Consider the following 53,777-nt stretch of genomic DNA (forward strand, 5'->3'; position numbering starts at 1 on the left):
TGCCCGGGGCGGGCCTGTCCCCAAAGAGGAGGGATCCTTGCCGATCCGTCCCAAGCTCGTCCGCACCGGCCCAAGCACGCCTGCCCAAGCCCGCCGTGACGAGTTGAAAGACCAGTACAAGAAACAGGTCGGCCCCCTGCGGGTCTACCTGCTGCTTGAATGCGCCCCCCTGGTCGTGGACCCGATAGAGATCGCCGACGAGGCATTCGCACACATCTTCGCCCAGCCCGACCGGTACTTCACCTACGCCGAAGTCCGCACGATCGCGAAAGCAATCGTCGACACACGCACGCAGGCAGGCACCGTCGGCAAGGCGGCCGACTACTCACTGGAAAAAGTCTTCGACCCCTATCTCACCCCCGAACACGCCCCGGTCCGCGCGGGCTTGCGCGCCCTGGACGCGCTCAGCCACGCCGAACGCCGGGCGATCGAAGCAGCCCTGCTGCATCTGCTGACGATGGAAGGCCTGGCCGGAATGCTCGGAGGGGCCGCGTCAACGAGAAGGGTTCAGAAGAAAGAGGCACTCGCGAAACTGGCCGAGGCGGACATCGACCTTCAACCGCTCAAGTCATTCTTCGCAAGTATGAGGGGATACTGCGGTGGAAACTAGGACCGACAATGATCTTATCTGCGGGCTGTACCGGCCCTACCTCGCCCTGACGCGCGCCGTGGCGGCCGACGAAGACGACCTGGACCGCCGCTTCGACCACATCATGGACAAGGTCGCCCAACAGCCCCAGCCACACCCGCCCACCGCACGGCCACGCCCCGCCCACCTCGCGCCCGGCCGCCGCCTGTTCACCCACCTCGCCGCCAGCACGCTGGCCGGTGCCGGCGTAGCGGTCGCCGGCGGCGCCACCCGCCTGATGACCGGCGTCGTCAACTTCGTCGTCATCACCGTCGCTGCAGCGGTCACCGTCTTCGCCGTCACCGCGGTCGGTGACCACTGTGTGGCCCGGCACAAACGCACCGCCGACACCGAACACGACGCCATGGCCCCCAGCCCCCTCGAATAAGGCCGACCCCGCACGGCAAGGACGCTTCGGCACAGGCCCGCCAACCCGTCACATCGGTGGGCAGCACGCCGGCTCTCACGCACTGCCGACCCCGCTGCCGCACTGCCGCCAGGAGTGTCTCCTGCGCTCGAGGGCGGCCGGAAAACGATCGCGCGTAACCCCAGACCCGTCCCGAAGCCGGAGTCGATGTCGTTCTCATCCGGACCATCAGCACTATCTTCGCCTCCGGTGTCACCGTCTGGAGCGCCCTGAGGCGAACCGGCACGTCGAGGCCCTGGCGGGCGTACTGGGTCCAGCAGAACGACGGTTCGGCGTCGCCTTTGAACGCGGATTCGGCGTCTGCGTCCCACAGTTCGGTCTCGGCGGCGATGTCGTGCGGTACGGGCACAGCGCGGTCCTTGGTGGTGTCGGGATGCGGAGCCCCGCCCTCCGGGGGATCGTGAGGACGGGGAGACGGTAGCCGGGGCGTGCTGTCGGGGACCTTCGGCCGGTCAGAGCCGCCCGCGTTGCGGCTGTCTGCCGTGCTCCTGCCGGAGTGGGTGACAGGGCGCACGGCAGGTGGTGGCCGCTTGAGTTGGGGGCTTACGTCGTGCGGGGTGGTGTCAGCCGATGAGGGTGCGCAGGACGGGCACGCTGCTTCCGGCGCTGAGCAGACCTGCGAGGAGGGCGCTGGCGGCGGGGGTGTGGCTGAGGTAGGTGAGGCCCCCGACGAGCAGGCCGACGACGAGGGCTGTCAGGAGAATGAGGGCGGTGTGCTGGGTCATGAACGGGTCGGGTGGTGAGGCGTCGGGCGGGCTGGGGGGTGTAGAGGAGGGGACGGAATTCATGTGCTGCTCCAGGGGGTGGATGTGGGTGGATGACTGCGGAGGCGTGCATCGGGTGGGTGCCGCCCATTAGGGGGTGTGGGCGCGCTGGTACGGCGGACGCTGTGAGGGTCAGCCAGGTTCACCGCATTCGTACAGCGGCAGGGTTCCGAGGTCGGCGTCGGTGCGGTTGCCGTGCAGGTCCTTCGCCCGGGCGGACAGCTGCAGCTGCACCGTGTCCTGAGGTTTGGGGCCCGTCCGGTAGGCCGGGATGTCGAACCGGAAGGTGTCGCCGTCGGGGACGCCGGCGCTGGATTCGTACGTCCCGTCGGTGGGGTGCTGGATGTACAGCGTCAGGCGGTAGATGCCGGAGGGGTCGGACGCGGCTACCCACACGCTGTAGGTGGTGGGTGTCCCGTCTGGGCCGCAGGTTTGCATCAGCGCGCCACCGGTGCCCACCACCTCTTGGCCGACCGCGCTGGCGCTGATGCTGGAGAGGGAAACGCTGGGACCGGTGGTGTCCTGTGGCGGGCTGACGACTCCGCCGGTGGTGTTCCCGCCCGTGCCGCCCCCGCCGGTGCTTCCGCCCCCGCTGGTGGAGTCCCCGCCGGTGCTTCCGTCCCCGCCCGTGTCGCTCCCGCCGGTGCTTCGGCTGGTGGAGCCTCCACCGTCGCTCCCGCGGGTGCTTCCGCTGGTGGAGCCTCCGCCTTCGCCTCCGCCGGTGCTGCCCTCGTGGGTGCCTCCGTCGGTGGCGCCGCCGTTGGTACTTTTGCCCCCGCCGCTCCCGTTGGTGCTCCCGCCGGTGTCGCCCCTGTTGGTGCCGCCGTCCGTGCCCCCGCCGCTGTCCCCGTTGCTGCTTCCGCCATCCGCATGGTGGCGGGGGCCGACGGCGGCCTTCACTCCTGGGAGGACTCCCAAGTCCGGCCAGTCGATGTTGGCTCCGCTCTTGTCGTTGATGGTGATCGCGAGGAGCGCGGCAAGAACCCCCGAACCGATGATTTTGGCCGCTCGGTGCTTCGGCCGTCGTGATCGTGGAGGCCGGGGCCTTGTCGGTGACGCGTGGTGATGAGAGGCCTGAGTGCCGAGTCGGGCGGCCCTGCGACGGATGGTGCGATGGGTGCCCCGGGCTTCGAAGTCGGGGTGCTGCTGCGTCTTTTGGGTCCTCGTGTTGTCTGGCTCGGTTTCCAGGCGCAGCGCGTCGCACACCTCGCGCATCCGCTCGTGCAGTTCCGGTGAGGGTGTGAAGATCACCAGCCCCTCGTACGGGAGCTTTGAAGGTGCAAGTCGTTGCTCCGCCTTTTCACAAGGCTTGCAACCCTTCAGGTGTGAGGCGGCTTTCGCCACGACGTCCGGTGTGAGCCATTGTTCCTGTGTTACTGCCTTCTGCGTGGCTTGGGTGAAGATCTGGTTCAGCCTCGTGCACCTGCGTTCCTGCGGCCACATCCGCAGCACTCGCAGCACGGTCCGCGCATGCTGGCACGCTCGCTGCCGTTGCTTTTCGTACGCGTCCTGTGAAATGCCCAGTAAGGCCGCCTGGTCCTTCGCGCGTGCTCCTTCGGCCAGGTCTTTGATGAGCGTCTGCTCGGCGGGTGTCAGGATGCGCTGGAGGTCCTCCCAGGTGCGCCTGGCAGCCAGCTCGTCGTCGACTTTCTCGACGACTGCGCCCGCCGATACAGGGACCAGCTCGTTCGGATCGGCCGCCCAGACCTCGTTTTTCATCCTGCGGTAGGCATCGACGGCGCGCGTGCTGACGTAGGTCCACAGCCAGCCCCGCACGCTGGTGATCTCCTTGCCGTTCGTCGCCAGTTCGTAGAAGGCCTCCTGGACGAGGTCCTCGGCGGCCTGCCATCGTCCCAGCCGCTGCCATGCCACAGACAGCAGCCGGTGTTGGAACTGCTCCAGCAGCTCGTGCCCGGCCCTCCAGTCGCCTTGGCGCATGCAGGCGAGAAGGACACGCTCGGCCTGGCCGTAGTCCTGTGGGTTGCCGTTGTCGCCGCAGCCTTTTCGATTTCCGCTGCGGAACTGGTTGATGATGCGGGTCTGAACCTCTTGATCTCCCCTCAGGAACTGCTCGACAAGGTCGCGTTCGGCATCATTGAGCGCCATCACTGCTCGCCTCCCCGCCTGCTGGCGGTATCGTGCGGGCCGGCCCCTGGACAGGCCCCTCACCATGAAGTCGCGTCGGCGAGCAAGATCTGGACACCCGACTTTTTGCCGGTCTGCGGACGCCCTGCCGCTCCCCCCCGGGGGCTCATCATGGCGGCCCGCCCCGCGAGCGGTCGACACTGTCCGTACTTGCGGCATTACGTAGTGTGGAAGCATGTGAGGGCGCATGCCGCTCTCATCGAGCCCCCCCGCGGAGCATGGGGAGATAGGTCCCGGGGGCCGCTGACTGCGCGACGGCCCGCGGCTCCAGGCGGGTGTCAGTGGGGTCTGTGATCGTGTGCGTCGTGGATGAACTCGTGGAACGCGTTGACGCTCAGGACCGTGTGCTGGGGGTAGTCGGTCGGTGGGAGGCCGTTCGGGAGGGCTGGTTGCACCGAGTTGCCGTAGTGGTGTGCCGTGATAGGCAAGGCCGCTTTCTCGTCCATCGGCGTGCCGAGCATCTGTCCCGTTTCCCAGGGCACTTCGAACTTGGGGTCGGAGGCGCTGCAGGAGTCGGCGAGTCCTATAAGGAAGCCGCTGCACGCGAGCTTAGTGAGGAGCTGGGAACGCTGACGTCGGTGTGCTTTCGGTTCAAGTTTCTCAACCGGGGCGGGCTCAGCCCTCACTGGCTCGGGGTGTGCGATGCCGTGCTTCCGGAGATCGGAGCCCCCGATCCAGGAGAGGTGGCCTGGCATGGGTGGCTGGCAGAGCCCGAGTTGCAGCAGGCTTTGCAGCAGTGGACATTCACTCCCGATAGCCAGGAGATTTTCGACCGGTATTTCGCCTATCGTGCTGACCCGGCGCCTTCGTAGAAACGGTGCTCATTCTTCGGGCCGGTCCGGCTGGAGATGCCGACCGTGAACTTGAGAACGATCAGTCCCGCTTGGCCTCGCGGGAGGCCGGCTGTCCGCTTCTGCGGGAGGACCGGCGGGTGATCCGCCTGGTCATCAGCGTGATCGCGGCCCAGGTGATCAAGGATTCCGCCCCGGTACATCAAGCAGGCCCATCCCGGCGCCGGCGTCCTCGTCCTGTCCGCCCACAACGAAACCCCCAGGCCATGGCCTGTTCGGCGACCGTGCCCAGGGCTTGGGCTACCTCCTCAAAGACCACGTCACCGACATCGAAAACCTCCGCGCCGCCCTCGAACGCGTACACCGCGGCGAAACCGTCATCGACCCCCTCGTCAGGCGGTCGCCACCGGGTGCTGTCAGGACGGTGAAGGGGGCCCGCCCCCGGCCGGCCGCGCGGCTGTCTTGCCGGGGCATGGGTCCGCGGGTGTGGACGTCAGGGGCGGGAGTCTTGGTGGTCAGGGGTTGGCGGTCCGGTGTTCGGCCCAGGCTTGCGCGGCGCGCTGCATCGGCTTGGCCCAGTCGTCTGTGCTCTGGTCCGCGATCGAGTCCCACAGCCGGTGTTGGAGGCGGGCGAGCGTGTCGAGGCCGGCGGGCGGGGCGAGTTCCCAGGCCGGGTGGGCGGCGGCTTCGCTCTCGGCTTGGCCGGGGGTGTGGCCGTGGGCGATGAGCCACAGCAGCCACAGCGCGGGATCGATCCAGGCTGCGCCGAGTGAGGCCCACCCCCAGTCGACGAGGAGGGCTCCGTGGTCGGTCATGAGGACGTTGTGCGGGTTCCACTCGGTGTGCAGCAGGCTGTTCCCGGAAAACCATGACAGGTCGGCGGGATCGTCGACGTACGCCCTGAGCCGGTGCGGCATGCTCTTCAGTTCGACGTCCGGTGCGGGTACCTCGGCCAGTCTCGCCATGGTGGCTATGACCGTCGGGAGGTCGGGGGAGCCGGGCGTGAAGTCGGCGTGCCCTGCCTCGAGGTACTCGAAGCCGAGAAGGCTCCACCCGTTGTCTTCCACGTGCCAGTGGAGCTTTGGCGCGATGCCCCTCAGGTGCGGGCCGATGTCCGCTTCCCGTTTCTGTGTCCAGATCCACGGGTGGTCGAGGGGCAGGCCCTTGACGAACAGGGTGCGATCCGTTGTCCGCACGCGGGCGGCGATGGCACTGTTGCGGCCGGCGTTCACGGCCCCGACGTCGACAACGGGACCACTGGACTTCTCGATCAGCCGCAGCACTGCGTCCGGGAGCTCGGTCAGACGCGGGGTGGGCATTGAGCCTCCAAGGGGACGGAGCGGGAGCCAGGGCCGCGCGCCGCGCACGGCCCTGGCAGCGGGTCAGTTGTAGGGGTTGTCGTCGCCGCAGCCCGGCAGGGTGTGCGCGGTCAGCGCTTCGACGTCCTCGACCAGGACGATCGCATCCGGGTCCTCGATGACGGGCTCCGGCTTGCGCGTGAGCTCGACCATGACAGCAGTCATCTCTACCTCGTTTTGTGTTGGCAGTAGTTTTCGAGCGGTGCCTTCGCCTCCTGGAAGACCTTCGCCATCGGTCTGCACACCCGGCACGTGCCGGACAGCGTGCAGCCGCTGCATCCTTGGGTTGTGACTTCTCATCTCGATGTCACCAGTAGTTCTCATCTGGATGTCACGCACCTTTGCTGGTCAGAGCGCAGAAGTAGTGACATCGAGTGAGAAGTCTTGGTGACATCGAGTGAGAATCTCCAGCGCACTGAAATGAGAAGGCCAAAGGGGATGGCCCTCTGGCCTGCAGCTCTGTCGTTTGATCTTGCCGGGTGAGAGCTGTGGGCGATGCTCGAGGCTCGCCGTGGCGCGAGTGCGGGGTCGCAACACCCGCCCTTTTGGTATGCGCATGAGGGGAAGTGGTGCGGATGGACGACGGGGAGGTGTCACCGCGGAGGGACCCCAACGCGCATGAGGAAGGTCACGGATTCTGGCGGCGAATTCGGATCGGCGCTGAACGACCCCACGCATCTGGGGAGGCGATCCGGGACAGACCCCCACGTGTGTGGGGAAAGATGCCAGGAGTGCTCTTCAACGCCTCGATCAGCGTGACGGACCCCCACGCTTGTGGGGAATACCAGCCGTTCACCGGCTGGCCTGCCGGTGTGACGGACAGACCCCCACGCGTGTGGGGAAGGCTGGGCGCGAACCGGCTGGCCCAGGAGGTTCTCGGACAGACCCCCACGCGTGTGGGGAAGGCCCTTAGGACCTGTGGTCTTGAAGATCAGTGGGATTTCTTTTGCTTACTTTACATGTGTTGGCTGTGCCGGTGCTGGATGTCGCCTGACGGTGGTGCATTGGATGGTTCGGCCTGAACTGCCCAGCTGTTAGGGGGCTTTGGGACGGACGCGGTGTCTGGCCTGCGGAAACCCGTACCCCACCGTCCGCGCCGAATGCGCCTCCTGCCGTGCGTCGTTGTCGGCCTGCCCAGGCGCCGGGCGGCACACAAGGCGGGCGGGCCAGTGCCGTCTGGGAGACCGGCCTGCTCATGAGGACGTCGATGTCGTCGCCTTTGAAAGGACGAAGACGACCGGGTCTCCTGCGACGAGGACTTCATCTGTGGCGGCCTGGACGGCGTGCTGGAGGCCGCCGTGCTGCCGGTAGTCGTGCAGGGTCCTGTAGTTGTTCGCGGCCGGTCACTTGCCCCGCCCGCACGCGCCCTGCGGTGCCGCTTCCTCACTCTTCAGCAGCAGTCGACCGGCCGTTGAGTGGCTTGCGGCTGCTCTGGCATGATCCCGCTCTCAAGGGGAGGCGGGCCGTGAAGATTTCGCGCATTGAAGCGCAGGGGTTTATGTCATTTTCCAGGATCGACCTGGCGTTGGACGCGGGTACCACGGTGGTGACTGGACCCAACGCTGTCGGCAAGTCAAACCTGGGCCGGATCATCGATGTGGCCCGCCTGGTCGTGGCCTCCCACGCCGGCTCGGAGCGCCGAAACCGGCTTGATGTGTATGCGCGCGCTCCCCGGCACGGTGCCCGGCACTTCCGGCTGATCGTGGGCATCGAGATGGACCAGGCGTGGGAGCAGGAACTCGTCGCCATGTTCGTCCGTGCCGCGTATGCCTCCAGCGCCGCTGATCCCTCGGCCCCGACGGGCGCGTTGGGCGTCTCCCCGGAGCGCCGGGACCGGGATGCCCGCCGGCGGCTGGACCCGGAAAGTGTGCGCCTGCTGCTTCGCGGCTTCCTCGTCGTCAGCTACGACGAAGGAGCGCAACCCCGTTGGCGGGCCAGCTGGCATCACTCAGCCACCGGAGACCTTTCCGCATCGGATGAGCAAGTCTGGATCATGGACCTGCGGAACGGGGGACCGGTGATGCGCGCCACCGGAGCCGTCTCCGGGCCGGTGATCTCTCTTGCCGAGGCGTGGATGCACGTGTTCCCTGATGACCAGATCGACACCCGTCCGCCGGGCCCGAAGCTCGACTTCATGACGCTCCTTGCACAGACCGGGCAGCCAGTCAGCCTCCGTACGGGCGTGAAAGGCGACGACCGGCCCCTCCTGGACAGTGTCCGAGATCTTTACATGCTGCTGGGCTGGGACACGGAAGAGGCCCATCGCCGGCAGATCGATTTCGTTCATGTCCTGGACGCCGTACTCCAGCGCGGGATCGTGCTGACGGACAACCGGCGCCTGCCGCTGGAACGCTCCTTCAGCCTTCAGAGCCTTGGCCGACAGGCCGACCTCGAGGACGGCAGCCGGATCCCCGCCGAACTGTACCGGCTCAAGAACGGCCCGCTGCTCCTGAGGCAGCGCTACCAGCGCATTCAAGAGCGCTTCACAGAGCTGGTCGGCACCCGGTTCGAGGTCCAGGCGGTGCCCGACCCCGAGGACTCGGGAAATCTGCTCATCGACGTCACCGTGCCTGAAGGCGACTACGAATACCCGGTCGCCTTCTCCGGCGCAGGTCGGCAGGAGGCGCTGTTCCTGAGCACCGTCCTCGTCGGTGACCCCGGACGCGTCATCGTGCTGGACGAACCTGGCGTCCACATCGAGCCGACACTGCAGCGCCGCATTGCTCAAGCCGCTGACAGCGACACCCAGTGCCTGGTCATCACGCACAGCGCTGACCTTGTGCCGGTCACGGCACCCGGCGACCTGGCCCGGATCGTACGCCTTGCCCCTACTCCCGCAGGCAGCAAAGCTCACCGGATCGGCCGGCTGGAGCCGGCGGACGAGGCACGCTGGCTGCAGGTCCTCGGTCCGCGTGACGCGCGCGCTCTGCTGTTCTGCGCGGGGGCCGTACTGTGCGAGGGCTCCACCGAGGTCAGCGCCTTGGGCACCTGGTGGGAAAACAGCAGCCGTCCGCCCAGTAGCGCCAACATCGCGTTGATCGATGTAGGCGGAGACAAGGCGTTCGGCCGCTACATCGAATTCCTGCAGGCTTTCAACGTCCCGTGGGCCGTCATCGCGGATGGTCCCGCCCTGCACTCCGGCAGTGACCTGCACCAGCAGTTGACGGCGCAAGGACTTGTCTCCGCCCTGGAACCCGACAGCACAGAACCCGTCTTCGATGACTGGAAGGCCTTCTGGCAGGAGCAGGGGGTCTTCAGCGTCGCCCGCGTCTTCGGGAACGACGGGTCGCAGGCCGGGGAGTTCGAGGCCTACCTAGAGCAGCTGGATCCGCAGCTCCTGAGCCGGGTCCGCAGGGGACGGAGCAAGCCCCGGGTCGGGGCCGCGTTCGCCGGCCAGTACCCCATGCCGAAGGACATCGCCGACCTCTACGCCCTGATCCAGGACCGGCTGTCCACCACCTGACATCAACCCTCTCCACCCACGGGTGCGGTACCCGTGGACTGCCATAGACCGCATCCTTTTGCCCGGCTTTCATCAACTCCGCGTCTTCGCAGCGCAGATGACGCCAAGTCCGATCTCCGCACGCGGGCCGAGCTCGAGGGCTGCGGACCGTATTACCGGCACTCACGTGGCGCTTGTGCTTGGGTGCAAGACCCTTCACATCTCACCGCGGTAGAGCCCGCGACTGGGTGGGGTCTCTGTAGGCGTGCACGAGCTCGGTCACCGAAAAACACGGGGGACGATGTCAGTGCCTCTGCGTACGATCCGCGCATGTCCTACGAATCGGCCCGTGACCTTCCGTCGTTCCTGGAGATGGAACGGCAACTGGCGGCCATGCGCCTGTTTGCCTGGCCCATGCGAGCACAGCTCAAAACCATCCAGCGGTAGATGCGTGAGCTCGGCGATCCCTGGACGCTTTCTACGATCTGCCCAGCGAGAAAAACTGGATCTTCCATGACCACCTGTCGGTGCCGATGGTCCAGACCCTGCTTGCCGAAGCGCCACACTCTCTCACTGTCCTACCGCGGCAGGATGTCTTCAGTCGGTGAAAGTGTCTCCGAGTGAGCGTTCGGCGTTGTCCAGGAGCTCCTTGTACGTCAGCACCTCGATGCGGCCCAGATGACTGTTGGCAGCGCGCAGCACCTCGTTGATCGTGCCTTCCGGAATCCCGGGCTGCGCTGCGGGATGGCCGATGAGAACGAGGGCGCGGGCACGCCGCGTCTCGAGGCCGAACTGCTCCCGGATGCGAAGGCGGTGTTCGTCCAGGTGCACCAGATAGTTGATGGCCTGGCTCACTGCGTCATGGACCTGGGCGCTGGGCACCCAGCCATTGCGGTGCCGCTTGACCAGTGATCCGGGCAGAGCCATCGAGCGTTTGATCTCCACGATCTGCAGCGTGCCGTCGCCGCGGATCAAAGGGATGTCGACCTCGTCGCCGGGCACTAGCCTGCGCCGTGCGGCTTCCCCCGCGAACTGCCCACCGAAGATCCAGAACTGCCCCTGCAGAGCCCGTTGGAGAGCCCGCTCCAGGGCGTTAGGATCCTCAGCTACCCGCCGGAGCTCTTCCAGCCCCGCCCTGCGCTGAGCGTGCTGAAGCAACGCAGCAAGAGCCTGGGCGTCATCGAGGCAGCCGAGTGCGTCCAGGGCCTGCGGCGCTTGCCGGACGATTCCGAGCAGGCGCTTGAGGCTGCGGCGCCCCTCTTCCGCGTCCGTGCCCTCCCCTGGCGCCTTACGGTTACCGCCCAGCGCACGCGGTGACCGGCGAGTGCCCGACAGCAACAGCTCCAGGCCCATGTGAGGAGCCTGCTCGAACGGCGGGGCAGCGGTGCCGAAGCAAGGGCCGCCGGTCAGTTGGCGCAGGCGAAGGAGCGGGAACTGAACCTCCCACGTCGAACCAGTCGAGCGGCCCACCGGTTTGTGCACGCCGGTGCGGATCCACGACGCGACCGGTACTTCTTGATCCACGGTGAATTCGCCGACGTACCGGCACAGCTGCCTCTGCTGCTCGAAAACCCGCAGGGGCAGTCCGCGCCGCAGGTGATGGAGCAGCATCTGGTTTTCCCGGCTGATGTAGTCGCCGTCCTGCAGACAGCCCGGTACCGATAGGACACGGCCGTGCCAGGACGGAGCCGGCTGCAAATCTGGCGACGGCACCGTCCGAACGAAGAGGAACGTGTTCGGGGTGGTCCCGCTGGACCCGCCGTTGCCGGACCGACTTCCGCCGTACACGTCATGCAGCTTGCCACGCCGCACGACGGTTCCTGGCGGAACGATCCAGGGGATGCTGCCCATGGGTTCATCCGCTACGGCCCTTTGAAGGCGCGGAAGTTCAGCCCACTGCTCCTGAGACAGATCCAAGCGTGCAAGTCCGAAATCCCCCCGGTAATAAGACCGATCGGTGTCCCGGACGCTCTGCGTGAACGCGGTGAGGCCTGCAGCGCGAAGTGCCTTCAACGGTACGGGCGAACTCAAAGAGATCGAGCTGAAGTCGAAGACGACGGCCTTCGCAGAAGGCTCCAGTACCGAGGCAGGAGTGTCTTCCATGCCGCGCACGGTGCCGACAGCCACCAGACCGCCGAGGCGGCCCGGTCTCCACAGGGCGACAGGATCCCCGGCTGTGACAGCTTCGACAGTGATGGCACGGTGCGGTTTCAGCTCCCCGTTGCGTTCGATACTCGATCTCGACACGGCGCGGTCTGCAACCGCGAGCCATCCCTGCACGAATCCCTCCCAGCCGACACGTCTGCGTATTCCCGCGCGCCCATCATGGCCGTTGGCAGTGACATGCGACCTGTCGTCTTCCTGGAGCAGCTGTCAGCCGCACATCCGGCGCCCGCCAACTCCGAAGGTCCATGCAGGCAGTTGACGTTCAGGAGCCACGGCGGACATGGATACCGAGCCCCAACTTCCCCCGTCCAAAGGGAGGGCCAGCATGAGACACAGGCCACGGGGCTACGCCCGTCGAGACGGGACGATCCGTCGGGCAACCCTCATTGCGACAGCGGATCCACTGGTCTGGCCCCCGCGCGTGGCGGTGTTCCGCCCAGGCCGCGTAGGGACGACCGGCGATGCCGTCTTCCCCGCTGAGGGTCTGCCAGACCCTGCGCAATGGCGTATGAGCGCAACCATGGCCCCCCAGCGGTGTGGCAAGACCCGTGGATCCGTCGCTACCGCATCCACCAGCCCGACAGACCCCCACGCGTGCGGGCAAGGCGTCACGTGCTCACCCGGAGCGTGTACGACGGCGGAACAACCCCCACGCGCGTGGGGAAGGCCGCGCATTGCCCAGCTGGCCGCACTGCTGTACGGCTGACCCCCACGCGGGTAGGGAGAAGCAGGGGATTGCCCTACTTCCGCTTGGCCGCCGAGATGGACCCCCACAGGCGTGGGGAATATGGCGCGGCTGGTTGACCGGGGAGGTATCACCGTGGACAGACCCCCACGCGTGTAGGGAAGACCGCCGAGCTGCGAGCACTCGCCCTCGACTCCAAGGACAGACCCCCACGCGTGTGGGGAAGACGCTGCCGACCAGGCGACGCATGATCGTCATGAGGACAGACCCCCACGCGTGTGGGGAAGACCCTTCGTGACCTGTGGGTTTGAGGATCAGCGGGCTGTCTTTTGCTTACGTTACACGTGTTGGCTGAACTGGTGACCGCTGGTGCTTGGCTGTGGTGACGGTGCTGCCCTCACCAGGACAGAAATCCACCGCAGCTGGCCGAGCGGCTGCGCCGGGCAGCCCCCCGCGAGTGGGGAGGCAAACGTCCCGAGCGGCCCGCGGTGACCAGCAGAAAGGTCTCTTGCGGGGCGAGGAACGAGTGAAGACCCAGGCTGCAGGTCACACCCTCCTGCCCCCGATGGGCGTCCACGGCGAAGAATGATCGACATGCGGCAGGATGAGCGTTAACAGCCCTGACGGCAGGGGGAGTTGAGGCGTGGCGGGAGCAACTGGTGGGAGTGCGGGAGGATGCCCGGTTCGGCGGGATCGATCTGACGCCGTGGGGGAAGTTCGACCGTGGGCAGCTGGCGGTGTATCCGCTGCTGTTTCATCTGCTGGACGTCGCGGCGGTCGCCGGTGAGGTCTTCGACCGGTATCTGACCCGCGGCCAGCGCCTATTGATCGCAGCAGGGCTGAGTGTGACGCCCGAGCAGGCGCGCCGTCTGGTGATGTTCATCGCCGGGCTACATGACCTGGGCAAGTTGTCCGCGTTCCAGGAACAGGAGGTGCATCCCTGGGCACGGGTCAGCGACAGCCTACGGGCGGATACCGGCAATTGGCGGTGCACGCCGCATGAGCGGGCGTCTATGCACTGTGTGCTGCAGCTGCTGGCGGAGGCCGGCTACCCGGTGGACACCTCCGACAGCCCTGGGGTGCTGGTGGCGCAGATCTTGGGCGGGCATCACGGCCGGTTCCTGCAGATCGACATCGACGGCGCGGCCAAAGCCTCCCGGGTCAACCTCACGCTGGGTGGGCTCGCTTGGCAGGACCTGCGTCGCCGCTACTTCGCTCTGGTGCGCCACCTGACCGGCGCCACCATGGTGCCGACTGATGTGTCGGTGCAGGCGGCCGTGCTGATCACTGGAGTGGGCATCATCGCGGACCGGCTGGCCAGCCAGCGCCACTACTGGCTGCCCAAGGCTCAGGCGCCGGCCTTCGGCGCCGGCGAGCACTACGCGCAAGCCGTCCGGGACGCCCCCCGCCTGCTCGAGCAGTCCGGTCTGACCCGCATCACCCTGCCGCCCGCTCCCTTCACTCGCGCGCACGGTGGCCTGGCCGCCCCGAACGACCTGCAGGCCTCGCTGATGGAGCAACTCGCCCCGGTGGTGGGGGAGAAGGGGCCCGGGATTCTGGTGGTCACCGATGCCACCGGCGGCGGCAAGACCGTCACCGCCCTGGAAGCCGCCCGGATCTTCAACGCCTGCGGTGACACGGCCGGCATTCTGTGGCTGCTGCCGACCATGGCCACCACCAACGCCGCCTACGACATCCTCGAGGCCTACGTGGCCGCCCACCGGCCCGAGCACGCCCCGGTCTCCCTGGTCCACAGCCACAGCTACCTCAACACCGCCTACAGCGACCACCGTCTCGCCGCCCACGACCCCTCGACCAGCGACGCCTTCTGGCCCGGCGAAGACGACGCCGACACACCGCCGGGGGAGCGGCCCGAGGAACGGGTGACCGTCCCGGACGGCTGGCTGCGCGGCTGGGACAGGGCCCTGCTGGCCCAGTTCACCGTCGCCACCCACGACCAGGCCCTCATGGCCGCGCTGCCGGTCCGCTTCAGCGCCCTGCGCCTGCTGGCCTTGTCCGGGCGGACCGTCATCATCGACGAAGTCCACGCCCTGCCCCCGTTCATGCGGCAGACGTTGGGGCGACTGCTGCACTGGCTGGGCGCCCTGGGCTGCCCCGTGGTGCTGCTGTCCGCGACCCTGCCCAGGCACGTGAGCAGGGACCTCATCCGCAGCTACCTCGACGGCGCCGGCCACCCGCACCCCGCAACCGCCCACCTGGACTGCCATCCGCCCTATCCCGGCTGGCTCTACGCCGCAGCCTCAGACGCCTCCCTCGCCCGCATCGAGCCTGCCGCGGCCGCCGCCCACGCTGCCCGCAACCGCCGCCACGCCGACATCCGCCTTCACCCGGTGCGCCACTCCTCCTGCACCGACCCCGAGGATGCCCCGGCTCGGGAGACCCGCCTGGAGCGCATCGCCAAGGAGATCGCACCCGTCGCCGCATCCGGTGGCTGCGCGGCCGTCTACTGCGCCACCGTGGCCGACGCCCAGGCCACCTACGACCACCTGCACACGGCCCTGGACTGGCCCGGAGGCGGCCCCGACGGCCAGCTGCTTCTGTTGCACGCCCGCCTGCCCGGCCACCAGGGCGAAGCCCTCACTCGCCGTGTCCGCACCGCCCTGTCCCGCACCGGCGAGCGCCCCAAGCGTCTGGTGGTCGTCACCACCAGCCTGCTGGACATGAGCCTCGACATTGACGTCGACGTCATGGTCAGCGACCTCGCCACCCTGCACACCCTCCTGCAACGCCTGGGCCGGCTCTGGCGCTTCGACCACGTCGAGCGGCCCGCCTGGATGCGCCATCAGGACCGCCCGCGCCTGAGCGTCCTTGCGCCCACCGACCACCGCGGTGGGCTCCTGCTGCCGCCCGCCTGGCGCGGTCTGGACTCCCCGTTCCTGCCGCGCGCCACCGCCCACTATCTCGGGCTCCGGCCCGATGGCCCGCTCACTCTGCCCGACGACGTGCGGCACCTGGTGGAGAGCGTGCACGGCGATGCTGAGGAACTCGCCTGCGCCGATGCCGCCCTGCAGCGCAGCCACAGCCTCCACCAGGCCCGGCAGCGCACCGAGGAACACCACAGCGCCCTGCACACCGTCCCGGCCTGCCACGACACTCTCTCGCTGTCCGACCTGCACCGCCAGAACCTGCACGCCAGCCAGGCCGCCACACGCCTGGGCGTCATGCCCCGCCGTCTCCTGCCCGTCTACCGCACCCCCAGCGGCCGCCTCACCCTGGACGCTGCCGGCACCCAGCCGCTGCCCCGGGGCCGGAAGCCGACTACCGCGCAGACCCGCAGGATCCTCCAGCACACCCTGCCCGTGCCCGCTGCCTGGGTTGCCGAGCGCAGCCGGCGCAACCAGGTCCCTGACTCCTGGCGTACGCACGCTCTCCTCGCCGACCTCGTCCTGCTGCCGCAGGATGCCGAAGACCCTGCACGGCCGGTGCGTTTCGGGCGCCACAGCCTGCGCCTCGACGTCACCTTGGGGCTGGTCCACATCGAGGCGTGAGCCGCCTTCGCCCGCATGCCTCCGGCCAGCCGTCCCTTCCTGCCCCCTTCAAAAGCGCAGTGGCAGCTGATCGCAGAGCGCATCGGGCTGTGCGACGGCCAGGAGAGCACTATCGCGCGGGTGGCCGCCCGGTGCGTGTCGAGAGTCCGGCACCCTTCAACCACTCCGACACAGGGCCGGGCAGGCCCGAACACCCCGGAGACGGTGGCGCGCCGCACCTCTGTCTTCTCGCGACGGTCTGGACACCCCCGTCCGGGCGGCAGCAAAATAGAGGGATTGACGTGGGTGGAATCGCGTATAAGGTCGCTCGGATCCGGGAAATGGCGCTGGGTCAAAAAAAGGGAAACTGGCCGGTAATTGCGGGCTGAACGACGTGGTTCGGAAGGCTGCCGGGCTGTGGCTAATATGGAATTGTGAAGCCGGGCGAACGTTCGCGTCTGGCATCCTGTGCCTGCTGCGCTGCGTGCACCGCACCCTTGGTGTTCCCGCGTAGCGCTTGCTGTCCGCCAACGTGGCTTGACCCAGCCCACGACCGTGCGGCCCGCCTTCCTTGGTCCTCCGTGTGCATCCGCGATGCCTCGACCCAGGCGGGTTCCTGATTTCGGCAGGCAACTCTTTTTCAGAAATCACCTTCTTTCTTCACACCTGGCAATGGAGCCCGTGTGCCTGCCCCGCATTATCCGACCGACCGAGAGCCCTGTATTCCCGTCCTGTTCCTGAACGGGCGCCAGGAATACCTGGGATGGCGGGATGTGCTGCTGCATGCCCACCTCATCGAGGACCTGGCGCTGCCCATACCACCGGCGGCATCCGCTGCCCTGCGCCTGCTCGTGGCGATGGCCGCACGCGTGAGTGGCCTGGACGCGCAGGCAGATGGACGTATGACCGCACGACAGTGGGCGCAACGCCGCCGTGACCTGCTGAGGAACCCCACGGGGTTCGACTCGGCTGCCGTCCACGACTACTTCGACCGCCATGTCTGGGACCTGTTCCACCCCGAGCGGCCGTTCCTGCAGGACCCACGACTGGCCACACAATGCACGAAACGGGCCGGCGTCAACAAGCTGGTCTTCGGCCGCCCCGAGGGACACAACCTGGCCTGGCTCAGCCCCCACACCGACACCGACCCCCACCCGGTGCCCAGCGACCAGGCCCTGTGGCACCTGCTCATCCACCACTACTACGGTGCGGCCGGCCAGTGCTCCGTGCGCACGGTCGGCGACCGCCGTCTCGGAAACGCCAAAGCCGGACCGCTGCGCTCGACGCTCTCCTTCCACCCCCTGGGCCGGACCCTGTTCGAAACTCTCCTGGCAGGCATGCCCAAACCGTCCCGGCTGTGGCCGGACGCCGAGGACCGCTGCCCGTGGGAGGAATCGCTGCCTGACCCGGACCCCGACAGTGGCCCCGACCCTGACGCCGCACCACCACCGGTCTCCTCCCCGGGTCGGCTTTTGACTGGCCGTTCCCGGCACGCCCTCCTCCTCATCCCCTCACCCGACGGCCGGCAGGTGACCGACGCCTACGTGACCTGGGCCACCCAGAAGAAGCTCCCTGCCCTCGACCCGTACCTCATCCACCACTTCCATGCCGACCAGCCCGCCACTCAGCGTCACAAGCCGCGCCTCGCGGACGCCGACCGGGCCCTGTGGCGGGACCTGGACGCCCTGCTGCTGGCGGGCGATGAGGACGATCGCAAAGGAAGAGCAGGCCAAGGCCGCAAGAGCTACACCGTCCAGCGCCCCGACGCCTTCACCACGCTCAACGACCTGCCGGCCGACCTGCGCGCCGCCCTGCGGGTTCGGGTCTACGGCTTCGACCAGGACGACAAGACCGTCAACCGCACCTGGTACACGGCCCTGACCCCGCCGATCTGGCCCTGGATGCAGGAACACGACCCGGCCACGGCCGAGCGCATCGCCGAATGCCGCAAGGCCGCCGAAGAGATCGGCGAGCACCTCGACGGCGCCTCCCAAAGCGCCTGGAAGCAGGTCACCTCTCCCACCGGCGAGAAGGCCGGGCGGCCGCCTAGGCGCCTGCCGCCCTGGACGCACAGCGCCCGCACCCTGTACTGGCCCCGCGCGGAGGCCACCTTCTGGACTCTTCTCGACAACCCCACCCGTGCCGTACGCGCGGCATTCGCCGCCGACGCCATCCACTCCCTGCGCGCCGCCACACGCCCGGCCATCGCCCAGCACTTCCGCGCCGCCGAGGCCGTCGCCGATGCCGTGGCCCAACTGCGCCGCCACGGCCACTGACCCGCGCAGTTCTACGCCTGTCCCGCAGCCTCCCTACCCAAGGCTTTCGCACCATGTCTCTCACCACTGCGCAACGCCGCGCCCACTATGACGACTTCGTCCATGAGGTCATCACCCTGTGCACGGTCAACAGCATCCGCGCCGACCTCAACTCAGGATTCGGACGCCCCGTCGCCCAGTGCCCCCGGATGCCAGAGCACCTCACCCGGCACATCGCCGGCTTCGGAGCACACCGTGCCCACTACACCGTGGCGGGTCTCATCGCCCAGAACCGTGACCTGCTCCACGAAGACGGCCCCTACCAGCCGGAGTTGGTCACCCCCGGCAAGGACTCCACCGCCCGCCCCGCCCTCACCGCACCCGCCGTTGCCGATGCCGCACCACCCGCGCCCGGCTCCTTTGCCGCACCGGAGCCCGGCACCACCGTCAGGCCCTGGCGCAGCCGCCCCGATCTCGGCACCCACCTCGCCATCGCCGTGGCCCGCTACGGCTTCAAAGAAGCCACCATGACCAACCGCGTCAAAACCCTCACCAAGCTCGGCACCGAACTGCTGCACCCCCGGCTGTGGTCGCTGACCAGCCACCTGAACAGCCGCGGCGCCGCCCGCCTCGACTTCGCCGTCCTCCTCGAGGACCTGGCCTGGTGGGACCACGACCAGACGCAGACCGCCGCCCGCTGGCGCGAGAACTACTTCCTCACCCTCCACACCCTGTCCGCCAAGGAGCACTGACATGGCCGCCTACGCCCCCGCCCGCTACGCCGACTTCCACGCCCTGCACCCGCTGCCCGCCTCCGTGCTGAACCGGGGAGAGGACGACCTGCCCAAAACACTCGAGCTGGGCGGCGCGGTACGCGCCATGGTGTCCTCGCAGGCCTGGAAGCGGGCCATCCGCATGCGGCTGGAGGACGACCTCGACGAGCACGCCGCCCGCACCCGCATGCTGCCCCTGCGCGTCGCCGACGCCCTGCGTGCAGGCGGCTGGCCCACCGACCTGGCGGCCTTCGCCGGAGCGCAGATCGTACGCTCCGCCACCAGGGAGGGACTGAAGACCGAGGAAGACCGAGGCATCACCTCGGTCACCCTCTACTTGCCGCGCACCGTGCTCGATGACCTCACCGACCTGTGCGCCGAACACCGCCCGCAGCTGGAAGAAGCCCTCGCCAAGGAGAAGGCGGAGCAGGCGGAAAGGGCAAAGGAGGCGAAAACCGAGACCAAGGGCACCCGCAAGAATCAAAAGAAGGAGAAGCCGCAGCCCGTCCTGCCCACGCCCACCGTCGCCGCCCTCATCCGCAGGCGCACCGCCACCATCAATCTCTTCGGCCGCATGCTCGCCGAAGTACCCGACGCCCAGGTCGACGGCGCCGTGCAGATGGCACACGCCTTCTCCGTCCATCAAAGCAGCCAGCAACCCGACTACTTCACCGCCGTAGAGGACTGGTCACTGCCCCACGAGGTGGGCAGCGCGCACCTGCAGACCAGCTTCTTCACCACCGGCCTGCTCTACCGCTACGCCACCGTCAACCTCACCGAACTGACCCGCAACCTGGGCGGCGACCACGACCAGGCCCTGCACCTGCTGGAACTGTTCGCCGAGGCGTTCATCGACGTCATGCCCGGCGCGAAGAAGACGTCCACCGCCCCGCACACCTACCCCTCCCTGGTGCACTACGCGGTACGCGACCGCCGCCCCGTCTCCTTCGCCGCCGCCTTCGAACAGCCTGTCAAAAAGGCCCCCGGCGGCGGCTACACCACCGCCGCCGTTCAGGCCCTGTCCCAGCACGCCGGCGCCCTGAACCGGCTGCTGGGCACCCGACGCCTGATCGGCTCCGGCTACGCCACCGCGCACGGCACACCCGTCGACCACCTCGGCACCGCACACGCCAGCTTCGACGACCTGACCGACGCCCTCACCCAGACCGCCGCCCAGCCCTCCCCGGCCCGGGCAGCCGCATGAACGGCATCCTGCTGCGTCTGGCCGCCCCGCTGATGTCCTTCGGAGAACACGCCGCCTTCCACTACCGCGACACCCTCCCCTTCCCCACCCGCTCAGCCCTCATCGGCCTGTTCGCCGCCGCCGACGGACGCCCGCGCGAAGAAGCCCTCGCCCCCGACCCGGACACCGGGAAAAGCCCCTACACGGACCTGGAATTCACCGTCCGCATTGACCGCCCTGGCACCCACCACACCGACTACCACACCGCCGGCGGCGGCCGCCCTCACAAGCAAGGCCTGCGCACCAGCGCCGGCGACTACCGCGCCCAGAACAAGTCCACCCTCATCAGCAAGCGCGTCTACCTCGCCGACGCCGTCTTCACCCTCGCCGTCCAAGGCCCCGACCCGCTCCTGGAACACCTCATCCAACGGCTCGAACAGCCCGCCTTCGGCCCCTACCTGGGCCGACGCGCCTGCATCCCCGACGAACCCCTCGTCCTGCGCGGCCCACACCCCGACCCCGTCGGCCAACTCCTTCGCCATGTCCCGCTCAGCCTGGCCACCCCGCCGCACCCCGAACAGGCCACCGTTCCGGTGGACTTCATCTGGGAACGACAGCCCGAGCACGTGCCCGCCGCCCCCTCCCACCGTGAAGTCGCCGACGTACCCGCCGACTTCACCCCCACCCGGCGCTTCCACCACACCCGCCACGTCTGGCGCACCACCGAACCCCTGCCCGCCGCCCTGCACACCCCGCCGCCCGCGCTCACCGCGCTGGCCGCCTACATCGACCAGGACACCCCCCTGTGACCAGCACACTCGAGACGCTCGCCGCCACGGCGACACTGACCCGGATCCGCCTCAACCGCCGCAGCAAAGAAGTCCGCCGCGACCTGACCGACACCGTCAGCCTGCACAAGACCGTGATGCTCCTGGCCCCCGACGACCTCGGCGACAACCCCCGGCAAAAGGCCGGCCTGCTCTTCCGCCTGGAAGACGCCACCGACGACACCCCGCCCACCCTCCTCATCCAGTCCCACCAGCCGCCCGACCTCACCCGCCTGCCCCAGCGCTACGGCAGCGCCGAAACCCGAACCCTGCATCCCATGTTTCAGGCCCTCACCCCAGGCCGAGCGGTGCGCTACCGCATCACCGCCAACGCCAGTGCCGCCCGCCGCGTCCTCGACGGCCACCAGCCCGTCGACAACAAACAGGGCAAGAAAGTCATCGCCCTCTACGGCGATGACGCCCTCGCCTGGTGGCAGCGCCGCGCCCACCAGGCCGGCCTCGCCCTGACCAGTACCGACACCACCCCAGCCCGTTTCCGCCGCCCTCGCCCCGCCACCAAGCCCGGCACCACCGGCAGTGACCCCGGCCCCCGGCACGCGCTGACCCGCTTCGACGGCCTGGCCACCGTCACCGACCCCGACCTGCTGCGGCATGCCCTGCTCACCGGCATCGGCCGCGGCAAGCCCTACGGAGCCGGTCTGCTCTCCCTCGCTCCCGCCTGACCAGCCACCCGGTCGACCCCCCTTCAGGAGGATCCGACGCCCGTGCCCGCCACGCCCTCACCCGACGGCCCCTACGACACCACCTCCCTACGCGCCGCCGCAGTCCGCCGCCTGCTACGCCTGCGCGACGCCGAGCGCCTGACCCACCACGACGTGCGCACCGTCGCCGCCGCCTTCACCGTCCACTGGCGCACCGTGCGCCGCTGGATGGACAACGCCGACACCCACAACGGCACCTACATCCCCCAAGGCCGCCGCCACTTCACCCTCACCCGGGCCATGCACGACGCCCTGGCCCAATGGAACGGCAACATCGCGAGCGCCTACCTTGCGCTCGTCGCCGACGGCCACCTCGGCACCCCGCCCCGGGCCTCCCAGGCCACCTTCTACCGCGCCGTGAACCGCGAACTCAGCCCCGGGCAACGCGCCGCCCTCAAGGGAGGCGAAGCAGCACGCCGCCGCCACGACGTCCACGCCCTGCGCCCGCACGGCAACCGCAACGACGTCTGGGAGACGGACCACGTCGAAGCCAGCGTCTTCGTCAACGTCGACGGCCGCCGCTGCAAACCCTGGATCACCTGGTTCGTCGACCACGCCACCGCCGTCATCTGCGGCCTGGCCATCACCCCCCACCAGCCCAGCCAGGACGCCATCCTCGCCGCGGCCCGCGACGCCATCCTCTGCACTGATCACCACCGGCCCTTCGGCGGCATCCCCCGCAAGATCCGCACCGACCGCGGCCGCGACTTCCTGGGCAGGTGCGTGGGCGAGGCATTCCAGAAGTTCGGTACCGAACTGATCGTCCTGCCGCCCTACAGCCCCCACCTCAAAGGCACCGTCGAAGCCATCAACGGGGCCGCCAAGCACATGCTGTTCAAGGGCCTGCCCGGCTACGCCCACACCCCCCGAAGCCGCCGCGACCGCCGCGGCCAGCCCCTGTGGGCTTTGGACGAACTCCTCGACTACGAAACCTTCATCACCGTCGTCCTGAACTGGGTGGACTGGTGGAACAACGACCACACCATCGCCCGCCTCTACCGGCGCACCCCCGCCCAGGCCTGGCACGCAGACCTCACCCCCATCGACACCCTCGACCCCGCCGACCTGCACACCTACACCCTCAACGACGGCGGTCCGCCCCTGAAAATCACCAGCAAGGGCGTCCGCTGGAAGAGCGCCTACTACGTCGGTGAGTGGATGCACGGCCACGGCAGCGCCGGCGAGATGGTCCGCCTGCGCCACGAACCCCACCACTACCACCGCGTCGAGCTCTACGACGCCGACACCCTCACGTACCGCGGCCCCGCCTTCCGCAGCGACGAGATGAGCCCCCGCCAGGCCCGCGCACTGCGCAACGCCCGCCGGCGTGAAGCCGACCGCTACGCGGCCAAAGCCGTCCGGGCCCGCAAGAACGCCAACCCCCGCTACGCCGCCACCAGCGTCGCCGCGCCGCCGGAGCTCCTCAACCGGCTTACCGCCAGCCAAGCAAGCGCAGAGCTTCGCCAGTTGCAGACCCCGGAGGCAGACCTGCGCGCCGAGGCCCGGCCCGACCTTCTCAACCGGCCCAAGCCCGACTCCACTCGCTGGACCAAGCCCCTCTCCGACCCCAAGCCCCAGGACACCGAGTGACTCACCCGACCATGCCAGAAGGCCAACCGGCCACCGGCCCCAACTACCACTACATGGGGCTGCCCGGCGCCCGCGCCATGCTGACCAACGCCAGCGCAGAGACCTACGCCAACCTCGTCACCACCCTCAAAGCCGACGCCGGCAAGGGCGCCATCATGTGCATCCACGGCGGCGTCGGCCTGGGCAAGACCTTCGCCGTCAACAGCCACCTCGACGACCTCGCCCCCCACACCACCCTGCGCATCAAAGTCGGCTCCGCCAAAATCCAGGCCCTGCGCGCTGCCCTGTACAAGAAGCTCGACCTGCCCGGCGAAGCCCCCCTCAACAGCACCCGCTGCGAAACCCTGCTCAAGGAAGCCTTGTCGGAGACCCCGCGCGTCCTGGTCGTCGACGAAGCCCAGTGGCTGGACACCCGAGCCTTCGAATTCATCCGCGAACTCTGGGACGACGAGGACACCCGCCTCGCCGTCATCCTGGTCGGAGCCGAAACCTGCTACCAGAAGATCAAGAACCGTCCTGCACTCGACTCCCGCATCCTCATCTGGCAGCGATACAAGCCCCTCACGACCACCGAAGTCCTCACCGTCATCCCCGAGTACCACCCGCTGTGGGCGGACGTACCCGCAGACGAACTGCTGTGGATCGACGACGTCGCCTGCCACGGCAACTTCCGCCAGTGGGCCAAAATCACCTACCTGCTCAGGGAAGAGCACGGCGCCACCGATATGAACAAGCAGGGCCCCGGCAGCGCGAGTCCCTCGCAGCCGCCCGCTCCACACGGCGCGGCCGCACCGCTTCCTGCCTATAGTCGGGACCTCGTGCGGGCCGTCCTCAGCCGCCTCGACCCCACCCAACGGCACACCGACTGACGCGTTCCCACCTCCATGCCCCGGCCCCCGGACGCACCGCACCGTCATCGGAGCCTGGCGGCGCCGTACCGACACGAACGCGGCGATGTCCCAGGCCCGGTGGCCGTAACCGTGGGGGAGCGGCCGGCAGCGTCGAAGGACCAGCCCGCCACAACCAGCGCACCATACAGGCCGGTTGACTCGGCTCCACCGGGCAGACCCACGGCCAGGGCAACCTGCGCCGCTGGGCCCTGCTCACCCAGGGGCGTCCCTCAGGAGCCCCAACTTGCCGGATCCCAGTGCCTACGACGCGGAGCCGGTTGACGGCGCCGTGGGCGGGGGAGTGGGCAGGGACGGAGGCTGCACCAATCCGGTGACGAACGGCTGAGCTCCGACAAGCAGCAGTGCAGCGATCCCGGCGCCGAAGGCTGCCGTGACGGTGGAGGCCCAGGTCGTCAGGGAGCCGAGGTTGTGGACGTCGGCCAGCCGCGAAAGATGGTAGGAGTGCTGGGCCAGTACTTGTTGGTCCGACCACAGGCCCAACGTCATGGCGAAGGTTGCCAGTTGCAGCACGGAGACCACCATGCGGGTCCAGACAGGGACCGACGCCGGGGTCAGGAGCAGATCGAGCAAGGTCGGTCCCACGGCGGCAGCCGACAGCCACAGGGCCTTGGCCAGTCCGGTGCTTCCCCGCAGCAGCGGGTAGAAGTAGCCGAACAGAAAGCCGTACCCGGCCCAGCGCAGCAGCGCGGGCAGCAGCGTCCCCACCGCGGTGAGCAGAGGGTACGGGCCTCCGGGATGCAGGTCGGCCGAGCCGACGAGGTCGAGGATGGTCCAGGGCAGCCCGATCAGCCCGCCGGCCAGGGCGCAGGACTTTGCACGGGACCAGGGGCGGCGGCTGACGAATGACCCGAACGCGGCCTGCTGTGCGGTCGGTTGTGGCTGATGAGAACGCCGGCGCACGTGCCGGTCCTGCGTGGCAACCAGCTCGAGCGTGCGGATACGGCGGGCGTTTTTTCTGGCGTCTTCTGCGGTGCCGTCATGGTCTCGCTGAATCTTGCGGGCCCCCGGCAGCTGGCGGCGGGCGGCGCCGGCAGCCACGGTGATGGACATGGCCCGTTGCCGGTCATTCGCACCCTGCCCCAGCGCGTGAACGGCGAGGGAAACACTGTTGGCAGGCAACAGCATCCAGACGCTCGCAGCGGCCGCGCCCAGCGCCCACACGGACGCGGTGTGGAAGAACGTGTAGGAGCTCGTTAGTACGAGGAAGGCCGTCACCCGGCCCATGACGAGGTGACGGCGCAACGCCCCTGTGCTTGTCACCGGAGCGTCGCCCAGGCTGCGCAGAGCGATGATTCCGGACAGGACGGCCAGCGGAGCGAGCAGACCGTCCAGGGCCTGGGCGAAGTTCAGCAGGTGGAACCAGCCCTGACCCGCGTCCGTGCGCAGGTCCCAGGGCACGACGAGAGCCAGCGCGCAGAGCGTGAGTATGGGCCAGGCCCAGCGCGGCAGACCGTGCCCTACTGGCTCCGGCGTCCTGAGCTGGTTCAGTTCCCGTGCCGTGAGCTGTACGAGAACCAGCAGTGCCGCAGCTCCGGTGCCCAGTACAACACCCCAACGCATCAGCCACGGAAGGTATCCGCCGAAATTCCTCAGGGGTGCAATCGTATTGAGGATGATGGCGACGGCGATCAGGAAGCCCAGCGCGGGCATGGACGGACCGCCCCTGCGGCGCAGCTTGTGCCACAGCCGTGCCCCCGCCCAGGCGCCGAGCCCGAGCAGGACGAGCGTGCCCAGTTGCACCAGGACGAGCGACCGTGAGGGCGTGCGGGCCGGCTGTTGGAGCTCGATGAGAATCCCGGAGTAGAAGCACGCCGTCGCCCCGGCTGCAGCAGCCATGATCCGCGCGCCCCAGTATGCCGGGCGCGGCCGCGTCGTATCGCTGAAGGATGCGCCTCGTGCCGCCGTCGGCAGCACGCTCAGAAGTCCTGCGATCAATATGACGAGGCTGCCAGCCTCGGACACGTAGGACATCGGGTTCCAGTGGAGCGCACCTTCGAGATGCCGGATCGCCGGGTTGATGAGGACGTCGCTCAGTTTGTTGTCCACCTGCTGGGTGGCCTGCGCGAGGGTCAGGGCGAGGTGCCAGGTGAGCAGGAGGCCTGTCAGGGCGAGAAAGTGCCGCCACGCTGGCCGGCTGGGCCCTGCCCGTCCCATGAGCAGCAGCACGGCCCAGGGCACCGCGGCAAGGAGTGCCGGTGTTGCATCGCGCAGGGCCTGCCACGCACTCGACAGGACCTGCACAGTTCCTGTCCACCACGACGGTGCCTTTAGCCCCGAGGCCAGGCCGTCGCCGGGCTGAACCGGCGAGCCAGGTGCCGCGACAACCTTCCAGCCACGATCACCGGGCCGTGCTGTGAGGTGCCGGGCATCTTGCCGCGAAGGAGTCAGGCCGCTCCGTCCGGTGATCACTCTGTGCTGGGTCGTCACCGTCACGGTGCCGGTGGACGAGCTGCCATCGCCGGAGAGCGTCAGACGGGACGAGGGCGCGGGAAGAAGACGGTCCGTGCCCGTAGTGGTGACGGTGACGCGTTGCCCGGCCGAGTCTGCGCCTGCCTTGCGGTCCGTGATGGTGACGACGGGAGCCGTCCATGCCAGTACGTAGTTGTCGCGCCCGATGAAGCCGAACACCTGGTCGGCGAACGAGACCGGATCCGCTGCAGCCTCGCCGCCCACTACGCGCCTGACCGTTGAGCTGCTGGCGGGCAAGGACACCGAGGCTTTGACCCGGAAGGACCCGTCGTCCGCCTCCTGGATGTCGATGTGGACGGGATACGGCTTCCCATGGCCCCAGCGGCAGGTTCCGGCCGTGTTCGATTCATTGATGATGGGTGAGGGCCGGCACACGTCGTTGCTGACAGCAGGCCTGGGGGCGGCTATCTGCTGAAGGTCCAGCACGAATCCGCTCAGGACCACGATGAGCACCAACATCCCCAACAACACGGCTCGTCGCAGCAGACCGCGCACACTGCCCTCCCCCCAAGGTGAGGGCACTGTAGCTCTGATCGACGCGGCACGGCACCTGACTTGGTGCAACGAAGCCGCTGGCGGTCGAGAAGGCCCGCCGATACGGCTCGAGATGAGCCGAGACGGCCTGCGGAGCCCTCATACGTTGCAATGGGCCAGCGCCCCTCTCAAGGTTGGCACACCGTGCAGACCCGAGTCCTGCACGCCTAACTGCGCTGGCGCAACGCCGACGCCCGCCACCGCGACGTCCTGGCCGCCGATCGCAAGGAACGCGCTCGCATCCACAGAGAGAAGCATCCGCTGGGGCCTTCGCCCCCTCACGAACATGGCCTGACCCAACAACCCGGCGACCCTCCGAGTCGAAGTGTTAGGCAGTGCCCGGATGGTGCGTGATCAGCACGCCGGCAGGCGGCTGGTCGGGATCGAACTCCGGCGGCCTGGACCAGTCCATGATGTCAAGGAAGTTGACCTCACCACCGACAAATTCAGCAGCGCGGAAGTGGACCCGGCCACCGACAAACTTGGCGCGGTCGAAACAGACCAGACCAGCGACGAACTTGGCTTCCTCGAAGGAGACGGTGCCGCCGCTGAACGTTGCGTCGGGAAAGTAGACCCGACCGCCTTGGAACTCTGCAGCCCAGAAACCCACAACGCCACCAGCGAAGCTAGCGTCGTGGAAGGCAACCTCCCCGCTGGAAAACTTGGCGCGCTCGAAGATGACCGTGCCACCAGTGAACCTTGCGTGAGTGAAGTCGCCGCCGTCAAAGACGGTTCCGGTGAAGTCGAAATCGTGTCCGCACCATGAAACGACTGCGTCGTCCCGAAGGTGGGCGGTGATGACACGTATGACGGTGTGGCGGACCTCCCGGGAGTGAAGCCAGCCGATGTACTCAGGGGAGGTGTCGGCTGGCGCGGGCGGGTACGGCATGCGCAGGTAGGCACACAGCACATCGATGCAGGTCTGCCGATGGGCTTGCCAGTCGTCTGCGAGGCCGGCCATTGCGTACACTCCGGCCAGGCGTACCGCGGCTTGTTCGTGTCCGAGTTGTCCCGCAGCTGAGCTGAACCGCTCATTGAACACCCGGCTACGTTCACGATCTTCTTTGGACTGGTCAAGTTCGTGGGCGTACTCGGCGAGCCGCTGTCGCCGATAGGCCATGACAAGCGCCACGAGCCCGCCCGCCCCTGCTACCAGAGCGAAGCTGACCTTCAGAAGATCGAACAAGGTGCCCGCCGACACCCGAGGTTCTCTCTTGATCTCGCGGAACCCGAGCAGGGCGCCTCCGATGAGCGTTGCCCCGGTCAGCATGAGCAGCGCTACGACGATGGTCAACGCAAGAGCCCAGCCGATCGGAAGCAGCCCCAGCCGTCCACAGCCCGAAGCTGCCCGCCGGCCTGGCGGATCCGCATGGTCACCGTTCATCCCCGGAGCGTAATACCGCGGTGGGTAGTGGCGATTAGAAATCACGGGGACTCAGCTGGCCGGGCGGGCAATCCGACGGGGAGGACGCCCTCGCGCCAACACGGCCTAACCAACCCGGTGAGCCTTCCCGGTCCTGCTCCAGGGTGTCGCCCGTTGGAGCAGCCCGTGGCGCACAGCAGCCCGCGGTAGGCGGCCACCGTCGGGTGGCAGAGGCGGTGAGGGAGCGCCGGACTTCCCTGATCTGTGAGGCGGTCGGATGGCTGCCGGTTACTGCGCGTGAGACAGGCGGGATCGCCGTGTCCTTCGGTCGTTGTGTTGTACCGGATGTGAGGTTGAGTGTTCCGGGGGCGCTGGGGACCGATTCTGATCGTGCTGTGTCCAGCGATGACCGTTATGCGCGTGCAGGGACGTCGGATACCGCAGCGATGTCATTTACGTACCGTAGTGGTAGGCATTCGTTTGAGTGAGCATGTAGCGTCCCCCCAACGCACGAGTGAGCCCCGGCACGGCGGGATACCAGACCGGGGCCCAACTCAACTCTCTGCTTCGACCAAGGAGTTGGAATGCCCCCTGACCGAATCTCCGTCTTCGGCCGTTCACTGGATCTGAGCCGGCCCAAGCGGTTCGACCGTAACATCCCGCAGCAGGCCGCGGTTGAAACCCGCGAGCTGCGTGACAGGGAAGTCAACATGCAGGTAGGGGCGTTCATTGCCGCCCCCGTCCTTGGCATCGTGCTGGTCTTGCGGCCCGAGATGTATGAGCTCGCTGTAGCGGCGGTCTGCATGCTGCTGGCCGCAACACGTCGCTCGCACCTGCGCTACCGGCGCCTTCGCACCGCCTGACGAACACGTGTCCGCCGCCCGGACAGCCATCACTGCCGGGCGGCGGACACCAGGCCTGCGGCATCCGCGCCCGCCCGGTCGCGGATGAGGGAGAAACAGGCACTGACGGCTTCTGTCGAATCTCCCCATTTCCGCACGCCCTTCGTCCCCGGTAGCACCTTCGAGGAAGGGATGACCCCTGTCATGACGCCCAAAGACCCTGGCCCCGCCCACTGCCTCAACCCCGGCTGCGGCAATCCGATCGGCCGCAGCGCCGGCTCCGGACGGCCGCGCCATTACTGCAGCGACGCCTGCGGTCGTGCCTACCGCAGGGCCCGCGAGAAGTCGCCCACCCCCGACGCGCTCGCGCACAACGAGTTCGCCGACCAGGTCGCCGACGACCTGGCCCGAGTGATCACCCACATGCTGCGCTTAACCCATGCACAGCAGCCGCTGGCAGCCCTGACCCTGCTGCGCGTCGTAGAAGGCGATCTGGAAGACCTCAAGGCAGTCCTGATCCAACAGGCGCGCGACCAGCGGCAGAAGAACGCCGACATCGCCCAGTGCCTGGGCCTGCCCCCGGAGCAGCTCACCCGCAAGCTCTCCGCCGACGCCGTACGCCGCCGCATGGACAGCCGCCCACTACGCACCCGGACACGAGTCCGCCTCCCCCGTCAGGCCGCCGCCCCGCCGCCCACCTCGGCACCGCGCACGGTCTCCACGACCCGCCTCCCCGGCCAGCGCCGCCCGGCCTCCAGCAGGGGAGAAATGACTCCCTCCCGGGCCAGAGACCCCGACCGTCACCCGACCGGCCCGGCCGCCGTGCTCACCCGCGCTCTGTCCCATCTGCAGCGCCTCAGCGGCAAGACCCTGCGCGAGCTGGCCGAGGACACCGACGTGTCCGCCTCCTACGTCTCACGCGTCCTAAACGGCGAGCGCTGCCCGTCATGGAAGGTGGCCCGTCTGCTCACCCTCGCCTGCGGGGGAGACCCGGCGGAGATCCAGCCGCTGTGGGCGGCCGCCCGCGGACAAGCCCCCACCCAGCGCCAGAGCCTGCCGGCCGCCCTGCGCGGCCTGCACCTGGCCGCCGCCCGGCCCCGCACCGACGAACTCGGCGAGCACACCCACCTGACACCGCATGCCATCACCGGCATGCTCGACGGCACCGCCCTGCCCGCCTGGGAAGACGTCGAGGAACTCGCTCACGCCCTCAACGCCGAAGCGCAGCCGCTTCGGCCCCTCTGGAACGCCGCATGCGCCGCCCTGGCCGGCCCGCTGCCCAGCACGGCCGGCCCCGTCACCGAGGTGATCGGATGACCACACACGCCACGCGCCAGTCCACCTGCCCCCCCGCCGCTCCAGCCCGTATCCCACGCCCCCGTACCAGCAGCCTGCCGCGCGAGCCAGCCAGCCTGACCCCGGCGCTGCCGCCCGCCTTCGAGGCCTTCTGCGCCCTCAACCGCGACAGCTACCTCGACTACGCCCGCGCCCACCTGCCACCCACACAGGCCCACCGCCTGGTGTGCAGCGTCCTGGGCGAACTCGCGGTCGGCTGGTGCGACATCGTCAGCAACCCCAACCCACCTGCCCGGGCCTGGGCACTGCTGCGCACCCGCGTGCAGACCGCTGCGCCTGCTCCGATCACGCTCGATGCCTGCCCAGCGCAGCAGTACGACGCGCTGGTCCTGCACTGCCGGCTCGGTTACACCAGCGCAGCCGCTGCCGCCGTGATGGGACTGGACGCGAGCAAGGTCCGCTACCTGGTCCTATCGGCGACCACAGCCCGCCGCCAGGCCGTACGGCACCTCAGCCCCCGGCCCGCCGCCTCCCATGCGGCCTGACGGCAGGGACCTGCCGCGCCCTGCACAGGGGTGCCGTGGGCGCTGCTGCGACGCGCCGCGGCAAAGGGTGATGCCCAACCGGCCGCAGGAGCGCAACGGATGCATGGGGCGCTAGCCCTCCAGGCGTTGTCAGTCGGACTGCTGCTCGGGCTGCTCACTGTGGGCAGCCGGCTCAGCCACCTCGGGGGCGGTGTAGAAGACGGACGCACCCTGCTTGGTGCGCTGGGCCTGATTCCTGGCCACGAGCCCCTCGAGCGTCGTGCGGACCACGGTCGTCTTGACGGCGCGCTCGGGGTGCTGCTGTCCCAGTGCGGCGCTGATTTCGGTGGCAGAACGGGGTTCGCTCTGGCCTGCCAGATGTTCGCGCACGAGGTCGACGAGCGTGGGCGTGGTCGACGAGGCGGCCGGCGTCTTGGCAGGGCTCTTCTTGCCGGTTCGTTTCCGGGCCGGTGCGGCGGGCTTCTCGACCTTCGTCTGCTTGCCCTTGCTTGTCGCGGCTGCTCGCTTCTTGCGGGGAGCAGGCACCGTCGCGACGGGTTCGGCTGCAGGGGCCGCGGGCACCGCCGTGATGCCGAGGGCCTGCTGGATGTTCACCAGGACGGAGTGGTCGTGCCGCAGGGCGGCCAACTGCGCCTGGAGCGCATCGATTTCACCGCTGAGACGGTCTTGCTCCTTGAGGTTGCGTTCAAGGTCCCCCGCCACCTGCGCGCTGTACTGTGAGGCCAACTCGGTGGTTTCGGCAGTGGTTTCGGACATCGTGCTCACACCCTTCCTGGGTGCTACGGCCAGCAAGCAGCGAGCTCGCGGCGTATGCAAAATCTAACGTGTGTGCTGTTTCACCTGGTGCCATGTGAGCAGTAGCAGTTACTGCCGCACAGTTGTGTCTAGCGATAGTACGCATGACGAGCCTGGGTTGTTCTCTGCTGCAGGCTGAGATTGCGACAGGCAGGACGGGCTTGTGGGCCGGTGTGCATGTGTGGTGCGGGGCAGAGAGCTGCTGTCCGCGCAGCTGACTATTGACTGATCAAACAGTTCACGGTCTGTACAGAGAAGCGTGCGGCGCCTCATGAGACCGGCTCGTGCGCCGGAAAGCTGGGTGTTGGTTGCTGTAGGCCAAGCGCGGTGCGGCGGGGTGGGTGTTGATCCATGAGAGGCCGCCGAGGTCGAGGTGCTGTCGGGCGCGGGTGACGGCGACGTAGGCGAGGCGGGCGTCGGTGTCGTTGACGGGTTCCGGGATGGGGTGTCCTTCGGCATCGTGCTGGTCGGTGTCTCTGGGCGGTGGGAAGTCGTTGCCGATCTGGACGGTGGGCCATTCGCGGCCTTTGGCGGTGTGGGCGGTGGAGACGGTCACGTCGGCGTGGGCCTCGTCAGAGAGTTGGTCGACGGCGGTGAGGATGGCGTCGGGGCCGTGGGTGTCGACGAGGTCGACGAAGGGCTGCAGGTCACGACCGGCAGGATCGTAGGCGGCGTAGTCCTGGACTTCGCCCCAGGAGGGGAAGAGGACGAGTTCGGGGTGGGTGGTGCGGCGGCCGTCTTTGAGGTCGCGGGCCGCGAGGGCCAGCGAGGCGAGCTGCTGTCCTCCCCGGGTGAGGGCGACGCGGTGGCCGGCGGCGAGCAGGCGCATAACTTCGGCCATCGCGCCGATGTTGGTGCGGCACAGCACCGCGTCCGGCCGGTCGAGGCTGCCGACTTCGGTTGCGATGGTGTCGGTGCCGGTGAGGCGGATGGGCGCGTCGGCGAGCGTGAGCCAGCGGTTGGCCTCTTCGGCGATCGGGGGGCCGAAACGGAAGGAGCGGGTCAGGGTGAGGGGAGTGGCGTCGAAGCCGGCCATCACGTCGCGGGCGCCGCGCCAGCCGTAGATGGCCTGGGCGGAGTCGCCGACCATGACGAGCTGGGCGTGGCCGCGCTGGGCGGCGAAGACCTCCTCGAGGACCGGGTTGGTGTCCTGGGCCTCGTCGAGGAAGAGGAAGTCGGCTTCGATCGTGGGCTCGGTGAGGGCCCACATTTTCAGGTAGTGGTCGTGTTCGAAGCGGACCACGCCCCGCTCGGGGTTGTGCAGGTCGTCCCAGGCTTTGAGAGCGAACGGCAGTACCTGGTGGGCGAGTTGGGTGTGCCCGGCGGGTGTGTCCAGGCCGCGCAGGCGCGGCACGTGGTGGCGGGCCAGGGTGCGGTCGGCGGAGTAGCAGTAGTGGGTCACGGTGCGCAGCACGGAGTGGGAGAGCGCCCGGGGGCTGATCTCGTGATCACCGATGCGGACCGGGCGGGTGATGCCGAGTGCCTGGCCGGTCTTCCATGCGGGCTGGCGGGGGCTGTTGAGCCGGTTCGTGAAGCGGTGGCCGAGGGCGGCGTAGGCCGTGGCGTGGGCGGTCTTGCACAGCACCGTGCGCGGGAAGCGGGTGGCGGCATCCCGGGCGATGTCCTTGTTGAAGGCGAGGTAGCGGCCGCGGCGGCAGGTGCTGTCGGCGAGCAGGCCGAGCGTGCTGGTCTTCCCCGTCCCGGCGCCGGCCTGCAGGACGAGATGGTGACCGGCCCGGAAGGCATCGACGGCATGGGCCTGTTCGTCGGTGGGCGTGTGCAACAAGGGCTCCGATGAAAGGGATCGAGGAACGGAAGGAGAGGCGTCTGCAACCCCTGTGCCGGGGCGTTGCGGGGGAGGAGGAGCTACGGCGCTGTGCGGGTGGGCCGGTGCTGACGGCCGTACCGCAGGCCGACCACGCAGGCCAGTACTTCGTCGGGCGTGTGGTGGGCGAGCAGGCTCTTGAGCCGGTTCTCCAGACGCCGGGCGCGTTCCTGCTCCTCCCGGGTGAGGGCCGCGGTCACGCGCCGGCGGAGCAGGTCCTCGGGCCGCTGTCCCACGACGGCCGCGTCCCGGCGCAGTGCCCTGTCGGCTGTGTGGCTGAGGGCGACGTTGAGCAGGATCTGACCGTGCTGGTCGGGGTAGTGCGTGCTCAGGACGTCGATGGGCAGCAGCGCGTCCAGCCGGTGCCGCAGGGTATGCAGGACGCCGCCGGGGCTGCGCGCGCCATGAACCGCCATCAGCCGGGTACGGTCCGCGTTTGCGGCCAGGGGCACGCCGCCGCGCGCATGCCGGAGTTCGCCGGGGGTGGCGGGTCTGGTCAGGGTGATCTCGACGGCGTGGTGCGGCGTCACGGCCGGGCCCCCTGCCGAGCGCGGCCCGCAGACCCGGGGCGCCGGGCGGGGGCGGGCAGGCGGCCGTGGATGTGCTCGTGATGGCGCAGCGGGTCGAAGGGCTCCCACTCGGCCACCGCCAGGTCGGCGGCCGTGGGCGAGGCTGCGTGCTGCGGGCAGCGCTGGGCGCGCCAGCGCAGCTGCTCGGCGTAGGGAACGCGGCCGAGATCGTAGACCGCCATGACCTCAGCGGGCAGGGCCAGTTGACCGCTCGTCGCGGTGGCGGGCACCAGCCTCCAGGTGCCGCCCATGGCATCGGGGGTCAGCAGCGGGGTGGCGCAGCGGTGGCGGCGCCGGGTCTGGGCGACACACTGGATCTCATCCACCGGCCGGGACGCGAGATAGCGGACGTACAGCAGCTGCACGATGGGCCGGGCCGGACGGCAGACGGCCGGCTGGGGCGCCATGCTGTCCGGCGAGGCCGGGGGAGGGGTGAAGACACCGGAGTCGATCAGGCGGCGGGAACGCACGGCCAGCGACCGGCGCAGCCCGGCCAGCTCGCAGGGGGACGGGGGAGTGTCTCGGGCGGGACAGACGACGGCGTGCGGCAGACGGCACCAGCTGCTGCCGTCCCCGGCCGGGTGGGCAACGCCGGAGCTGACATGCCAGCGGCAGGCTGCGGGCACCGGGCGGCCGGCAGTTCGTGCGGATGGAGACGGACCGGTCGGTGATTGCTGCGGTGGTACCACTCGATCCGGTTGCCGCACTCGCGGCACCGGTCGCTCTGGCCGCAGCGCAACAGCCGGCTGACGCCGTCGGGGGTGATCTGCAGGGAGCGGCGCACGCGATGGGCGAGGACCGGACTGCCGTCCCAGTGGCGGGGGGAGGGAGGTGTGGAGCGCATGCGCGCGAACCTGCCAGCCAACACGCCGCATCCGCGGCAGTGGTGGGGCCGGATCGCCCGCCCGGCCGCACGAGATGCGACTGGAGTGCGAATGTGCGGTCGCATGTTCGATGCGCTCTCGCCGGTTCGGGTGATCCGCGGCGGCCGCTCGGACGGGGTGTCAGTCCCCGCTGGGCCCGGGCAGGTCGTGCCCACGGCACAGCGTGCCGAAGAGCTCGTCGAACGGGGTGCCCAGGGCGTGGGCGAGGGCGTGCCAGGTCTTCAGCGTGCCGATGGTGCGGCCCTGCTCAATCTCGATGACGGTGCGTCTGGCCAGGCCGCTGCGGGCGGCGAGCTCGTCATAGGTCCACCCGCGCGCGGCCCGCAGGCGCGCGAGTTCCAACCGCAGCGCGTCGAGGTCCGGATCGGGCGGCAAGATCGTCACCCGTCCATCCGACGGTGCAGACCCCTGCCCTGTCAGTGCAGACCTCTGCCCTATTTCCGCAGGTCGCCGCCTCAGCGAAAGGGCAGAGGTCTGCACTACGGTGGGCCGCCGGCCCCACAGCCCCGACGAGACCGGCGCGCAAACAACAGGAGGAACACGCGCCCATGAGGCTGCGCACAACATGCCCAGCGACGCCACGCGCCTGGACCGTGGAACTACACTCGCGCCCCAGCGGGCTCGTCCTCGTATGCCAGCACTGCCCCCACGGCACCACACCCATCACCGCAGCCTCCGCTCGCTCAGCCGCCCTCTCCCACCTCGCACGACACGCGCGCGGCGACCTCCGTCCCCCGCACCTGCGGATCTGCCAATGCCGCGAACGCGGCTGCCGCTGGCACTCCCGCCACCGCGGCTGCACCGGCCCCATCCGCCTTCTCCTCGCATGCGAACACGGCGGACGGCTATGGCGACTCGTCGACGCCTGCAGCGCCTGCGCCGCAGCAACAGCACAGGCCGCCGTCGTACCCGACACCGTCCTCACCCGCGCACCTCAGCAGCCGACAGCCGCCCGGCGACGCGGCAGACGCCACCCCAAGGGCCCGGGTGAACGGATCCGGGTCCGCGAAATGCTCAGCTACCTCGCCACCGCGCTCCCGGGGGACACCACGGCCGCCGCGCACCTGCTGGCGCTGCAGTGCGCGCTCCGCATGAACGCCAGAATGCAAGTCCGGCTGCCCAGGGGTGTGTTGCGCAGCCTCCGCCTCAGCACCGCCTCGGGTCCGTGGCGCGAGTTGGAGCACGCGCGATGGCTGCGTCCAGCCTCTGGGAACGCAGCCAACGAGATCGTCGCTGAACTACTCGATGTCACACTGCTCAGCCAAGCCTCAGCCTGCCCCGACCGACGGCGTGCCGCGGACTGGGCGCTGCGCGTCGGCTCCTCTTCTGCAGCAGGGGCAGCCGAGCCGTTGCCCCGACTGGCGGGCGTGTACCTCGCGGCGCACACCGACCCGGAATCCCGCGCCGGCCTCGGTGACCTCGACCAGATGGCGCGCGCCTGCGGTGCGCCAGCAGTCGAACTGCTCAGCACGCTAGACCAGTTGGTGACAACAGGGTTGCTGGGGTCGTGGCAGGCCTGCCCGGACTCGGGAGACCTGCAGTGGATCCTCGCCGGCGGTACTGGAGTCGGTGTTGGCGATTGGGAGGCGGGGAGCGGCCCGAGGGGACCCGCGCGGGGCGGTCGGTGGGGCTGAACGTGCCACGACCGCTGTGACAGGCCAGGCTTCGTGAAGTGCGGCTGTCTCGCGTCTCCGTCAACGCCGCGCCGCAGGAGGCCGGTCCGGATCTGTGACCGTCCCAATGGAGGTCTGCTTGCCTGCCACGGATCAGTCGGAGACGGGCCGCAAGGGGCTGGAGCCCGGTCTTCCGGGCGCTCCCAGTGAGCCGTTTGTGCTTCTTTCACGCCCCGCGTGCGCTCCAACTCCCCCTGCCTGAGAGTGCCTTGAGCTTCGTACGTTGGCCTGTTCGCCTCACGCGGGGCGGCTCCGGCCCGAGGCGGGCCGGGTTCGGCAGCCGGTTCGAAAGGGGTGAGACGTGGATGCCATAGTGCGGCAGGCCCGTCGGGAGAAAGTGGCCGCTGAAGCACAGCAGTGGGCCGATGCTTTGGTCGACTTCGGCCCCTACAACACGTTGTTGCACTTCAAGGACACCCAAACTGCGTCGCTGGATGTGACCGACGCGAACCCGCAGGCCCTGACCTCGCTCCTGGCCGGACGCAAGACCCGCCTAGCGGGCCTCTTTCCCGGCGCCGCCGACCATGGTCCTGCCTGCACCCGGGCACGGAGCCTGCGCCGCAGGATGGTGGAGCTGGATGAGGAGCAGGGCATCGAGGCCGGGCGCTTGGCTCTTGGTCTGTTGCGCGTCGACCCGCCGCCCACGCGCGGCAATACGCCTGTGCCGGCATTGCGCGCCCCGCTGCTGCTGCAGCCTCTGGTCATCCAGCCGCGCACCGCGTCCGAGAACGACTTCGTCCTGGAGACGGCCGGCGAGGCGGAGATCAATCCGGTGCTGCTGTACGCGCTCAGCCGCCAGTACGGCATGGACGGCGACACGGAAGCTCTCGCCGACAAGGTGTCCACCGCACTGGAGGAATGTGCGGACCCGGCCGACCGCATCCCCCTCGCCTACGAGATCCTTGAGGCCGTTCTCGTCCGCAGCAACCTGACGGCCGAACTGGAAGAACGCATCGTGGCGGGCGTCTTCAGCTTCGACCGGCTGCCCATGGTCCAGGACCTGCGTGGTGCCACCGACCTGCTGGCCGACCACCCGGTCATCGCCGCCCTGGCCGGCGACCGGGATGCAAACCGTGCCCTGGCCGAGGACACCGGCACCCGCGCTCCAGCCGGCGCCGACGACATCCCGCCCCGCTCGGAGTACCTCGTTCTCGACGCGGATGCCTCCCAGCAAAAAGCCATCAGCGCCGCGCTGGCCGGCTCCCACCTGGTGATCGAAGGACCGCCGGGCACGGGCAAGAGCCAGACCATCGCCAACCTGATCGCCACCTTCTCGGCCCAGGGCAAACGCGTCCTGTTCGTCGCCGAGAAACGCGCCGCGATCGAAGCCGTCACCGACAGCCTCGCCACCGTGGACCTGGACCGCCTGGTCTTCGACCTCCACGGCAACAAACTCAGCCGCCGCCAGATCGCCCAGCAACTCCACGACGCCCTGGAGCGCGCCGGTCAGCAGGCTCCGCCCCGCCCGGCCGACCTGCACACCGGCCTGGCCCACTACCGCGAGGAAACCCTCCGGCACATACAGGAGTTCCACCAGCCGCTTACTCCCTGGCAGGTGAGCCCGCACCAGGCGATCACCCACCTGATGGGCTGCCCGCCCGCCCACCACACCCGCCTGCGTCTGCGCGGCTCCGCACTGCGCCACCTCCACGGCGAGCACCATCGCCAGATAGAGCAGGACCTGCGGACTTTTGTCGCCAAGAAAGGACTGACCATCCGCCGCGGCGAATCCCCCTGGTCCCACACCCAGGCCCGCACCGAGGACGAACTGCGCGCCGTGGTGGCCGGCCTCGACCAGCTCACCGGCACAGCACTGAGCGACACCCGCCACACCCTTGCCCACCTGGTGGACACCGCAGGCCTGCGCCCGGCCGACGACCTCCAGGGATGGCAGGCCCTGCTCACCCTGCTGCAGGACGTCACCGCGACACTGGCCCGCTTCGAAGCAGCCGTCTTCGCCCCCGGCCTGGACGAGCTCATCGCCGCCACCGCGAGCCGCGCCTGGCGCAAGGAGCACGACCGGAACATCAGCTGGTGGAACCGCCGGAAACTGATCAAAAAGGCGCGTGGCCTGACCAAGGACGGTCTGCGCGAACGCCCCGCGCTGCACGCCGCCCTCCTCCAGGCGGCCGACCAGCACACCCGCTGGCAGGCGCTGTCCGTGAGCGGCAATGCGACCCCCTGGACCGTCCCCGGACTCACCCGCGCCCTGACCGCGTTCACGGATCTGCAGAGCCGTCTGGCCGCGATAGCCCTGTGCGTGCGCTGGGACGGCTGGCAGACCGCTCCCGTCGACGATGTAGACAAAACCATTCAGCGCCTCGACGGCGACCGCGACACTCTGCTGCGCATGCCCGAACTCAACCAGCTCACCGACCGTCTCGAAGCGGCCGGGCTTGGCGGTCTCCTCGACGAGCTGGCACACACGGACGCCGACCCCGACACGGCGGTGGCCATCTTCGACTACCTGTGGTGGTCGTCGGTGCTGGAGGAGGCGCGCATGCGCTCCGCCTACCTGCGCTCCTTCACCCGCCTCGAACACGACCACGTCGTCGAGCAGTTCCGCCTCAACGACCTCATCCACCGTGACAGCAACCCCGCCCGTGTCCGCTACGAGGTCGCCGTCCGGCTCCGCAAGGTCCGTGACGCCCAGCCCGACCAGAACACCCTGGTGCGCACCCAGGCCCGCCGCAAGTCCCGGCACCTGCCGTTGCGCAGGCTCGTCGAGAAGGCCCCTGACGTGCTGCTGGCTGCCAAGCCGTGCTGGGCCATGTCACCCCTCGTCGTGAGCCGTGTCCTGCCGGCCACCCGCCTGTTCGACGTCGTCATCTTCGATGAAGCCAGCCAGGTCCTGCCGCACGACGCGATGACCTCCATCATGCGCGCACGGCAGGTCATCGTCGCTGGAGACCCCCACCAACTCCCGCCCACCACCTTCTTCCAGCGCGTCCTCAGCGGCACACAAGAGGACACCGACGACGACCTCGACGACGCTGCGCCCCCGGCCGCCTACGAGTCACTGCTGGATCTGCTCTCCAGCCGCCTGCCCCACGTCCACACCCTGAAATGGCACTACCGCAGCCGCGACGAACGCCTGATCGCCTTCTCCAACCACACCATCTACGACGACCGGCTCGTCACCTTCCCCGGCACCACCCTCACCAGCCCCATCCGTCTGGAGGCCGTCGACGGCCACGCCCAGCCCGGCCAGAGCGGCTCCGTGCCCGAGGAAGTCGAACGCGTCGTCGAACTCGCCCTCGACCACGCCACCCACACCCCCCATCTCAGCCTCGGCGTCATCACCATGGGCCAACGCCACGCCGACCGCATCACCCTCGCGCTGCGCCACGCCCTCCAAGACCACCCCGAACTCCAGGAATTCTTCAGCCCCGACGCCGGAGCCCGGCGCCGCTTCTTCACCAAGAACCTCGAACAGGTCCAGGGCGACGAACGCGACGCCATCATCCTCAGCATCGGCTACGGCAAGGCCGCCAACGGCCGGCTCTCCATGTCCTTCGGCCCGCTCAACAACGACGGCGGAGAACGCCGCCTGAACGTCGCCATCACCCGCGCCCGCCACACGATGACCGTCGTCAGCTCCTTCACCCACCACGACTTCGACCCCGGCAAACTCAAAAACACCCGCAACCGCGGTCCCGAACTGCTGCGCGCCTTCCTCGAGTACTGCTCCCACGGAGGAGACCTCCAGCGCACCGGAACCGCACGCACCGACTGGAACCTCAACGGCTTCGAACAGCAGGTCCTCGCCACCCTCGAAGCCTCCAACGTCCCCGTCACACCGCAGTGGGGCGTGTCCGGCTACCGCATCGACTTCGCCCTCGGTCACCCCGAACGCCCCGGCCAGATGATCCTCGCCGTCGAAACCGACGGCGAGCGCTACCACAGCGCTCCCAGCGCCCGAGACCGCGACCGCCTGCGCCAGGCACACCTGGAACGACTCGGCTGGCGCTTCCACCGCATCTGGGCCGCCGACTGGTTCACCAACCCGAACACCGAAATCGACCGCCTCCTCGCTGTCTGGCGTGATGCCGTACGGCAGGCCGACGAAACGCCCGCCGATCCCGCCCCCACGCCCGCCCCGGCAGCACCCCCGCCTCCAGCGGCGGCCACACGCCGCCCCCGCCCCGCGCTACCTGCGGCGGACCGCATCGGCGACTACTCCGACGCCGACCTGCTGGCCCTGGCGTCCTGGCTGCTGAGCGACGGATTCCAGCTCGACCGCGACACCCGCATCGACCAGGCCATCATCGAACTGGGCTTCAAAAAACGCGGCCACGTCATCGTCGAACGCCTCACCCACGCCTTCGAACAGGCCCAGCACACGGCAGACAGGGAGACCCAGCAATGAAACCTTTCGACCCCCTCACCCTCGAGCGCGTCGCCCGCCTCATCGTCGACATCGACGGCCCCTTCGAACGTCGCGGCTACCAACTCACCCAGCTCCTCCAACACGCCGGGTGGCCCCAGCCCGCCGAGTACGACGGCTCACCCCGCATCCCCTGGCTCACCGACATCCTCACCAGCACCGACGATGTGGCCGCCGTCAGCCGGCTGCTGTGCCGCATCTGCGACCCGCTCGAATACGACGACGGCCTCGCCTCGGCCGACCTCGTCCGCCAGACACTCAACACTCACCTCGCCGCCGAACAGCTCACCGTCACCTACGTCTCCGGACGCCCAGTCCTGGGCCAGCCCGGCACCGACGGCCACACCACCGTCTTCACCGTCCCCGACGACCTCGAAGCCCGCATACGCCCCCTCATCAGCAGCGAAGCCTTCCTCCAGCAGCTCATGGAACGCGTCACCGAAACCCAGATCTGCGAACAGCACGGCGCCTACGGCCTCACCCTCATCGGCATCGGCAGCTTCGCCGAAGCGCTGCTCCTGGACGTCCTCACCCACCGCGACCCCACCCTGCTGCAAGGCTTCCCCATGCCGAACGGCAAGCGCGTGCCTCCCGAACGAACCAGCTTCTCCCTGCTGCTCGACACCGCTCGCTCCCGCGGCTGGATCCAGATGGACGCCCACGACTTCATGAAGATCGTCCGTGACTACCGAAACTTCGTCCACCTGCGCCAACAACAAGAACGAGGCGTCACACCCGACCGCGACACCGTCGGCATGTGCTGGGGCCCGGTCCTCGCCGTCCTCAACGACCTCGAGACCAGTCGCTAGCGCTTGGGCTGCGTCGTGTGCACCGCTATGCGTCGAGCGGCCAGGGCAATGCGGCGGCCTGGCGAGCCCACTCAGGGAGTGCTGGCCTCGTGCTTGCGGCGCCGGCGCAGTTCGCGTTGGGCCTGGGCGCGGGCGCATTCGCGGGAGCAGTACTTCACTCCGGTGGTGCGGTGCTGCCGGTATGCGGCGCGGCCGCGTTGGCGGACGAAGGCGCGGCCGCATCTTTCGTTGGCGCAGTGGTGGACGGTGGCGCCTTCGACGAGGTGGTTGTACAGCTGCAGGAACGCCACGGAGTAGACGGTGGGGTAGCGGTCGGAGAGATCACCGATGCCGATGCTGAAACGCCCCAGAGCCCGGTTCAACACCTCCTCCAGCGAGGTGAGTCTGGCGTCGATGAGGATGTCCTGCAGCTCCTCGAGCGACTGTGGCCAGGGCTGTTCGCGGTGCTGGGTCTGTGATCGCAGGTCGGTGAGCGTCTCCTCGGTGACGTGCGGTCGGACGAGTTCTTCGAGCCCGCCCTCGCGCTGGCAGGCCAGCCATGTCGTGATCGCGTCCTGCGCGGTCCGCACGTAGATGGCCACCAGGTCGCGGTGCACACCGAATGGGTAGGGCTGCTGCTCGCTGTCGGCTTCGGGGATGTCCTGCACCTCGAAGTACACCTCCTCGTTGTCGAAGGACAGATCGTCCCGGTCGGCGCCGAAGAGGGGTCCGTAGGCCGCCATCATCCGGGCTGCCCCCTCGAGGTCGTCGTCCCGCAGCTCCATCAGCTCGCGCAGGTAGAAGTCCTCGGGCAGCTCCACGGCCGGGCGGTCGTCGAAGGGGGCCGGGGTCCACAGGATCCAGTCGCCCTTGACGCGCACGTTCTTGATGCGCCGCGTCAGGGGCGGGGCCGGAATGGCGGATCCGGGCCACAGCGTGGGACGAAAACGTGGGTCAACGTACTCCGTCATGGCGGCATCATAGCCGCTACGGTGGTAATACAAAACAGTGGCACTTCGTACTACGCGAAGAGGCCGCGGACGAGGAGGCACAGCAGTGACCGACTGGCTGGCACGAAAGACCATCGGAGACCAGCACGAACACACCGTCAAAAACGCACTCGAAGCACGCGGCTGGATTGTCCACCCCTGCGGACAGGGCACCTACCCGGCACCCATCCAGCAAGCCCTGCGCCACACACCTTCGGCACTGCGCTACTTCCCCGACCTCATCGCAGCCCGCGGCAGCGAACTCGTCACCATAGACGCCAAATCGCGCATGCCCAGCACCATCTCCCGCAACTACGCCATCTCCCACAAGTGCGCCCTGGCAGGCCTGCAATTCATGGGCGTCCACGCGCCCGTGCCGCTGTACTACGTCCTGGGCGACCTCCGTGTCCTGACACCCGCGGAGGTCCTCTACAACAGCTTCCACACCCTCCACCCCACCAACGGCGCCTACCACCTGGTCAGTAGCCAGCGGGCCTTACCCTTCGACGACGTCTTCGGGACCGGCACCACCTACGAGCGCGCTGCCTGAGCCCGACAGGCCCCACAGAGCGCTCTTCCTGGAATCGAGCATCCGGGCCCGAAGTCCGCGCCGGCACCACACACCCTTGGCCAACGGGCGACAACACCGTTCGACTTGGCTATTCCTCCACGGCTGCGGGGGGCAGGTCTGATGGAGCTCACCTTCATGCCGTGTGATCAGGAGCAGGATAGTGGCAAGGCGTTGGCCAGGAGAGGAGGGCCTGTGGATGTGGGGGAGCGGTGGGCGTACCGGGTGGCGCCACACCACGGACCCGTCGCAGAGGTCGAGGTCCTGAAGATGGGCACGCAACGCCCGGTGCGGGTCAAAGTACGCTTCGTCGCGGAGGAAGCGGAAGGCCGGCAGGAGTGGGTGCCGCCGGCCCGACTCCGCGTGGCCTGGCAGGACAAGGACGCCTGGCTGGCCCGCGAGGAGCGATGGAGCGAGCTGACGCGGGACAGTCCGGACGACGATGACACCGCATTTCGGGCGGTCGTCATCCTGTTCGACGAGCATCTGTGGGAGGGGGTGGTGTCCTTCGGCGTCAACTACCGTGACCGGGGCCTGCTGTACGTCGACGATGTCCCCGCGCTGACCGCGCTCCTCGACGTGCCCGAAAGCTTCTTCTGCAGCGATCCACGGGCCTTCACCGACACCGACGGCGCGCTGACCGCGCCCTGGCCCACCACCGTAGAAGTTGCACGACTCCTGGCCCGCACCCGGGCCGACCACCTGATGGCCGTCGTGCACCAGCACGAACGCCAGGCACGCCAAGACGCGATCTACGGCCGCTACTACCCCGGCCGCGGCAAGAATCCCGGCACCCACATCAGCCCCGAGATCTGCGCAGAGGTCGACCGCAGCAACCAACCCGCCTACAACCTGCTGCGCCAGTGGTGCGGCGCCGACGTGGTCGAGAACTTCGAAGAACTCAAGGCCCTGCGCGACGAAGTCCTCCGCATCGGCCAGCTCATGGAGCAGGCCATCGGCAGCCTCCGGCAGGCCGGACAGACCCGGGCAGCCGACCGCTTCGAGCGGGAACTCGGCATCCCCCTTGAGACACTGCGCCAGGCCGAGCGCGACGACTGACACTCCCGACCGACCGGGCACCGACGACAGGAAGATCCGTGGCCCGCACCAAACTCAACGAGCGCCAACTCGACGTCCTGCGCCGCATCTGCCATGGCCAGACGCCCATCACCTCCGACGACTCCGGCCTCGCCACGACCGTCTATGCCCTGCGCAATCGTGGCCTGGTCACCACGACCCGGACCGACGGCCGCTGGAGCGCAGCCCCCACCGAGGCCGGCCGGCAGCACCTTGCCCACACCGACGCCACGCTCGCCCCACGCCCGAGCGCCCCGTCGACGGCACCCGAGGCGGCCGATCTGATCACTAGACTCCAGCAAGCTGGCGGCACCCTGCACATCACCAACCCCACCCCGGACGAGCGGGCCCACTGGCGCCGCGTCCTGCATGCCACACGCGCAGACCGTCTGGTCCCCGACGGCCACCATCTCCAGCACACCGGACGCGACAAAGGCGACCTGACCATCACCCTGCGCCCCGGGCCACCACCGCGACGCTCCGCGTCCCCAAGCGAGACCGTCCCCGTCCCCGACGACCTGCCCCCAGAACGCCTGCACCCCGCAGCCGCCACAGCACACATCCCGGCCTGCCCCGACTGCCAGCCCCGCGCCCGCCGCATCCTCCACGCCCTCTGCCACGCAGCTGAAGCCAAGAACTACACGGTCAGCACCCCCGAGACCGGCTCAGCAGCCAGCCTGGTGATCACCATCGGCGACTGTTCCTTCCCGCTCTCCTTCCACGAAGGCGCCCACGAGGTCCCCGATCCCAGCGGTGCGAAGTACGCCTGGCAACGCGTGACCGCGCACACCACACGCCCATCCCACCAGCTCGACCTCAGCCTTGAGCACACCTACGCGCATCGAGGCCGACGTTCTCTCTGGGGAGACCGGCAACGCTGGCGCCTGGAAGACAAACTCCCCGTCCTCCTGGGAGAAATCGCCCACCGCGCACAGATCGAGTACGAACGACGGCAGGCCCAGCAGCGCAGAGAGGAAGAGACACGCCAATGCTGGCTGACCGCGATGCAGCAGGCTCGCACTGCCTTGGTGGAAGATCACCGGGTGAAGACCCTGCGCACGCAGGTGCAGGCTTGGCAGGAAGCCGCTGCCGTACGCGCTTACTGCGACGTACTGGAAGGCCGCCAGGACACCGGCCCCGCAGCGGCCGAAGGAGTCACGGCGTGGACTGCTTGGGCCCGGGCCTATGCCGACCGCATCGACCCCGTACTCCAGAACCCTCGACTACCGGACCCTCCGACGATCACACCAGAGGACCTGCGCCCCTACCTGCGTGGCTGGAGCCCATACGAGCCCAAGCGCAAATGAGCCGACGCCGTACGCAGACGGCGTTCACCTGCTGAGCAAGACCTTCGCCACGCGATATCTCCGCCATCTGCCGAGCGGGCCGTCTTTTGCAGCCCCTTGGCGGCTCAGCTTCGGGGTCACACAGGACGGCCGGTGGGCGCAGACAAACCGAACCGTCGGCAGTTGAGGCTGCATGTGGGATGCTCTCTTCACACGTGTCCGACCGGAGCGCGATCATTGGCTCATGCCCTCTCGGAGCCCCGCGCAGCTTCTCGCGGCCCATGTTCAATCTGTCCTGGGTGACGGTCCGTTTCACCCGCCCCGCGGCTGGACGCACATGGGCGCCGTCATCTGCGACGCCAGCTTCCATGCCCGGCGCCGCTACCGATCGACCATCCGGCCGCGGCTTCTCCGGCTTCAGTCGGCGTGGCCTGACGCTGCCACGGCCCGCGGCTTCAAGGCACGGATCATCACAGAAGACCTGGCCGTCGCCATGGACTTCAACGCTCCGGGCAGGGTTGCGACGGCTCACGCGATTACCGCGTTGCTGGTGGCCCGGGGTGTCGATACCCGGGACGATCTCCATGAGTGGCTCGGTCTCCCGGGCAGTCGTGCCGCCCTGCGCACCGTGAAGGGGGTGGGGCCGAAGAGCGTCGACTACATCGGTAATCTCGTCGGCCGGTCGCAGGTAGCAGTGGATGTCCACTTGCGTGCCTTCGCTGTGGATGCCGGTGTCACGAGCCTTGGGTACGAAGAACTGCAAGCCGCGTACGAAGAGACCGCCGCTGTTCTCGGGCACAAACCTGGCGGCCTGGAGCACGCCGTATGGCGGTTCAAGTCGCAGCCTGGCACGTAGATTTTGGGGAACTTCAGCAACCACGGTCCCCCAACTCCTGGACGAACTCGTCTCCTGAAATGCCAGGCGACTTCGCGCCGGCACGGCGGAGCGCGGGAAACCTGTCTTGTTGCGGGTGATGGTGGAGCGACACTGTGCGGGTGAAGCTGTTGGATCTGGGCGTTGAGCCCGAAGAGGTGATCGCGCATCCTCGGCACCAGGCCGCACAGGTGGACCTGGTGCCGTTGATTGAGCGTGTACGGGCCTGCTGTAGCCCCAAGGACGGCTACGAACTGCAACAGGACCTGCTCCGACAGATCCTCGAGGTGGAGGAACACCGCAACGCCTTCAGCAAAGCGGTCAAGCGCATGCGCGACGGCAAGCCTCCGCAAGCCGGTGCGCCCGAACCGCAGTCAGGGTTGTCTCCGGCCGACATCGAGACGTGGGTTCTCGAGCGCGAGTTGTGCGAGCGGGTGGCGCGACAGTTCCGCTCGGTCGGCGACGCGTTGGCCTGGCGGGCCTTCAATCACGACCGTCGCTACATCCTCGCCCTGTGCCGGAACCCGCCGTCCGGAATCATGGCAGGCAAGGCCGGTCTGAAGGCGGAGCTGGAGACTGTAGAGACCCACTGGCGTGACGACGGCCAGTTCGCGCTCATGCGCGATCTGACCAGCTGCCTGCGGATCGGCGACATCACCGCCTGGCAGGACGACGGGCCGCACACGTACGAGATCAAGACCAACGCCAGGTACCGCAGTACCGTCCAGGAGCGCCGGATCGCGACCGCCTACGACGCCATCCGCACCGGATCCGCACTGCCCGGCGACAATGCCGGCGAACGGCTCCATGATGTCGACACCCCGCTACGGACACACTTGGAGCTGCTGCAGACGGCAACTGAACGCGCAGCCAAGGACGGGATCTTCGCTGCCAAGGTACCCGGCAGCCGCGCCCTGCTCGCCGTCGACCTGTACGGCGTGATCGGTCAGGGCTGGACACGGCAGGAGTTCCAACAACGGGTAGCTCGCCAATGGGATGCCGCACGCCGCCGTGCATGCATCGGAAGCCAACTCGACTTCAATGTGCACGCCACGAGTCTGGACAGCGTCTCGCGCGACCCGCTACGCGTCCCGTGGGGCGTCTACCCCATGCACCCAGTGGCCGCAGCACGTCTGATCGGCGATGTCATGACCGTCGTGGTGGAGACGTCCGGCCCGTCCCTGGCCGAAGACCTGACCGCCCGTGGCATCCCCGCACAGTGGGTACGTCCACCGGGCACCCAGAACCTGATGGCTGGTGAGGTCGTCATGGAGATGCACAACGAGACCGAATGGCGTACGGCAAACGGACTCACCGCCACGCTCTCCCGGACTCTGCAGCTGAAACCCTCGGAGATGGACCACTACCTGATCGAACTGCTCGACCAAGACTGTTGGGCAGCAGGGATCCAGCACCTGTTGTTGTCCTCAGGCGCCTCTGACCGGCCGTGGCCTGTCTTCCGCGACGAGGGTGACACCTGGCTATGACGCCTTACTGGTGGGGTGGCACCGGTGAGGGATCGCCTGCCAGTTTCAAGATCAAAATATCGTGCACGCGCCACCCTTGTTCGCCACGTATCACTCCTGCTCGCCAGGGTGTCGGGATGGCCGATCAGGGGGCAATACTGGATCGTGTCCACATAGACCTCCTGTTGATACAGGAGCCGCATAGTCCGCGGTGCCCGGGCTCTGGTGGCCTCCAGAACCCGGGCCGGATGTGCGGAGCGTCGAGGCGGGTCCGGCCGATCATCTGCCGGTCGGGCCCGCCTACGCGATCCCCACCGTGGCCGTCCGGCTGTGTCTTCGCCTCAACGCCTCAGCGTGCGAACTGAGCCGCACATCCTGCGATCGCGGTGACCGCCGTGAGCGCAGCGACAACCACCTGCGCCCGGCTGGTCGGGTCCCACCGCTGCATGCGGCGGTCACCCTTCTTCCGCTTTCGCATGCCCACCTCCTTACCGAAGAGCCCAGATCCTGGGCATGCCCAGCCCGGTTGCTGGGACAGGCAGGTCCGGTACAAAGGTGAGCAGTCTCAGAGTGGCTTCATCACCCAGTGGCACACCATCAGGCGCACCCTGGCGAACCCTGGCGATTAGTCGCCCGGCAACGACCCCAACAGCCGTGCATGCACAGCGAGTCGGCCGCACGGGCAGGCGACCGACGCACGCCTCAACGGCCCCTACCCGCACCTACCATCGCATGCCCAACTCATCCAGGGAGTCCAGTCGGGATGTGCGTGACGTGCGGCGGGGGTTGTACCAATGCGCTGGAATGGTCATTTAGGGTAGTTCTTGGCCCAGGTCAGGGCGTCGGGGCATCCTGCTTTTGCAGCGCCCTCGCAGGCTTTGCGGAGGTCGGGAGTGAGTTCCGGGTCGCGGGTGGCGGTGAGGGCGTGCAGGACCGAGCCGATCTCCTCGCACACCGCGACCGGGCCGTTGAGGCGCGTCAGGACGTGGGCGGCGAGCCGGGCGGTTTCGGCTGGGTGTTCGGCCAGGACTGGCGAGTCTTTGAGGTTGCGGAAGAAGAGGAAAGCTCCGGGGAAGCGTGAGGGCGATTTGACGAGAAGGCCGACTGCTTCGGGAAAGAGGTCCCCGGCTGGGAGAACCCAGTCGAGCATCTGCCCGCCCTCTTCGGCGGTGAGTCGGACGGGGCGGTTGTCCAGACGCCGGGCCCAGTAGTCCCTGATCCAGCGTTCCCAGTTGCCCTGGGCCTCTGCGGGTTGCAGCTTATTGAGTCGCCAGCCGAGGTGCTGCGCCCACAATTTGCGGTCGGTGACGTTCGAGGAGCTGAGGAAGGGGGTGAGGATCCCGTGCTCCGGCTGGGCGGCGCTGGCACTGTACAGGCACAGGTCGGCGACGTGGGTGACCAGTGTGGGCCGCAGCTGCTCGTCCTGGATGTGGGTGAAGCACTGCAGGAGCGAGGGACGCAGCAGTTCCAGGATGCGCTCGTTCCAGTACGGGGCGGCCAGGTAACCGGTCCACGCGGCCCGTGCCGTGACGGTGTCGGCGGCCCAGTCAAAGGCGGGGAGCAGGTGCGTGGTCGTCCAGTTCTCGTCGATTGCGACCAGAGCCGGAAGGTTCTGGGCGAGGGTGGCGACGGCAGTGAGTGTGCGTGGATGCCGCCCGTCGACCAGCGCGGTCAGCGCAGCCCGGCTTGCTTCGGGCAGGCCGGTCCGGCGGTCCTTGGCCGTGGCGTTCCAGCGTCGGACTGCCTCCTGCACCCAGAATGCGGTCAGGCCGTAGGACCAGTCGTTGAACAGATCCGTGGCCGCCGGGGCCAGTCCTTCCTGCTCGGCTTGTTCGACCAGGGCGCCGCCGAGTGCCTCGCAGGCGGCCAGCACCCGCTCGCTCGGGGCATGGTCGGCTGCCAGAGCCCGCAGGAGCCGCACTGTCGCCGCATGCACCTCCCCAGTGACCGCCTCCTGGTTGAGGCGGCCGAGGATTCCGAGTACGTCGAGGGCCGACTCCTCGTCCAGCCGGGGGGCGGTCTGCGTCCACGCTTCGAGCAAGCAGGGCCACAGATCGGTCTGCCATTCGCTTCTGGCCACCAGTGCGGTGGCGATCCTAATGCCCCACGCGGGGGTGGCGGCCGCGGCTTCGGTCACCTTGGGCAGCATCGCCTGGCGGTCGGCGAAGACGTCGGGGCGCGGCTCGCCTTGATAGGTGAGCAGCCGGTCGATGTCCTCGTCGGAGACCATCGACGACAATTCCTCTGTGGTGACTGGGCTTCGCGTCACGATTGCCTGGAAGGTGATGTTGAGATCCGGGCACTTCCTGGCGGTGAAGTTCGGGTGGGCCTGCTGGAGTTCATTCAGCGCCTGCTGGGCTTGGGTGAACGAGGGGTCGTGCTGGCAGGTCCAGGTGAGCAGGTTGTAGACCTCATAGGCGCGCAGCTCGGCACGGCGCGGTTCGCCATCGTCGGTGTCGGGGCCGGCCAGGATTCGGGTGAGCAGGTCGCTGCGGACGTCTTCGGCTCCGGGCAGCGCATTGGCGATGAGCCGGAACACCTCGTGCTTGGTCGCCGTTGCATACAACAAGTCGTGAGTCAGCAGCCAGCGCAGCTTGTCGTCCGCGCCGATGTCGGTGCGGGCGTTCCATCCGTGGACCGCCAGGCGCTGCAGGAGCACGACGTCGCTGCCGGCCCACGATTCGAAGAGCGAGACCACAAGCTCGGGTGTGACCTTGGCCAGGTGCTCTGAGCAGTCGCGTGCGATGTCGATGACCAGGTCGAACCCGGTCGGGGGAGTGTCCTGCGGATGCGGCTCGATCGCGGAGCGCTGAAAGCTGCGGAGGTCGAACCCGCTGGTGTCCCGGTTGGCTGAGCAGGCCGTCTGCGCGTTGCGCAAGTGCCGCTCCACGCCTGCCAGCATCCTGTGGGAGATCTCGTCCACGTGCGAGCCGCGCAGCCGTTCCCAGACCTCGCGCAGGCTGTATTCGTCGCCGGTGAGCGTGTCGACGTCGAACCGCACCGCGCCCGGTGCAGTGAATGAAGGCACCATCTGGGGTTGAGGCGCGATCAGGTGATCGAGCAGCAGCAGGATGGAGTCCCGGTGCTCGGGCCAGGTCAGGGAAGACAGAAGCCAGCTCAGGGCCAAGCCGGAGGCCTGGCTTCGGATCAGCACCGGCACCCATCCGCCGATGGCCTGGGCATCGGGCTGCGTGGTGCGCAAGGAGGCAGCGACATCCTGCGCCGTGGTCGGGTGCAGCACTCCGCGGCGCTGGTGGACGACCGCCATGGCGTCCGCGGGAAACCTGGCAGCGAAGCTGTGGGCGAACCACCAAGACAGGGCGCTGCCCACACGGTCGAGGGCAGGACCCCATTGGAACAGCGGCGTGAACGCGGGCTGGGCACTGGCCCAGTCAAGCCAGACCGGGTCCTGCGCGTGACGCGTGAACAGGGACACGGTCTCCTCTTGGGAGATGACCGACTCCAGATAGGAGAGCCGCGCCGGGTCCTGCGGCACCGACGCCCGGGCCGAGCCGTCCGGCTCCTGCGGGGGTGCCACCAAGTCCCTGATCTGCTGCTCCTGTTCGAGCAGCCCCCAGCCGGACAGTTCGGCCCACCGCTCAAGGCCCTCGGTGAGCGCGGCATGACGATCCGCGCTCGGGTACGTCACCGCGGTGATCCCCATGGCCAACCAGTCGCGGTTGGGCGGCGCCTCATCGCTGATCAGCCCGAAGCGCTCCGTTCCCGGCGGCAGGCCTCTGCCGAGGTATTGCATGATCAGGTCGTTGTGGCTGTAACCCACGAACAGCACACAGTACGTGCGGAACATGTCCTGCAGGAACCGCGCCGCCCACGCATCAGTCAGATAGGCCCGTCCGAAGTCTGCGAAGGTCGCTACCAGATTCTGCGGGCGCTGGTCCACGCAGCCGTGCAGGTGCACGATCCCGGTGAAATCCCGGCCCAACGGAAGTGCTGGGGCTCGGTACACCGCCGGCGGTACCCCGAAGAATGACGTAGCGGCGGTAGTGAGGTGCTGGTCGTAGTTGGTGGTAACGATCCGCAGATCACCTGCCGACGGGAACAGGCGTACAAGGGCGGAGTGCACCGCGTTGGGCTGCTTGGACGCCTCCACGAGCCGCTGGATTCGTTCGTGGACAGGCAAGTCCCGTTCCGCCAGACGGGTCAGGAACTGATCGGGGGCGCTCGTGGTCTCCAGTGTCACCTCGGCGCCGACCTCCCCGGCGACCTGGGCAGCAAGTTGCGCGAAGGTCGGCAGGGAAGAGGGAGGAGACATTGATGCTCCCGCCCCCACGAACAGCACCAGGCGCCCCCGGCGCTGCGCCTGCAACACCGGCTCAGGGATACTGAACTGCCCGGTCAACCACACGCCGCGACCTCCCGCGTCGACTCCAAGCCTGAAGCCTAGAGCGCTCCTGGGCAGAAGCCCCGCCCAACGGCGAGTGTGGACGATCACGGAATTCGGCTCTGTCGGAGATCTTGTGACGCTCCATGGCCTCCTCATGGAACAGGTTTTAGGGTCGCCACTCTGATCGGTAATCGGGGTGCTCGGCGTACGACTGAGCGAGCACGCGGAGGGCATGACGAAGGCCGGCCAAGCGGGTGTCGGAGGGGTCCATCACCTCGTACTCCCGAGCCAGTATGTCTACCAGGTCGAGCATCGGCAGGTGACTGTCCAGGAGTGCGTCACCCCCGAAGCGGTAGGCCACCTCGGCATAGGCATGGTTGTCCGCCTCGTAACGGGCGTGAAGAAACCTCAGGAGCTCGTCCACGAGAGGATTCTCGGCGATCTCCAGCGGCGTTGGCGGAGGTTCTGGCCAGCTCAAGCCCAGAGGAGGATGCGTAGGCGGAGGAGGTCGAGGTTGGCGCGGCCGAAGCCCATGCGCTTGAGGAGCTTGGCTCGTGTCACGTGGCCCTCGACCTGGCCTGAGCTCCATGGTGTGGACAGCTCGGCGGTGACGGCGTCCAGGTCCCGCTAAATCTCGATCTGCCGCTGCCGCGCGGCAGCGATCTTGGCGTCGATGCCGACCTCGGGGAACAACGGAACCGCCCACAATGCTCCATCAGCTGTTCGCCCACGCCTGGCCTCCGCCTGTCCTCAGCCAGGAACTGACCCTGAGCGACTGCTCCAGATCCTCTTCATGGAGCTCGGGTCGCACCTCGGTCAGCTGCCGCCTGATTTCCACGGCCTCGGAGAGCTCGGCCAGGGCTTCTGACCGTCGGCCCGAGTCACCCAGCCGTACAGCGAGGTTGTTCAGGCTGGAAGCGAGGTCGGGGCGGTAGACGTCAGGCTGCTGCCGAGCCAACTCCCGGTACAGGTCGACCGCCTCGGTGATCGCGGCCAGGGCGTCTTCCCTCCGGCCCGTCTCTCCCAGACGGTTGGACAGATTGTTCA

The 53,777-nt window shown here is 68.4% G+C and carries 38 protein-coding genes and 4 pseudogenes; 23 read left to right on the plus strand and 19 right to left on the minus strand.

Annotated elements, in window-relative coordinates:
* Both ABT254_RS43070 and ABT254_RS43075 read left to right on the plus strand, forming a co-directional pair.
* Nucleotides 1–610, plus strand: a 610-nt coding sequence (locus ABT254_RS43070) for an RNA polymerase sigma factor (protein WP_351483159.1), incomplete at its 5' end; no start/stop codon positions are given.
* Nucleotides 600–1,016, plus strand: coding sequence for a hypothetical protein (locus ABT254_RS43075; protein ID WP_351483161.1), 417 nt, complete (start codon nucleotides 600–602; stop codon nucleotides 1,014–1,016). The genes ABT254_RS43070 and ABT254_RS43075, both read left to right, overlap by 11 nt.
* 271 nt (nucleotides 1,017–1,287) lie before the next feature.
* On the opposite strand, the pseudogene ABT254_RS43080 reads toward ABT254_RS43075, so the two are convergent.
* The 3 genes and pseudogenes from ABT254_RS43080 to ABT254_RS43090 all read right to left on the minus strand — a co-directional run.
* A pseudogene (locus tag ABT254_RS43080) lies at nucleotides 1,288–1,404 on the minus strand (SAM-dependent methyltransferase); the annotation flags it as partial.
* Between the two features lie 214 nt (nucleotides 1,405–1,618).
* Nucleotides 1,619–1,780 (minus strand): hypothetical protein, encoded by a 162-nt coding sequence (locus tag ABT254_RS43085; RefSeq protein ID WP_351483162.1) that lies wholly within the window; start codon nucleotides 1,778–1,780, stop codon nucleotides 1,619–1,621.
* A 171-nt stretch (nucleotides 1,781–1,951) separates the two neighbouring features.
* The gene (locus tag ABT254_RS43090) at nucleotides 1,952–3,925 is read right to left on the minus strand and encodes an RNA polymerase sigma factor (protein WP_351483215.1); all 1,974 of its coding nucleotides are present in this window, start codon (nucleotides 3,923–3,925) and stop codon (nucleotides 1,952–1,954) included.
* Between the two features lie 344 nt (nucleotides 3,926–4,269).
* Between ABT254_RS43090 and ABT254_RS43095 the strand changes: the two genes are divergently transcribed.
* A complete protein-coding gene (locus ABT254_RS43095; protein ID WP_502972145.1) occupies nucleotides 4,270–4,776 on the plus strand; it encodes an NUDIX domain-containing protein in 507 nt (168 codons plus the stop codon).
* Between the two features lie 494 nt (nucleotides 4,777–5,270).
* Here the strand turns inward: ABT254_RS43095 and ABT254_RS43100 are convergent, their stop codons facing one another.
* The 3 genes and pseudogenes from ABT254_RS43100 to ABT254_RS43110 all read right to left on the minus strand — a co-directional run.
* On the minus strand, nucleotides 5,271–6,074 hold the full coding sequence (locus ABT254_RS43100) for a protein kinase family protein (protein WP_351483164.1): 804 nt from the start codon (nucleotides 6,072–6,074) through the stop codon (nucleotides 5,271–5,273).
* Between the two features lie 63 nt (nucleotides 6,075–6,137).
* Nucleotides 6,138–6,278, minus strand: coding sequence for a hypothetical protein (locus tag ABT254_RS43105; protein WP_351483166.1), 141 nt, complete (start codon nucleotides 6,276–6,278; stop codon nucleotides 6,138–6,140).
* A gap of 2 nt (nucleotides 6,279–6,280) precedes the next feature.
* A pseudogene (locus tag ABT254_RS43110) lies at nucleotides 6,281–6,400 on the minus strand (radical SAM protein); the annotation flags it as partial.
* 1,178 nt (nucleotides 6,401–7,578) lie between these two features.
* On the opposite strand from ABT254_RS43110, the gene ABT254_RS43115 reads away from it, so the two are divergent.
* The gene (locus ABT254_RS43115; protein WP_351483168.1) at nucleotides 7,579–9,576 is read left to right on the plus strand and encodes an AAA family ATPase; all 1,998 of its coding nucleotides are present in this window, start codon (nucleotides 7,579–7,581) and stop codon (nucleotides 9,574–9,576) included.
* A gap of 576 nt (nucleotides 9,577–10,152) precedes the next feature.
* Here ABT254_RS43115 and ABT254_RS43120 read toward each other — a convergent pair.
* Nucleotides 10,153–11,835 (minus strand): Shedu anti-phage system protein SduA domain-containing protein, encoded by a 1,683-nt coding sequence (locus ABT254_RS43120; protein ID WP_351483170.1) that lies wholly within the window; start codon nucleotides 11,833–11,835, stop codon nucleotides 10,153–10,155.
* 1,230 nt (nucleotides 11,836–13,065) lie between these two features.
* On the opposite strand from ABT254_RS43120, the gene ABT254_RS43125 reads away from it, so the two are divergent.
* The 8 genes from ABT254_RS43125 (at nucleotide 13,066) to ABT254_RS43160 (ending at nucleotide 24,113) form a co-directional block, all read left to right on the plus strand.
* The gene (locus ABT254_RS43125) at nucleotides 13,066–15,915 is read left to right on the plus strand and encodes a CRISPR-associated endonuclease Cas3'' (RefSeq protein WP_351483172.1); all 2,850 of its coding nucleotides are present in this window, start codon (nucleotides 13,066–13,068) and stop codon (nucleotides 15,913–15,915) included.
* 662 nt (nucleotides 15,916–16,577) lie between these two features.
* The gene (gene casA, locus ABT254_RS43130) at nucleotides 16,578–18,170 is read left to right on the plus strand and encodes a type I-E CRISPR-associated protein Cse1/CasA (protein WP_351483174.1); all 1,593 of its coding nucleotides are present in this window, start codon (nucleotides 16,578–16,580) and stop codon (nucleotides 18,168–18,170) included.
* A 53-nt stretch (nucleotides 18,171–18,223) separates the two neighbouring features.
* Nucleotides 18,224–18,901: a type I-E CRISPR-associated protein Cse2/CasB gene (locus ABT254_RS43135; protein ID WP_351483176.1), complete on the plus strand. Its 678-nt coding sequence runs from the start codon at nucleotides 18,224–18,226 to the stop codon at nucleotides 18,899–18,901.
* Between the two features lies 1 nt (nucleotide 18,902).
* Complete coding sequence (gene cas7e, locus ABT254_RS43140; protein WP_351483178.1) at nucleotides 18,903–20,126, plus strand: type I-E CRISPR-associated protein Cas7/Cse4/CasC; 1,224 nt, start codon at nucleotides 18,903–18,905, stop codon at nucleotides 20,124–20,126.
* A complete protein-coding gene (gene cas5e, locus ABT254_RS43145) occupies nucleotides 20,123–20,914 on the plus strand; it encodes a type I-E CRISPR-associated protein Cas5/CasD (RefSeq protein WP_351483179.1) in 792 nt (263 codons plus the stop codon). Before cas7e ends, cas5e begins: the two co-directional genes overlap by 4 nt.
* Complete coding sequence (gene cas6e, locus ABT254_RS43150; protein ID WP_351483180.1) at nucleotides 20,911–21,615, plus strand: type I-E CRISPR-associated protein Cas6/Cse3/CasE; 705 nt, start codon at nucleotides 20,911–20,913, stop codon at nucleotides 21,613–21,615. Before cas5e ends, cas6e begins: the two co-directional genes overlap by 4 nt.
* Before the next feature lie 42 nt (nucleotides 21,616–21,657).
* Nucleotides 21,658–23,244, plus strand: a complete 1,587-nt coding sequence (locus tag ABT254_RS43155; protein WP_351483181.1) for a TnsB C-terminal domain-containing protein — start codon at nucleotides 21,658–21,660, stop codon at nucleotides 23,242–23,244.
* 11 nt (nucleotides 23,245–23,255) lie between these two features.
* Nucleotides 23,256–24,113, plus strand: a complete 858-nt coding sequence (locus tag ABT254_RS43160) for an AAA family ATPase (protein ID WP_351483182.1) — start codon at nucleotides 23,256–23,258, stop codon at nucleotides 24,111–24,113.
* A gap of 282 nt (nucleotides 24,114–24,395) precedes the next feature.
* On the opposite strand, the gene ABT254_RS43165 is transcribed toward ABT254_RS43160, so the two are convergent.
* Nucleotides 24,396–27,119, minus strand: coding sequence for a hypothetical protein (locus ABT254_RS43165; protein ID WP_351483183.1), 2,724 nt, complete (start codon nucleotides 27,117–27,119; stop codon nucleotides 24,396–24,398).
* 177 nt (nucleotides 27,120–27,296) lie between these two features.
* Here ABT254_RS43165 and ABT254_RS43170 point away from each other — a divergent pair.
* Nucleotides 27,297–27,453: pseudogene (locus tag ABT254_RS43170) on the plus strand (IS630 family transposase); the annotation flags it as partial.
* A 33-nt stretch (nucleotides 27,454–27,486) separates the two neighbouring features.
* Here ABT254_RS43170 and ABT254_RS43175 read toward each other — a convergent pair.
* Nucleotides 27,487–28,542: a pentapeptide repeat-containing protein gene (locus tag ABT254_RS43175; protein ID WP_351483184.1), complete on the minus strand. Its 1,056-nt coding sequence runs from the start codon at nucleotides 28,540–28,542 to the stop codon at nucleotides 27,487–27,489.
* Between the two features lie 563 nt (nucleotides 28,543–29,105).
* Between ABT254_RS43175 and ABT254_RS43180 the strand changes: the two genes are divergently transcribed.
* From ABT254_RS43180 to ABT254_RS43190, 3 genes are all read left to right on the plus strand, one after another.
* Complete coding sequence (locus tag ABT254_RS43180) at nucleotides 29,106–29,384, plus strand: hypothetical protein (RefSeq protein ID WP_351483185.1); 279 nt, start codon at nucleotides 29,106–29,108, stop codon at nucleotides 29,382–29,384.
* 183 nt (nucleotides 29,385–29,567) lie between these two features.
* Nucleotides 29,568–30,680, plus strand: a complete 1,113-nt coding sequence (locus ABT254_RS43185; RefSeq protein ID WP_351483186.1) for a helix-turn-helix domain-containing protein — start codon at nucleotides 29,568–29,570, stop codon at nucleotides 30,678–30,680.
* Entirely contained in the window at nucleotides 30,677–31,204 is a 528-nt protein-coding gene (locus tag ABT254_RS43190; RefSeq protein ID WP_351483187.1) for a hypothetical protein, read from the plus strand. The genes ABT254_RS43185 and ABT254_RS43190 overlap by 4 nt, the downstream gene beginning before the upstream one ends.
* A 129-nt stretch (nucleotides 31,205–31,333) precedes the next feature.
* On the opposite strand, the gene ABT254_RS43195 is transcribed toward ABT254_RS43190, so the two are convergent.
* The 5 genes and pseudogenes from ABT254_RS43195 to ABT254_RS43215 form a co-directional block, all read right to left on the minus strand.
* The gene (locus ABT254_RS43195) at nucleotides 31,334–31,960 is read right to left on the minus strand and encodes a hypothetical protein (RefSeq protein ID WP_351483217.1); all 627 of its coding nucleotides are present in this window, start codon (nucleotides 31,958–31,960) and stop codon (nucleotides 31,334–31,336) included.
* Nucleotides 31,961–32,237: 277 nt separating this feature from the next.
* On the minus strand, nucleotides 32,238–33,782 hold the full coding sequence (locus tag ABT254_RS43200) for a UvrD-helicase domain-containing protein (RefSeq protein ID WP_351483188.1): 1,545 nt from the start codon (nucleotides 33,780–33,782) through the stop codon (nucleotides 32,238–32,240).
* An 83-nt stretch (nucleotides 33,783–33,865) separates the two neighbouring features.
* On the minus strand, nucleotides 33,866–34,354 hold the full coding sequence (locus ABT254_RS43205) for a hypothetical protein (RefSeq protein ID WP_351483189.1): 489 nt from the start codon (nucleotides 34,352–34,354) through the stop codon (nucleotides 33,866–33,868).
* Nucleotides 34,351–35,342: pseudogene (locus ABT254_RS43210) on the minus strand (DUF6083 domain-containing protein). Before ABT254_RS43210 ends, ABT254_RS43205 begins: the two are co-directional and overlap by 4 nt.
* Before the next feature lie 55 nt (nucleotides 35,343–35,397).
* Nucleotides 35,398–35,661 carry a helix-turn-helix transcriptional regulator gene (locus tag ABT254_RS43215; protein WP_351483190.1) on the minus strand — a complete coding sequence of 88 codons (264 nt, stop codon included), beginning with the start codon at nucleotides 35,659–35,661 and terminating at the stop codon, nucleotides 35,398–35,400.
* A 1,590-nt stretch (nucleotides 35,662–37,251) separates the two neighbouring features.
* Between ABT254_RS43215 and ABT254_RS43220 the strand changes: the two genes are divergently transcribed.
* Nucleotides 37,252–41,319: a PDDEXK-like endonuclease domain-containing protein gene (locus ABT254_RS43220; RefSeq protein WP_351483191.1), complete on the plus strand. Its 4,068-nt coding sequence runs from the start codon at nucleotides 37,252–37,254 to the stop codon at nucleotides 41,317–41,319.
* The gene (locus ABT254_RS43225; protein WP_351483192.1) at nucleotides 41,316–42,146 is read left to right on the plus strand and encodes a hypothetical protein; all 831 of its coding nucleotides are present in this window, start codon (nucleotides 41,316–41,318) and stop codon (nucleotides 42,144–42,146) included. Before ABT254_RS43220 ends, ABT254_RS43225 begins: the two co-directional genes overlap by 4 nt.
* A 71-nt stretch (nucleotides 42,147–42,217) precedes the next feature.
* Here ABT254_RS43225 and ABT254_RS43230 read toward each other — a convergent pair whose 3' ends face one another.
* A complete protein-coding gene (locus ABT254_RS43230) occupies nucleotides 42,218–43,096 on the minus strand; it encodes a hypothetical protein (RefSeq protein WP_351483193.1) in 879 nt (292 codons plus the stop codon).
* Nucleotides 43,097–43,181: 85 nt separating this feature from the next.
* Here ABT254_RS43230 and ABT254_RS43235 point away from each other — a divergent pair, with 85 nt between their 5' ends.
* From ABT254_RS43235 to ABT254_RS43255, 5 genes are all read left to right on the plus strand, one after another.
* A complete protein-coding gene (locus ABT254_RS43235; RefSeq protein ID WP_351483194.1) occupies nucleotides 43,182–43,664 on the plus strand; it encodes a hypothetical protein in 483 nt (160 codons plus the stop codon).
* A 288-nt stretch (nucleotides 43,665–43,952) separates the two neighbouring features.
* A complete protein-coding gene (locus tag ABT254_RS43240) occupies nucleotides 43,953–44,741 on the plus strand; it encodes a hypothetical protein (protein ID WP_351483195.1) in 789 nt (262 codons plus the stop codon).
* A 38-nt stretch (nucleotides 44,742–44,779) separates the two neighbouring features.
* Nucleotides 44,780–46,066 (plus strand): hypothetical protein, encoded by a 1,287-nt coding sequence (locus ABT254_RS43245; RefSeq protein ID WP_351483196.1) that lies wholly within the window; start codon nucleotides 44,780–44,782, stop codon nucleotides 46,064–46,066.
* 316 nt (nucleotides 46,067–46,382) lie between these two features.
* Nucleotides 46,383–46,901, plus strand: coding sequence for an HhH-GDP family DNA glycosylase (locus ABT254_RS43250; RefSeq protein WP_351483197.1), 519 nt, complete (start codon nucleotides 46,383–46,385; stop codon nucleotides 46,899–46,901).
* Nucleotides 46,902–47,041: 140 nt separating this feature from the next.
* Nucleotides 47,042–48,406, plus strand: coding sequence for a zinc-binding metallopeptidase family protein (locus tag ABT254_RS43255; RefSeq protein WP_351483198.1), 1,365 nt, complete (start codon nucleotides 47,042–47,044; stop codon nucleotides 48,404–48,406).
* A gap of 328 nt (nucleotides 48,407–48,734) precedes the next feature.
* On the opposite strand, the gene ABT254_RS43260 is transcribed toward ABT254_RS43255, so the two are convergent.
* The 4 genes from ABT254_RS43260 to ABT254_RS43275 all read right to left on the minus strand — a co-directional run.
* Nucleotides 48,735–48,863, minus strand: a complete 129-nt coding sequence (locus tag ABT254_RS43260; protein ID WP_351483199.1) for a hypothetical protein — start codon at nucleotides 48,861–48,863, stop codon at nucleotides 48,735–48,737.
* Between the two features lie 330 nt (nucleotides 48,864–49,193).
* The gene (locus ABT254_RS43265) at nucleotides 49,194–52,745 is read right to left on the minus strand and encodes an SIR2 family protein (protein WP_351483200.1); all 3,552 of its coding nucleotides are present in this window, start codon (nucleotides 52,743–52,745) and stop codon (nucleotides 49,194–49,196) included.
* Nucleotides 52,746–52,896: 151 nt separating this feature from the next.
* On the minus strand, nucleotides 52,897–53,154 hold the full coding sequence (locus ABT254_RS43270) for a DUF6221 family protein (protein ID WP_351483201.1): 258 nt from the start codon (nucleotides 53,152–53,154) through the stop codon (nucleotides 52,897–52,899).
* Nucleotides 53,155–53,445: 291 nt separating this feature from the next.
* The coding region (locus tag ABT254_RS43275) for a tetratricopeptide repeat protein (protein WP_351483202.1) at nucleotides 53,446–53,777 on the minus strand (332 nt) is incomplete at its 5' end.

This window comes from Streptomyces sp. NPDC001137 (assembly GCF_040298885.1).
Classification (GTDB): Bacteria; Actinomycetota; Actinomycetes; order Streptomycetales; family Streptomycetaceae; genus Streptomyces.

Excerpts from the sequence above, each read along its gene's own strand:
- ABT254_RS43190 (WP_351483187.1), top strand. The coding sequence starts at position 30,677 with ATGACCACACACGCCACGCGCCAGTCCACCTGCCCCCCCGCCGCTCCA.
- ABT254_RS43240 (WP_351483195.1), top strand. The coding sequence starts at position 43,953 with ATGGGCACGCAACGCCCGGTGCGGGTCAAAGTACGCTTCGTCGCGGAG.
- cas7e (WP_351483178.1), top strand. The coding sequence starts at position 18,903 with ATGGCCGCCTACGCCCCCGCCCGCTACGCCGACTTCCACGCCCTGCAC.
- ABT254_RS43090 (WP_351483215.1), bottom strand. The coding sequence starts at position 3,925 with ATGGCGCTCAATGATGCCGAACGCGACCTTGTCGAGCAGTTCCTGAGG.
- ABT254_RS43185 (WP_351483186.1), top strand. The coding sequence starts at position 29,568 with ATGACGCCCAAAGACCCTGGCCCCGCCCACTGCCTCAACCCCGGCTGC.
- ABT254_RS43180 (WP_351483185.1), top strand. The coding sequence starts at position 29,106 with ATGCCCCCTGACCGAATCTCCGTCTTCGGCCGTTCACTGGATCTGAGC.
- ABT254_RS43105 (WP_351483166.1), bottom strand. The coding sequence starts at position 6,278 with ATGACTGCTGTCATGGTCGAGCTCACGCGCAAGCCGGAGCCCGTCATC.
- ABT254_RS43175 (WP_351483184.1), bottom strand. The coding sequence starts at position 28,542 with ATGAACGGTGACCATGCGGATCCGCCAGGCCGGCGGGCAGCTTCGGGC.
- ABT254_RS43135 (WP_351483176.1), top strand. The coding sequence starts at position 18,224 with ATGTCTCTCACCACTGCGCAACGCCGCGCCCACTATGACGACTTCGTC.
- ABT254_RS43230 (WP_351483193.1), bottom strand. The coding sequence starts at position 43,096 with ATGACGGAGTACGTTGACCCACGTTTTCGTCCCACGCTGTGGCCCGGA.
- cas5e (WP_351483179.1), top strand. The coding sequence starts at position 20,123 with ATGAACGGCATCCTGCTGCGTCTGGCCGCCCCGCTGATGTCCTTCGGA.
- ABT254_RS43195 (WP_351483217.1), bottom strand. The coding sequence starts at position 31,960 with ATGTCCGAAACCACTGCCGAAACCACCGAGTTGGCCTCACAGTACAGC.
- ABT254_RS43250 (WP_351483197.1), top strand. The coding sequence starts at position 46,383 with ATGGGCGCCGTCATCTGCGACGCCAGCTTCCATGCCCGGCGCCGCTAC.
- ABT254_RS43225 (WP_351483192.1), top strand. The coding sequence starts at position 41,316 with ATGAAACCTTTCGACCCCCTCACCCTCGAGCGCGTCGCCCGCCTCATC.
- ABT254_RS43260 (WP_351483199.1), bottom strand. The coding sequence starts at position 48,863 with ATGCGAAAGCGGAAGAAGGGTGACCGCCGCATGCAGCGGTGGGACCCG.
- ABT254_RS43085 (WP_351483162.1), bottom strand. The coding sequence starts at position 1,780 with ATGACCCAGCACACCGCCCTCATTCTCCTGACAGCCCTCGTCGTCGGC.
- ABT254_RS43160 (WP_351483182.1), top strand. The coding sequence starts at position 23,256 with ATGCCAGAAGGCCAACCGGCCACCGGCCCCAACTACCACTACATGGGG.
- ABT254_RS43100 (WP_351483164.1), bottom strand. The coding sequence starts at position 6,074 with ATGCCCACCCCGCGTCTGACCGAGCTCCCGGACGCAGTGCTGCGGCTG.